At 37.9% G+C, this 55567-nt stretch carries 51 protein-coding genes and 1 riboswitch; of the genes, 14 read left to right on the top strand and 37 right to left on the bottom strand.

Translation table 11 applies throughout. The annotated features are described in order from the left end of the window. Positions 1-493, top strand: a 493-nt coding sequence (locus tag AC4D4B_RS17200) for an MFS transporter (protein ID WP_491000603.1), incomplete at its 5' end; no start/stop codon positions are given. A gap of 429 nt (positions 494-922) precedes the next feature. Here the strand turns inward: AC4D4B_RS17200 and AC4D4B_RS17195 are convergent. From AC4D4B_RS17195 to AC4D4B_RS17135, 13 genes are all read right to left on the bottom strand, one after another. After that, a complete protein-coding gene (locus AC4D4B_RS17195) occupies positions 923-1945 on the bottom strand; it encodes a LacI family DNA-binding transcriptional regulator (RefSeq protein ID WP_490996136.1) in 1023 nt (340 codons plus the stop codon). Between the two features lie 26 nt (positions 1946-1971). Then, positions 1972-2787, bottom strand: a complete 816-nt coding sequence (locus AC4D4B_RS17190; RefSeq protein ID WP_490996135.1) for a carbohydrate ABC transporter permease — start codon at positions 2785-2787, stop codon at positions 1972-1974. Continuing rightward, a complete protein-coding gene (locus AC4D4B_RS17185; protein ID WP_490996134.1) occupies positions 2787-3647 on the bottom strand; it encodes a carbohydrate ABC transporter permease in 861 nt (286 codons plus the stop codon). The genes AC4D4B_RS17190 and AC4D4B_RS17185 overlap by 1 nt, the downstream gene beginning before the upstream one ends. Positions 3648-3765: 118 nt before the next feature. Next, positions 3766-5055 carry an ABC transporter substrate-binding protein gene (locus AC4D4B_RS17180; protein WP_490996133.1) on the bottom strand — a complete coding sequence of 430 codons (1290 nt, stop codon included), beginning with the start codon at positions 5053-5055 and terminating at the stop codon, positions 3766-3768. Positions 5056-5442: 387 nt separating this feature from the next. Next, complete coding sequence (locus tag AC4D4B_RS17175) at positions 5443-5598, bottom strand: hypothetical protein (RefSeq protein ID WP_490996132.1); 156 nt, start codon at positions 5596-5598, stop codon at positions 5443-5445. Between the two features lie 8 nt (positions 5599-5606). Beyond that, positions 5607-6524, bottom strand: a complete 918-nt coding sequence (locus AC4D4B_RS17170) for a hypothetical protein (RefSeq protein WP_490996131.1) — start codon at positions 6522-6524, stop codon at positions 5607-5609. Positions 6525-7010: 486 nt separating this feature from the next. After that, entirely contained in the window at positions 7011-8258 is a 1248-nt protein-coding gene (locus tag AC4D4B_RS17165; RefSeq protein WP_491000602.1) for a S8 family peptidase, read from the bottom strand. 471 nt (positions 8259-8729) lie between these two features. Beyond that, positions 8730-9956: a helix-turn-helix domain-containing protein gene (locus tag AC4D4B_RS17160; RefSeq protein WP_490996129.1), complete on the bottom strand. Its 1227-nt coding sequence runs from the start codon at positions 9954-9956 to the stop codon at positions 8730-8732. Positions 9957-10351: 395 nt separating this feature from the next. Beyond that, positions 10352-11833, bottom strand: coding sequence for a nicotinate phosphoribosyltransferase (locus AC4D4B_RS17155; RefSeq protein WP_491000601.1), 1482 nt, complete (start codon positions 11831-11833; stop codon positions 10352-10354). Positions 11834-11850: 17 nt separating this feature from the next. Then, a complete protein-coding gene (locus AC4D4B_RS17150; RefSeq protein ID WP_491000600.1) occupies positions 11851-12396 on the bottom strand; it encodes a cysteine hydrolase family protein in 546 nt (181 codons plus the stop codon). Positions 12397-12555: 159 nt separating this feature from the next. Beyond that, positions 12556-14187, bottom strand: a complete 1632-nt coding sequence (locus AC4D4B_RS17145) for an ABC-2 family transporter permease (protein WP_491000599.1) — start codon at positions 14185-14187, stop codon at positions 12556-12558. Between the two features lie 3 nt (positions 14188-14190). Continuing rightward, positions 14191-14976, bottom strand: a complete 786-nt coding sequence (locus AC4D4B_RS17140) for an ABC transporter ATP-binding protein (RefSeq protein ID WP_490996125.1) — start codon at positions 14974-14976, stop codon at positions 14191-14193. Between the two features lie 130 nt (positions 14977-15106). After that, complete coding sequence (locus tag AC4D4B_RS17135; protein ID WP_491000598.1) at positions 15107-16207, bottom strand: methionine biosynthesis PLP-dependent protein; 1101 nt, start codon at positions 16205-16207, stop codon at positions 15107-15109. Positions 16208-16392: 185 nt separating this feature from the next. Then, positions 16393-16497: riboswitch (SAM riboswitch) on the bottom strand. A 133-nt stretch (positions 16498-16630) separates the two neighbouring features. Here AC4D4B_RS17135 and AC4D4B_RS17130 point away from each other — a divergent pair. Beyond that, a complete protein-coding gene (locus tag AC4D4B_RS17130; protein ID WP_491000597.1) occupies positions 16631-17674 on the top strand; it encodes a M42 family metallopeptidase in 1044 nt (347 codons plus the stop codon). Positions 17675-17722: 48 nt separating this feature from the next. Here AC4D4B_RS17130 and AC4D4B_RS17125 read toward each other — a convergent pair whose 3' ends face one another. Next, positions 17723-18565, bottom strand: coding sequence for a patatin-like phospholipase family protein (locus AC4D4B_RS17125; RefSeq protein ID WP_490996122.1), 843 nt, complete (start codon positions 18563-18565; stop codon positions 17723-17725). Positions 18566-18769: 204 nt separating this feature from the next. On the opposite strand from AC4D4B_RS17125, the gene AC4D4B_RS17120 reads away from it, so the two are divergent. The 5 genes from AC4D4B_RS17120 to AC4D4B_RS17100 all read left to right on the top strand — a co-directional run bounded on the left by AC4D4B_RS17120 (position 18770) and on the right by AC4D4B_RS17100 (position 22202). Then, positions 18770-19141, top strand: a complete 372-nt coding sequence (locus AC4D4B_RS17120) for a GntR family transcriptional regulator (RefSeq protein ID WP_490996121.1) — start codon at positions 18770-18772, stop codon at positions 19139-19141. Positions 19142-19153: 12 nt separating this feature from the next. Then, complete coding sequence (locus tag AC4D4B_RS17115; RefSeq protein WP_491000596.1) at positions 19154-19843, top strand: ABC transporter ATP-binding protein; 690 nt, start codon at positions 19154-19156, stop codon at positions 19841-19843. Next, a complete protein-coding gene (locus tag AC4D4B_RS17110; protein ID WP_491000595.1) occupies positions 19840-20673 on the top strand; it encodes a hypothetical protein in 834 nt (277 codons plus the stop codon). Before AC4D4B_RS17115 ends, AC4D4B_RS17110 begins: the two co-directional genes overlap by 4 nt. Positions 20674-20687: 14 nt before the next feature. Further along, positions 20688-21914: a hypothetical protein gene (locus tag AC4D4B_RS17105; RefSeq protein WP_491000594.1), complete on the top strand. Its 1227-nt coding sequence runs from the start codon at positions 20688-20690 to the stop codon at positions 21912-21914. 84 nt (positions 21915-21998) lie between these two features. Further along, on the top strand, positions 21999-22202 hold the full coding sequence (locus AC4D4B_RS17100) for a hypothetical protein (protein ID WP_490996117.1): 204 nt from the start codon (positions 21999-22001) through the stop codon (positions 22200-22202). A gap of 66 nt (positions 22203-22268) precedes the next feature. Here the strand turns inward: AC4D4B_RS17100 and lepB are convergent, their stop codons facing one another. Further along, a complete protein-coding gene (lepB, locus tag AC4D4B_RS17095) occupies positions 22269-22817 on the bottom strand; it encodes a signal peptidase I (protein WP_490996116.1) in 549 nt (182 codons plus the stop codon). Positions 22818-23004: 187 nt separating this feature from the next. Here lepB and AC4D4B_RS17090 point away from each other — a divergent pair, with 187 nt between their 5' ends. Both AC4D4B_RS17090 and AC4D4B_RS17085 read left to right on the top strand, forming a co-directional pair. After that, positions 23005-24672: a glycosyl hydrolase family 28-related protein gene (locus AC4D4B_RS17090; RefSeq protein ID WP_490996115.1), complete on the top strand. Its 1668-nt coding sequence runs from the start codon at positions 23005-23007 to the stop codon at positions 24670-24672. 80 nt (positions 24673-24752) lie between these two features. Next, the gene (locus AC4D4B_RS17085; protein WP_491000593.1) at positions 24753-25622 is read left to right on the top strand and encodes a hypothetical protein; all 870 of its coding nucleotides are present in this window, start codon (positions 24753-24755) and stop codon (positions 25620-25622) included. 71 nt (positions 25623-25693) lie between these two features. On the opposite strand, the gene AC4D4B_RS17080 is transcribed toward AC4D4B_RS17085, so the two are convergent. Further along, a complete protein-coding gene (locus tag AC4D4B_RS17080; protein ID WP_490996113.1) occupies positions 25694-25882 on the bottom strand; it encodes a hypothetical protein in 189 nt (62 codons plus the stop codon). A 321-nt stretch (positions 25883-26203) separates the two neighbouring features. On the opposite strand from AC4D4B_RS17080, the gene AC4D4B_RS17075 reads away from it, so the two are divergent. The 3 genes from AC4D4B_RS17075 to AC4D4B_RS17065 are packed head-to-tail and all read left to right on the top strand — an operon-like array spanning position 26204 to position 28922. After that, positions 26204-27517: a TrkH family potassium uptake protein gene (locus AC4D4B_RS17075; RefSeq protein WP_490996112.1), complete on the top strand. Its 1314-nt coding sequence runs from the start codon at positions 26204-26206 to the stop codon at positions 27515-27517. Positions 27518-27533: 16 nt separating this feature from the next. Then, positions 27534-28187, top strand: a complete 654-nt coding sequence (locus tag AC4D4B_RS17070; protein WP_491000592.1) for a potassium channel family protein — start codon at positions 27534-27536, stop codon at positions 28185-28187. A 12-nt stretch (positions 28188-28199) separates the two neighbouring features. Further along, positions 28200-28922 (top strand): MOSC domain-containing protein, encoded by a 723-nt coding sequence (locus AC4D4B_RS17065; RefSeq protein WP_491000591.1) that lies wholly within the window; start codon positions 28200-28202, stop codon positions 28920-28922. 362 nt (positions 28923-29284) lie between these two features. On the opposite strand, the gene AC4D4B_RS17060 is transcribed toward AC4D4B_RS17065, so the two are convergent. Beyond that, positions 29285-30046 carry a glucose 1-dehydrogenase gene (locus AC4D4B_RS17060; protein ID WP_066104838.1) on the bottom strand — a complete coding sequence of 254 codons (762 nt, stop codon included), beginning with the start codon at positions 30044-30046 and terminating at the stop codon, positions 29285-29287. Positions 30047-31013: 967 nt separating this feature from the next. On the opposite strand from AC4D4B_RS17060, the gene AC4D4B_RS17055 reads away from it, so the two are divergent. Continuing rightward, complete coding sequence (locus AC4D4B_RS17055; RefSeq protein WP_491000590.1) at positions 31014-31403, top strand: hypothetical protein; 390 nt, start codon at positions 31014-31016, stop codon at positions 31401-31403. A 295-nt stretch (positions 31404-31698) separates the two neighbouring features. On the opposite strand, the gene abc-f is transcribed toward AC4D4B_RS17055, so the two are convergent. The 6 genes from abc-f to mce all read right to left on the bottom strand — a co-directional run bounded on the left by abc-f (position 31699) and on the right by mce (position 40095). Beyond that, positions 31699-33426, bottom strand: coding sequence for a ribosomal protection-like ABC-F family protein (gene abc-f / locus AC4D4B_RS17050; RefSeq protein ID WP_491000589.1), 1728 nt, complete (start codon positions 33424-33426; stop codon positions 31699-31701). Between the two features lie 424 nt (positions 33427-33850). Beyond that, positions 33851-35266: an NADP-dependent phosphogluconate dehydrogenase gene (gene gnd, locus AC4D4B_RS17045; RefSeq protein ID WP_491000588.1), complete on the bottom strand. Its 1416-nt coding sequence runs from the start codon at positions 35264-35266 to the stop codon at positions 33851-33853. An 87-nt stretch (positions 35267-35353) separates the two neighbouring features. Beyond that, entirely contained in the window at positions 35354-36625 is a 1272-nt protein-coding gene (locus tag AC4D4B_RS17040; RefSeq protein ID WP_490996108.1) for a DNA polymerase IV, read from the bottom strand. A gap of 105 nt (positions 36626-36730) precedes the next feature. Then, positions 36731-37858 (bottom strand): M20/M25/M40 family metallo-hydrolase, encoded by a 1128-nt coding sequence (locus tag AC4D4B_RS17035; protein WP_491000587.1) that lies wholly within the window; start codon positions 37856-37858, stop codon positions 36731-36733. Positions 37859-38129: 271 nt separating this feature from the next. Continuing rightward, entirely contained in the window at positions 38130-39680 is a 1551-nt protein-coding gene (locus AC4D4B_RS17030; RefSeq protein ID WP_491000604.1) for an acyl-CoA carboxylase subunit beta, read from the bottom strand. 1 nt (position 39681) lies between these two features. After that, positions 39682-40095, bottom strand: a complete 414-nt coding sequence (gene mce, locus AC4D4B_RS17025; protein ID WP_490996106.1) for a methylmalonyl-CoA epimerase — start codon at positions 40093-40095, stop codon at positions 39682-39684. A 157-nt stretch (positions 40096-40252) separates the two neighbouring features. Here mce and prli42 point away from each other — a divergent pair, with 157 nt between their 5' ends. Further along, on the top strand, positions 40253-40348 hold the full coding sequence (gene prli42 / locus AC4D4B_RS17020) for a stressosome-associated protein Prli42 (protein WP_139063836.1): 96 nt from the start codon (positions 40253-40255) through the stop codon (positions 40346-40348). Positions 40349-40373: 25 nt separating this feature from the next. Here the strand turns inward: prli42 and AC4D4B_RS17015 are convergent, their stop codons facing one another. The 14 genes from AC4D4B_RS17015 to lpdA all read right to left on the bottom strand — a co-directional run. Then, positions 40374-40907 carry a L,D-transpeptidase gene (locus AC4D4B_RS17015; RefSeq protein ID WP_490996105.1) on the bottom strand — a complete coding sequence of 178 codons (534 nt, stop codon included), beginning with the start codon at positions 40905-40907 and terminating at the stop codon, positions 40374-40376. Positions 40908-40960: 53 nt separating this feature from the next. Beyond that, positions 40961-41932, bottom strand: a complete 972-nt coding sequence (locus AC4D4B_RS17010) for an aromatic acid exporter family protein (protein ID WP_491000586.1) — start codon at positions 41930-41932, stop codon at positions 40961-40963. An 84-nt stretch (positions 41933-42016) separates the two neighbouring features. After that, positions 42017-42739, bottom strand: coding sequence for an amino acid ABC transporter ATP-binding protein (locus tag AC4D4B_RS17005; RefSeq protein ID WP_490996103.1), 723 nt, complete (start codon positions 42737-42739; stop codon positions 42017-42019). Then, positions 42739-43392 carry an amino acid ABC transporter permease gene (locus AC4D4B_RS17000; RefSeq protein WP_148630084.1) on the bottom strand — a complete coding sequence of 218 codons (654 nt, stop codon included), beginning with the start codon at positions 43390-43392 and terminating at the stop codon, positions 42739-42741. Before AC4D4B_RS17000 ends, AC4D4B_RS17005 begins: the two co-directional genes overlap by 1 nt. Before the next feature lie 66 nt (positions 43393-43458). Continuing rightward, positions 43459-44244: a transporter substrate-binding domain-containing protein gene (locus AC4D4B_RS16995; RefSeq protein ID WP_490996102.1), complete on the bottom strand. Its 786-nt coding sequence runs from the start codon at positions 44242-44244 to the stop codon at positions 43459-43461. A gap of 342 nt (positions 44245-44586) precedes the next feature. Continuing rightward, entirely contained in the window at positions 44587-45024 is a 438-nt protein-coding gene (locus AC4D4B_RS16990) for a BrxA/BrxB family bacilliredoxin (protein ID WP_491000585.1), read from the bottom strand. Between the two features lie 191 nt (positions 45025-45215). Then, complete coding sequence (gene meaB, locus AC4D4B_RS16985; protein WP_490996100.1) at positions 45216-46259, bottom strand: methylmalonyl Co-A mutase-associated GTPase MeaB; 1044 nt, start codon at positions 46257-46259, stop codon at positions 45216-45218. Continuing rightward, positions 46246-48426, bottom strand: coding sequence for a methylmalonyl-CoA mutase (gene scpA / locus AC4D4B_RS16980; RefSeq protein WP_491000584.1), 2181 nt, complete (start codon positions 48424-48426; stop codon positions 46246-46248). The genes meaB and scpA overlap by 14 nt, the downstream gene beginning before the upstream one ends. Then, positions 48423-50324, bottom strand: coding sequence for a methylmalonyl-CoA mutase family protein (locus AC4D4B_RS16975; RefSeq protein WP_491000583.1), 1902 nt, complete (start codon positions 50322-50324; stop codon positions 48423-48425). The genes scpA and AC4D4B_RS16975 overlap by 4 nt, the downstream gene beginning before the upstream one ends. 64 nt (positions 50325-50388) lie before the next feature. After that, positions 50389-50847 (bottom strand): tRNA (N6-threonylcarbamoyladenosine(37)-N6)-methyltransferase TrmO, encoded by a 459-nt coding sequence (tsaA, locus tag AC4D4B_RS16970; RefSeq protein WP_490996097.1) that lies wholly within the window; start codon positions 50845-50847, stop codon positions 50389-50391. Between the two features lie 226 nt (positions 50848-51073). After that, a complete protein-coding gene (locus tag AC4D4B_RS16965; protein ID WP_490996096.1) occupies positions 51074-52357 on the bottom strand; it encodes a dihydrolipoamide acetyltransferase family protein in 1284 nt (427 codons plus the stop codon). A 28-nt stretch (positions 52358-52385) separates the two neighbouring features. Continuing rightward, a complete protein-coding gene (locus tag AC4D4B_RS16960) occupies positions 52386-53369 on the bottom strand; it encodes an alpha-ketoacid dehydrogenase subunit beta (protein ID WP_491000582.1) in 984 nt (327 codons plus the stop codon). A 3-nt stretch (positions 53370-53372) separates the two neighbouring features. Then, positions 53373-54377, bottom strand: coding sequence for a thiamine pyrophosphate-dependent dehydrogenase E1 component subunit alpha (locus AC4D4B_RS16955; RefSeq protein WP_490996094.1), 1005 nt, complete (start codon positions 54375-54377; stop codon positions 53373-53375). Between the two features lie 34 nt (positions 54378-54411). Further along, the coding region (gene lpdA, locus AC4D4B_RS16950) for a dihydrolipoyl dehydrogenase (protein WP_491000581.1) at positions 54412-55567 on the bottom strand (1156 nt) is incomplete at its 5' end.

Here is a 55567-nt window from a genome sequence, read left to right as displayed (position 1 = left end):
TTCATATTCTCAGGAGCTTAATTTAGTATCGACAGCAGGCTTCTTCTTTGTCATGTATTCTATTTGTTTAATACTAACACGGCCATTTACGGGAAAATGGTTCGATATATACGGTGAAAATACAGTAATCTATCCCTCTCTAATTTTGTACACAATCGGGTTGATCGTTTTAAGTCAGACAAGCCACAGTATTACATTGCTTTTAGCCGGCGCTATAATCGGTGTAGGGCTTGGCACTTTCCAATCCAGTGCACAAACTGTAGCAATCAAAATGGCGTCTCCCCACCGACTTGGGCTCGCCACCTCCACATTCTTTGTCATGTATGACATTGGGATTGGTATCGGACCATTTGTTCAAGGATTTTATATCCCGGTTTCCGGTTATAGTGGGCTTTATTTAACAATGGCTGTTATCTCATTTATAGCTATAGGCCTTTATTATATAGCTCATGGTAGAAAAGCTACTCAAGCTTCAAGAGTTACTCAATATTAAATGAAAAAAGATCGATTCAGCTTGTTCATAGCTTGCTTGAATCGATTTTTTCTATAAATGATGTTTTAACCATTCATCTGTATTCATTCCTGTCTTTTACATGCTTATTTCAATAAAAAAAAGCTCAAAAAAACCATTTATTAGCCAAACAGATAAGAAATTATCTTAGTCTACAGCTTTCCCTGAATATAATTGAGCATTTTCCATAATAATTGCGCGAAAATGAAGATGAATTGAGCGATTTAGGAATATTTCAGCGAATTTATTTATAATTGAGCGATTTCCTCTTTCCATAATTTTTTAGTTATATAGCACTCTTTCTCCCTAACTATTAAAATAGGACACACGCCTAACGTAATGTATTTTTTTATCCCCATAAAAAAGCTGTCCAATCAGTTACTCGGATGAATGATTGGACAGCTTTATAATTCACTTTATGTTTCTGCAAGATTCCCGTTCAATAAATTGAATTGGAACCGTCACTCTCTTTGGAAATGTATTTGGATCCTTTATTTTTTCAATTAAACTGTTCGTTGCTTCGACACCAAGGCGTGATATATGTATTTCTATTGATGTCAGTGGCGGTCTCGAGTGCTGAGAAAGAATTTGATTATTAAAGCCGATAATGGAAAGGTCTCTTGGAACATGGATATTAAGTTTTTCCAAATAACTTAAAATTTCATATCCAGTCAAATCATCCTGCGCAATGATAGCGGTTGGCATAGACTTAGAATGAATTAGATTTGCTAGTGATTCAAAACCCTTATTATTAAATTGATGTTCGTCAATCAGATAATCCCTGCAAAATGGTAGTCCACTCTCTTCCAACGCCTCCCTGTATCCTTTCAAACGATCAATCGTAACAGCAAAGTTTTCATTTCCTCCAATAAATGCAATATTCTTGTGTCCCATTTCTATCAAATACTTTGTAACATCTTTAGCAACTGTCACATTGTCATTATCCACATAGGTAATACTTTTTTCATGCATCAAAGGTCTTCCAATTACGGTAAATGGGAAATTAACTTGCTTTAAAAACTCAATCACTTTATCATTTTTACGTGAATACAAGAGTATTAACCCGTCTACCCTTTTTCCTTGAACCATAGAAACAACTTCTTCATAGATACCTTCTTCGGTATAACTGGTTGATAAATACAAACCATATTTTTGTTCATTCGCACTTCGGCTAATGCCACGTAGAACGACTGAGAAGAAAGGATTTTTAAATGCTTGATAGGCAGTGTCAGGCATAATTACTCCTATAGCCTGTGTACTTTTACCAGCTAAGCTTTGAGCCTGAAAATTAGGGGTATACCCCATCCGATTCATGATTTCCCGGACTCTCCGTTTTGTTTGAAGACTGATATGCGGGCTATCCTTTAGGACTCTTGACACAGTTGACGGTGCTACATTCGCTTCTCGAGCAACGTCTTTAATTGTTACATCCATCAGAGCCACCCCTCAATTCGTAAATCCTATTTCACTGCACCCTCAGCTACACCTTTAATAATTTGTTTTTGTGCAAAGAAATAGCCAATGATGACAGGAATAATGGCTAAAGTTAACCCGGCTAGAGCAAGATGCCATTGTTTTGTATATTCCCCAAAGAAGAAGAACATTTTCAATGGAAGAGTCTGCATTCCTTCTTGGTTGATGACAAGGGACGGCAATAGATAGTCATTCCAAATCCAGATCGTATTTAAAATACCGACTGTAATAGAAATTGGTTTTAGCATTGGGAAGATAATATGCCAGAAGATTTGCCATTTGTTGGCTCCATCTATGGTAGCCGCTTCATCAAGCGACTGGGATATACTTTTTAATGTTCCATGATACAGGAAGATCGACAAGCTGCAGCCAAAGCCAATATACATAAAGATTAAGCCAGCACGATTCAGCATTTCAAACTTTCCAAATACCGTAATTAGCGGAACCATAACGGATTGGAAAGGAATCAGCATCGCCGCTACGAAAATAAAGAATAAAAATGTACTCATCTTACTTTTATTCCTCGACAGGGCATATGCAGCCATCGAGGAAAAGATAATAATCAACCCTACACTTACAACTGTAATTAACACTGAATTAAATAAAGTTGTAAGGAAATCTAATTGTTCAAATGCTTCCACATAATTATCAAAATTAAGTGCTTCCGGAAGGCTTAAAACATCTGTAAACATTTCCTTCTTTGTTTTAAACGAGTTGACAATCATGATATAAAATGGAGAGAGCCAAATTATGGCCAGGATAAGCCCGACTATTTCCAATGGCCAGTTATGCTTTTTACGCATTACAATTCAACCTCCCTTTTCTTGTTGATGTACACTTGTGTCAAGCTGATTGATGCGACAATTAAGAAGAAAATAACCGCTTTTGCAGAGGCATATGCCATATCACTCTCACTAAAGGCAGTCTGGAATATTTCCATGGCGACCATTTGGGTAGAGTTATAAGGTCCACCAGCTGTTAGGCTTAAGTTTTGATCATATAATTTAAACGTATTGGACAGCGTCAAGAACATACTAACGGTAAATGCCGGTGCTACGAGCGGGAATATGATTGCGCGTAGTTTTTGAAAATAGTTCGCTCCATCAATCTCGGCAGCTTCAGTTAATTCTTCTGGAACGCCTTCAAGATAAGAGATATAGATAATCATGATATACCCGGCCATTTGCCAGCTCATCAGGATGACTAATCCCCAGAATCCAGTATTTGTAGTCGACAACCAGCCTTGTAAACCTTCATAACCAAGGGCCACACCAACTGCGTCAAATGCTTTGGTGAAAATAAACTGCCAAATGAAACCTAAAATCAGTCCACCAATCAAGTTTGGCATAAAGAAGATTGTACGTAAGAAATTATTTGATTTTATCTTTGAAGTCACAATTAAAGCTAACACTAAACCAATCACATTAATTAAAATAATCGATACAATTGAAAACTTAACTGTGAACCACAAAGCATCCATGAATTCTTTTTCTTGGAATATATCAATATAGTTTTGGAAACCTACAAAAGCCGTTATTTGAATTCCATTCCAATCCGTAAATGAATAGAAAATCCCAAGTCCAAGCGGTACAAGAACCACCAGAAATAGCGATACCAGAACCGGCGCAAGAAATAACCAGTAGGAAAAACTGCGAGTACGCATCATTACCCCTCCAAAATTGTGACGATATTTACGACCTTATCCAATATCTATGTATTGAGCAAAACAAAGTAGTCCAACACTAACTACTTTGTTTCGCCGTTTAATCCCTTAAGGAATCTTATCGAGATTCCGTCCAGGATTTTTGTGATTCTTTAATTAATTCATCCCATGTCATTTCATCACTTAAATATTTTTGGATGTTAACACCCAATTTATTTTCCCCCCAACCAGTTGGATAGCCCATGAATACCCAGCCAATTGTTTTTCCTTCAGTCGCATACTCATATACTTCTTTTGAGATTGGATCGGAAATTTTACTAGAATCATATCCTTCATAAGCTGGAATGAAGCTGAAATCCTCCAACACAGTCTTTTTACCTTCTTCAGATGTATATAGCCAATCCAAGAAGTCTTTGGAAGCTTCAATCACTTTTTCATCCATGTTGCTGTTTACTCCCCAGTACATTGGAATGCCAACTGGAAGGGAATCTTCTTTATACCCTTCTACAGGTATTGGAAGTATACCAACTTTATCTTGTGCAAACTTTTCATCAATACCAGCGATAGAGCCATATACCCAGTTACCTTGTTGAATCATAGCTACTTTACCAAGCGAGAAGTTTTCTTCTACTTGTTGTGAGTAATCAAGACTTACAGTTGGTTGAATAGAATATTTATTGGACAAATCAATATATGCTTTATATTGATCGCCATATTTAAAATCAACCTTGTCAGAATTGTAGGCATTCATAATATTTTCATCAAATTCTGGAGAGATAAAGACATTGGAAGCATGCAGCCCTGTAATCCATTTTTCTTTTCCTGGCAATGCAAATACTTCCTTAATACCAAGGTCAGATTTTTTACTGTCAATCGTTTCAACCGCTTCTTCAAGCGCTTTCATTGTTTTAATTTCTTCAGCTTTAATTCCAGCTTTTTCAAAGATCTCTTTGTTATAAAGCAATCCGTATCCTTCTTGGTTATATGGAAGGCCAAGTACTTTACCATCTGCAGAAACACCATCGAGAGTCCCATCTAATGCTACTTTGGATGCCTCAGTATCGGATAAATCAGCTAATTTATCCTTCCAATCCTCAACATCCTGTGGTCCTCCGACATTGTAAATAGCAGGTTCCTTACCAGATGCAAATTTTGATTTCAAAGCTGCACCGTAATCTTCGCCGCCTCCAACTGTAGTAATATTAATTTCTACATCTGGATTTTCTTTTTCATATTTTTCAGCAACATCTTCAAATTGATCTTTAAACTCTACCTTAAACTGAAATACATCGATTGTGACTTTGTCTTTACTTTCAGATGAGGAGCTATCTGATGAACATCCCGTTAAGATAGCTGCTGCCAATAGCGAAGCTGATAAAGCACCTGCATACCATTTTTTACGTTTCATTCTTTTACCCTCTCTTCTCTCTATAAAATTTGGTTGATGTAAACGTTTTCTATACTATGTAAGTGATCAAGAACCTTATTCTTGCAAACTACTAATTATTCCAGATTACGAAAACGTTTGCACAAACCTTTCTTTTCCAATTTACCATAAGAATATATACATCACAAACATTTATTGCAACTTTTTTAATATTTAACCAAATACACTTTATCAAAAAGTCAAAAAAAATTCACTTGTTGTGCAAACGGTTTCTTATATTACTAGTATTTATGAATGTGAACTTTCGTTTTTTTAACCAGATATGGAAGTTTCATCCACACTATTTGGTCTCTTATTTCTCCAAAAAAAATAGACCATCCAGTCAATATGATTATTGATCTGAACCGACTATTTTTTAAATTTCTTTTTCTCGATTGCATAACCATATTCGGCTATCGGCTTTATTTCAATAACTGTACACTCCTTAGTGATACTCAACATTTTTGGCGATTGTCTGTATTTTTCAGCACGATATTTGGCTTTGTCCATAATATAATCAGTCAATCCGATACTCACCTCTCCATAATTTCACAATCAGTTCCATAAAAATGACCACAGGCTGCTTTCTTTTCAATCCAGATGGCATATTCTATATTTTCCAGACGATCAGATAAGGCATGATGAAGTATATACATGCATTGCTGGTCAATAGCATCAAACTCATGAGTATAACTCCAGAGAACCGTTACAAGGACGGTGTCAAAATGCCGATACGTATAAATCAGGGAATTTTTTGATGGTCCATATACAGTCGTTTGTTTATTCTTTATACAAGGCTTATCTTTATCTGCTGATATATAAGCCTGGTGTTTCCATTCTTCCGGTAAAGCCTGCCACTCATATACCCCCCAATTAATTCCTATCCTAACCTGCTCCCAGTATTCCTCCGCCATTATTTCCAGATAGAAAGCCAGTGCCTCTTTATAATCTGCCCAGCCGGCTTGTTCATTATAGAAACGGTAGAGACTCATTTTATTGTTTTCGGCATAGATATTAGAAATGATTTTTAATCGTGCATATTGAAAAATTTCGACAGGGACTTGTTCCTCCGAAGGATCTTCATCCTCCAGCTCTATCTCAAACTGAAATAATCTGAAGCTCTTTAAACTCCTCGTTGCTAAAGGTACAAATAGAAATAGTAGTATCCAAATAATCAGCAACAATAATCCTCTACCCATAATCCGATTTGCATCCGATGTTACAATATTGGTCATCAATGCTACGAACCAACCTTTATCAAGGTTAGACAATTCCGTTACCATGAGCAGCTGTATCGGATTTATCAAAACTTCATGATATGCCATCACTAAACTTGCCAATGTCCAGCCGGCAATACTAACTAACCCCAATTGATAAAAATATAGCATTCCTTTCTTGGCTATCGAGCGAAATAACTCTACGCATCCTTTCATTCGAAACCATTTTTTCATCATCATCAATTCCTTTATAAGGATTTTACTAATGGCAACTACCTAAACGGGGATAGTAATGAATAATTAAATAGTGTAATTGATTCTCTGTATCTGATAGATCAGTCGGCTTTCGGACTCAGTTGGCTGGTTTTCCGTTCAATTCGGCTGGATTCTTCTCGAGTTTGGCTGGATCCTCTCCTACCTCGGCTGAATTCCTCTTTACTTTGGCTGGACTCTGCTATTTATCAGCTCTCATTGACTAATGTCGGCTCCGGATTACTCGATTCTCCCCTGCTTTGACTGAATTTTGCTCTGCTCTTGCCGTATTTCCCCTCCTTTTAGATGGATTCCCCACAAGTTTGGCTGGTTTTCCTCAAATTCACTCCTTCATCTGGAAGCACCTCCTAGGTTTTACAGACTCCTTTCATTACACCATTCTCTAAAGGATTTCCCTTATCAATCAGCCTCCCAAAAATCGGGAGGCTAATTCGTAAGTTACAATTATTATTGTACTCTCGCAAACCCAAAACCGGATGCATAATCATCACCTGTAGCGGCTCCATATCCACCTTTAATATCAACTAACTTCGCACGTCTTTGTAATTCAGCGCGCAGCTGTGTATGAGAGTATCCTGTATTGGAAGCCCATATTTTTGCTGCCAATCCGGATACGTGTGGTGTTGCCATTGAGGTTCCACTGATTGTATTATATCCACCCGTATGCCAGGTAGATTCTACTGCAGAACCTGGAGCAGAAATTTCAACATCCTTTAAGCCAATTACATAATCACCATCTGTGGATGGGTTACCTCTAGAGGAATAGTTAGCGACACGGTATGTTCCATTTTGCTGAACATTTTCAAGAGCTGCTACAGCTACTACATTCGCTAAAGCCCCCGGATATCCGATTGTATTGGCAGAATATCCGCTATTACCAGCCGCCGCGATTATTAGAACACCTTTTCCATAAGCATATGTTACAGCACTGCTAATAAGAGAGTTATTAGAGCTAGAACCAAGTGACATTGAAATAATTACTTTTGAACCTGTAGAGGAAGCTTGGTCTGCCGCATGTCTGATTGCTGCTGCTATATCATCTGAATAACCGGATCCATCGTCACCTAAAACTTTGTAGGCCCATACTTTGGATTGAGGGGCAACACCATATACGCCAGTTCCATTACCAGCCACAGTTCCGGCTACATGGGTACCATGACCATTCCCATCAGCACAGGAGCCATTTACAACCGTGCTGCTTGTTTGAGTGAAATCCTTACATTGTTCGATATTGGATGAAAGACTCGCATGTGTTTTTAACACACCCGTATCCAAAACTGCTACTTTAATTCCACTGCCGCCTGAGGTAGAAGTAAGAGAGCTATTATTATAGATTGCTTTAATTCCCCATGGCACTCGGGTTGTAGGTGCAGAAGTAGCTTTTTCTATAGCAGTTGCGGCAATTTTAAATTCAGGTACTTTTTCTACTTTGAGATTCTTATTTTCCAATAGTTTCTGATATTCTTTTTCAGAAACATCTGTTGTAAATCCTTGATTGCTGAAGTCTCGGTGTGTCCCCATATTTTTCTTTACTTTAGTTTTTTCCGACTGAGACCCTTGAATCAGAACACGATAGGTTTTTTCTGAGCTGACATCCTTTGCAGTCGACCTCTGTTCAGCATTTGTTCCTGAGCCAAAAGATAAAGCCATTGATACACTTAGGACAACTCCAGCAAATATCTTCCTTTTTTTCATCTTTCAGTCTCCTCTCATTTTTTGAAATTTCTGTGAACTTTTCTTGGTGTATCGTTATTATAGTGGCTATTTTTTTCTTTGAACACGGAACAAATTAACTATTAATTCAGAATTATTATTTTTCATTTTGTCAAATAAAAAAACTTTCCCAAGTTTTCAGATTGGTTTTTGTGACAAAATACTATATTTTTTGCGTTTTTTCTTATCTATCGACATTTCCCTATCCTATTTGCGACCTATTTGGCGATTAACCCAAACAGGTGTTTGTACCTAGTGAAATTATATTTTCCCAATAAAATTTATGTAAAATTTAGATAATTTTATAATCCGCTAATTTAATTGTGAAAAAATGAAAACAAAAAAGAACTGATTGAATGGACAATCAGTCCTTTTGACCCTCTCTAAAATGACACCATTTATACGATTGGCGGCAAAATGGGAGCTTTTCTTTTCATCTATTCTCCTCCTTAACTAGTAGTCTGTATAAATATATTGCAAGGCCTTCTGAAACTTTCCTGATTTCTTATAATAATCAGCCAGAATTTTACTAACACTGCGTATATCATTATAATGAGATTCCCCATTATATAGATAAGGAAGGGTGTACTCTTCTAAATAGCTAATCGCTCTTTCTTCTTCTCCCTGAATCATATATAAATAATAATTGGGCAGCATTTGATATATTTTAGACCCGGTTTCATGAGCTTTCTTCTTTAAGTGATGTAAATACTCTTTTGCCTGTTCCCATTCTCCCAAATAATAAGAGATTTCTGCCAAAGCATAAAGGCTCACCATAGAAGATTGGGCATTCTCCGCTTCACAATTTACAGCTTTATAATAATAGTCTCTTGCTTCACTCAGCTCTCCTTTTTTCTGCTTTAAATAACCAATATTATGATAGGCAATCGATAAAGTTGCCGATTCATTTAGAATCTCAGCATTTCTTTTCACATGTTTATAGCACTCTGCTGCCACCTCATAAATACCTGTATCAGTATAACTAATGCCAAGAATCACAAGCGTATGCATAATTCGCTTTATATTATATTGGGTAGTAAAGGCATTTAGTGCCTCGTTAGCATAAAAGATAGCATGCCCGTGCTGTTCCATATGACATTTAGCAAGTGCCAGATGGTAATAGACATCCGCAGAAACACTCATCCCATCCCTGCTTGCAGAAACTAATTCCTCTAAAATTTCATTGGCCTGTCTGTACTTATTTTGGATGAGCAGACAAATAGCGTGATAATAATGAAGCAAATATAGCTCCTGATAATTTAAATTCTTCTTATGTTTATCGAGCCATTTATAATGTTGAATGGCTTTTTTAGTATCCTTAATAAATAATAAGTATCTCATTTTATACAATTCATATAAAAATAGATGTGGTGTATAGGCAATGAAATCTACCAAATCATCTAACTTCCGATCAATCTCTTTTGCCTCTTCAATCTGAAAATAATTGATGCATTCAATCCATTCATCCAGCAATCTTTTCACCGTATTATTTTGTTCATAAACATTCGTTAAATCTGCTCCTAAACGTTGTAATAATAAATGAATCGTTTGATCATTTGCTTCCTTTTCATTATGTTCTATCTTACTTAGATGAGGTACAGAACATATGCCTTCGACCAGCTCACTTTGAGTTAATCCCTGCTTAGTCCGATAATATTTAATCAGCGAACCTACTTTCATGCACCCACCCTCTTCCATATGTTTCCAATATTATATATTTAAAAGTCAAGTTCTAACATACATCCTGAAACCTATTTTTATAATTTTCGTTCCCTATTTTTCATCATTTACCGACACACAGGCTGATATTATAGCGGATTTTAGTCAGTAAAAATAAAAACCTGACTATATGCCAGGTTCATTAAATATTTCTTAGCTTCATTCATTCTTTTTCCAGCATGATTCTCTATTTGCGTAATCTTCCTCCTTTAATTCTTACTTGTTCTAAATCAATCGGAAGGATATAACGATACTAACGAAATAATTGTCTCCATCCCGAAGTATAAGCGCTCCCTTCCTAAAATTTATTTTGAAAGCAAAAATCCACCTTGTCTATTGGCAAGGTGGATTGCTGATTATCTCCAGTTTTTCACTTCAGCTTCTGTTTTTCTCACGTGTTCCATTATTTCCTGAATACGAACCCGTTTATTTTCCCAGCATTTTGGACTTAAATCAACCGGGTATTTTTCCGGATTAAGGAACCGTTTATATTCATCCCAAAGCAAGTCCAGGTTATCCTTGGCAAACTGTTGAATAACCGTCAAGTCTGGGGTTTTATACACTAATTGTCCATCCACAAAAATGTTTTCATGCAGTGGTATTGCATCAAAATTTGTTACTTCCTTGCTAATGAAAGTATGTACAGGATGGAACATAGTCAATATTTTCTCAGAAGCAGGATTTTCATATTCGAGTGTAATATAATCCCCTTCTGATTTATTTGTTTCTTTATTAATAATCCGATACACATTCTTCATTCCAGGAGTAGTCACTTTTTCAGGATTTGCACTGATTTTGATCGTATCAACCATATCACCATTTTCATCTTCAATGCTGACCATTTTATATACAGCTCCTAAGGCTGGCTGGTCATAGGCCGTAATCAGTTTGGTTCCGACACCCCACATATCAATTTTGGCGCCCTGTGCTTTCAGGTTCAGGATTGTTGCTTCATCTAAGTCATTGGAAGCTGTAATTAACGTATCTGTAAAGCCTGCTTCATCAAGCATTTTGCGCGCTTTTTTAGACAAGTAAGCTAAATCCCCGCTATCCAAACGAATGGCTTTGAATTTAATTTTATCGCCCATTTCCTTCGCTACTCGTATGGCAGTTGGCACACCTGATTTTAATGTATCAAAGGTATCAACAAGAAAGGTGCAATCATAATGTGATTCTGCATATTTACGGAAGGCTGTGTATTCATCCCGATAAGCCTGAACAAGCGCGTGCGCATGAGTTCCTACTACCGGAATGCCGAATTTCTTGCCGGCTCTGACATTACTGCTTGCCTGAAATCCTCCGATATAAGCGGCTCTTGTTCCCCAAATGGCCGCTTCAGTTTCCTGTGCTCTCCTTGTACCGAATTCAAACAGGGATTCACCACCAGTTACTACACTCAGACGTGATGCTTTTGTTGCAATAAGAGTTTGGTAATTAATAATATTCAATATTGCTGTTTCAACCAGCTGAGCTTCTGCAAGCGGAGCCTCAATTCGCATTAATGGCTCATTTTCGAAAACGAGCTCGCCTTCTTTCATGCTTCTGATGGTCCCTGTAAAACGCAGTTCTTTTAAATATTCAAGGAATGCTTCGTTATACTTAAGCTCTTCCCTTAAATATTGAATATCACTTTCCGTAAATTTTAAGTCTTTAATATATGTAATCACTCGTTCAAGTCCGGCAAATATTGCGTAACCGTTCTTAAATGGGTTACGCCTGAAATACACATCAAATACCGCTTTTTTATTATGGATTCCATCATTAAAATAGGTTTCCATCATATTAATTTGGTATAGGTCTGTATGTAAAGCAAAGCTGTCGTCCGGATAATGTGTCATCAAACTTCCTCCTTCAATTACAAAACACTGGCTCCCAGTGTTTTTTCGAAGTGGGATAAGGCCCACTCATGTCCTGCTTCATTAAAGCTCGCCACTCCATTTTTATGTACAACTATTTTAAACCCTTTATTATAAGCATCCACTGCTGTATGCAAAATACAGATATCTGTACAAACTCCGACTAAATGTAATTCCGTGATTCCACGTTCACGCAATTTAATTTCCAAATCAGTACCAGCAAAGGCTGAGTATCGTGTTTTATCAATCCATAGCAGGTTCTCTTGTCCAATATTAGTATTATACACATTTTGAAGATTTCCAAATAATAAACGCCCTTCGGTACCACGTATATTATGCGGTGGGAATAATTTGCTTTCAGGGTGGAATGGATCATTCTCATCGTGCACATCAATAGCAAATACAACAAAATCTTTGTCCTCAATGAATCTTTTTGTTAAAGAAACCATGTACTCTTCAATTTCCTGTCCAGGTTTACCGCATGTTAATTTGCCATCATCTGCTACAAAGTCATTTGTATAATCTATATTGATTAAAGCTTTCATCTCTCCACTCCCCTATCCAATTTTCCATCAAATCCGCTTATCATACGTATAGAATATCAAATTGTATTCCAAAATGCCTACTTTGATTTTAAAGAAAGTTAACAACAAATAAAATAAACAGTGCTTTTTGATACGAACACAGTGGTTATTCAAATAGTATCAATCCTTTAAATCTTTAAAGTCGACCCTAAATCCATATCGCCATACAAGAATAGCTGTGATCAGCAAGACTCCCCCATATCCATATAAACCATACTCAACCTTGCTTATAAGAAAGTGAAATCCGGCAAATACGCCAAGAATTAAAAGTAGGAAAATGGTCTTCATAGCCTCATTCTCCTGTGTTGCAGAAGTTGGTTTAGAAAATGGCAATATAATTGTATATGTCCTGAACGACAGGACTGCCATTATAAATAACGTAAAGAGACCAATCATTAGATCCCAAAAGATATCACTTCCATATATAAGAATAAATAGAAAGCTATATGCCAAATAGATGGGAAGAACATACTTGGCCATGACTGCATGCCATGTACCTATAAAGATAGACTTTGCACTCCGTAATGGAGAGGCCCTGTATATCCATGATCCTTTATAGGAATTTGTATATCGCAGTGCCATCGCAATAGTTGGAATCATAAGCGCGCAAAAATAAATTGTATAATATCCACCGCTATTTTGAATACCTTTCCATCCATTTTCCCCGAATTGATTAAGTAGTGTAATAAACGGAAAAATAATAACCATTCCAATAGAAGGATATACCTTCAGTTTAAACGCCTGTTCGTTTTTCATGAGGTTCTTTGCGAAATGATAAAAGACTCGTTCTTCTTTATTTCGTAATAGGAACATTGAAATTTGGCTTCGTTTCTTTTTCGATAAGGCTCCTGTATGATTAGTTAACTTTTGTAAATACTGCTCAAAGTTTTGAACATTTTTAATATAAATAATGACAGAAATAAGTGGTACAATCACAGCCAAGCTGATTAAGAGAATATATTGCCATGCAAAATTCCCATTAAGTATTACCTCAAATGGAGCGGCATACCAAATAGGCGCAAGAGCGTAGCTCCACCAAGTTGGTGTAAATTCTACTTGCCTATCAACAAGGTCGAATATTCTCACCATCAGTTGATAGCCAATAATCATTAAAATAGACAAGGAAATTTGTACATAACTGATAAAATCTTTTAATTTCTCGCCATCAAAATACTTTAAAATAACCAAGTAGATTAAAGCAGTAAGCAAGACTATCCATATATCAATCAATATAATGACCAGCAAAAATAAAAGACTAAAGCCAATTCCTTGAGTAACAATAGCAGCAATCAACGCAGGCGCAATAAATATAATGGTTATTGTGCCAAGGTAAATAATAATATGTATCAGCTTTGCCACCGAGACCGTTCTCCCATCAACCGGTCTAGACAATAAAATAGACTGATCCCGTATATCCAGCATCACATGGGAAAAATCAGATATTAAAGATGTCATGATAAAGAACATAAAAACAGCAAACAATAGACTCATTTGGAAAAAATAATTTTCACCCATAATCATAAAAGGAATCAAGATTAGACCCATAAGCGCATAAACCCATAAGGATTTCAAAAACTGATTTGAATCCTTACCAGTATTTCCAGACTCATCATTCATCAAAGTGGGAACTCTTCTCGCGTCCATTGTAAGCTTAACCTGAAGAATTCTTCTCATAACCGGATAATCAATTCCCATCCACTGAAATAGCTTCTGTCCTCTATCCAACACACGCAAACTCATAAATTTTTTCATCTATTAATCCTCTTTGACGACAGATACAATATCTTCGGCAATTGAACGATGTTGGGTAAAACCGGTTAGCTGGTTAAAAATTTCTTCAAGAGTTCCTTCCTTGCCAACATCCTGTAATTCTGCAAAGCTTCCATCTGCAACTATTCTGCCTTCATGCAGTAAAATAATTCGATTGCTAATTTTCTCGACAACATCCATGATATGTGAGGAATAAAAAATAGTTTTCCCTTCACTTGCCAGCAGACCCAGTAATTCTTTGATGATCATAACGCTATTTGCGTCGAGGCCGCTTAACGGTTCATCTAAAAATAAAATATCTGGATTATGAAGAAGGCTTGAAATTAACAGAACCTTTTGCTTCATCCCTTTTGAATAACTATTTATTCGTGAATCATACATTTCTTCAATGTTTAATAGCCTCATTAATTTAAAAGCCTTCTGGTCAGCCTGCTCATAAGACAAACCATATAGCTCGCCTATAAAAGTCAAATATTCTCGTGCAGTCAATACATCATATAAATCCGCCAATTCAGGCACATAGCCAATTCTATTTTTATAGGTGATCCTATCCTCAGAAAGCTCTTTATCAAAGATCTTCACTGAGCCTGTATAGTCTGTAAGGAGTCCGAGTAATATTTTAACCGTTGTTGTTTTTCCTGCCCCATTGGGACCTATATATCCGATAATTTGTCCCTTGTTTACATTAAGATTAATTCCTCGAAGAACTTCTTTCGACCCATAATGCATTTGAAGATTACTAATAGAAATCACCTGTTCAGCCATTTTCATTCTCCCCAAAGACCCATTTTGGTTTAGTATAACAAAACGGGTCTTTAATTTACATAATTTTCTGATTTATCCTTTTCAGGTATTACTTCTGGAATGCTTCATGATGCACCTAAATGCCTGTAAAGTTAACCTAAATCGATAATGATTCAAAAGCTTGAATAAGATCATCAATCAAATCATCTGCATGCTCAATCCCAACAGAATAGCGCAGCAAACAATTACAGACCCCATTTTGTGTCCGCACTTCCTCAGGGATATCCGCATGTGTTTGTGTAGCAGGGTATGTCATTAAGCTTTCTACTCCACCCAGACTTTCAGCAAAGGATATGATTTGAAGGCTTTTTAAAAATGGATTGACCCATTCCTCTGATTTTAGCCGGAACGATATCATCCCCCCTTTACCAGGATAAAGGACATCTGTCACTTCTTCTCTTTCTCTTAAAAATCTGCTGATTTTCTTAGCATTTTCCTCATGCTGCCTCATCCGTAGGCTCAATGTTTTCATTCCTCTCATCACAAGCCAGGAGTCAAATGGGGGCAGCACGGCTCCTGTGGCATTTTGATATTCCTCTAAAAGTGCACCAACCTCTGCACTCTTTGAGACAATTAAACCTGCCAACACATCATTATGTCCTGCTAAATATTTGGTGGCACTGTGGACAACAATATCTGCTCCCTGCTCAATCGGTCTTTGTAAAATGGGTGTATAAAACGTATTATCTACGATGAGCAGTAGATTGTTAGATTGGGTCAATTGAGCAATTTCTTTAATATCCATTTCCTGCATAAGCGGATTTGTCGGAGTTTCTATAAAGAAGGCCTTCGTATTTTCCGTAATGGATTCAGCAAAATCTTCATATGTATGGCAATAGGTAAACTTGATGCCATATGTCTTCCATATTTGTTCAAATAACCGGTAGGTCCCTCCATAAAGATCAGCAGAGACGGCTATTTCATCGCCTGGAGAAAATAAGCATAGCAATGAGTGAATGGCAGCCATGCCTGAACTATAGGCAAATCCCTGTTCACCACCCTCTAGCTCGGCAATTGCTTCCTCTAATAATTTTCTGGTTGGGTTCCCTGTTCTTATGTAATCAAACCCTGTTGATTCCCCTATTCCGTTATGGCGATAGGCTGTGGAAAAATAAACTGGCGGATTAACAGTACCTGTTTGTGTTTCACTTCGATTGCCTATTTGAGCTAAGAGTGTTTCAATTTTAACTGTTGTCATATGTATGACTCCTCTCTCTTTATTAATCCCCAAAATACAGTTATTCTGATTTACCTTCGTCCGGCTCTTATACACCATCATATGTTGCGAATTTCCTCAATCTGCTCATTTTGCCAGTGAATGAAAAATAGGCTTATAAACGAAAAAAGTCTTCAAGAAGAAGACTTTTCATTAAAATGAGCTCCTTCTTATCGGCCAGGAATGATTCTTCCTGCAGGAATTAGCACCTTTCCATATTGGCGGTTGCTGAGATTTCACAGGGCCTGTCCCTCCATCTCTCTTGATAAGATTTTTCAGAATATTTATTTAACTATAAATTTACAGTCCCACTGCTAAAAAAGCAAGTTATTTCTGCCTTTATTGTCCAACTTTTTAACAAAGGTATATAATAAATCTATCCATAAAAAGGAGTGATTCGAAACCATGAAAGCCAATGGTCAGGAAATTTTCCAGTACATAAAAAACCTTGTATCCATTCCAAGTCCGAGCGGCTATACAACGGAAGTGATTGATCATGTAGCACAGTTTTTACAATCTCAAGGAATACCTGCAATAAAAACAAATAAAGGTGCCCTATTGGCAACAATCAAGGGGCAGGATGATACAAAGCACCGTTTTCTAACAGCCCATGTAGACACATTAGGTGCTATGGTGAAAGAAATCAAACCAAGCGGACGTTTAAAATTATCAATGATCGGCGGATTTCGCTGGAATTCTGTGGAGGGCGAATATTGTAAAATCCATACTTCTGAAGGGAAAACGTATACAGGGACAATACTATTAAACCAAACCTCAGTCCATGTTTATCAGAAAATGGGGGATATTAAACGCGAGGATGCAACGATTGAAGTTCGAATTGATGCTGTGACTAAAAGCAAGACGGATACAGAAGGTTTGGGTATTTCCGTAGGTGATTTTGTTTCCTTCGAGCCACGCGTTGAATTGACAGACAATGGATTTATTAAATCCCGTCATTTAGATGATAAAGCGAGTGTCGGCATTTTAATGTACATCATTAAACAGCTAAAAGAAGAAGGTATCACTCTTCCCTATACAACTCATTTCTTAATTTCAAATAACGAAGAAATTGGCTATGGCGGAAACTCCAATATTCCTGCTGAAACCGTTGAATACCTGGCTGTAGATATGGGAGCCATTGGGGATGGACAATCTACGGATGAATACAGTGTTTCCATTTGTGCGAAAGATTCAAGCGGCCCCTATCATTATGGCCTTCGTCAGCATTTAGTCGCGTTAGCAAAGCAGCACAAGATTGATTACCGTGTAGATATATATCCTTTCTACGGTTCTGATGCTTCTGCTGCCATCCGTGCCGGTTATGATATCAAACACGGATTAATTGGACCTGGCATTGATGCTTCACATGCTTTTGAAAGAACCCATATCAGTTCTATTGAACATACTGCTCATTTAATCTGGAATTACTTACAATCAGAATTAGCCTAATTTCATACTTAATGTTAACCCATCACTATTTAACGTGATGGGTTTTTATTACAATAACCGTTTTATTTTTCCATAAGCAGCCTTGGCCTCAGCATATCCTTGATTGTATAGCTTTTTCAGCTTTTTAGGGTTACGCTCAACACGGCTGACATCTGATTTCACTAATGGACGAATAATAACGACAAGTCCCTTTTCCTCCTGTTCCTCCAAATAGCGGATCGTATCATTGTAAACGATATGCCGTTTGCGAAGGGCCTTTAGCAGCCCTTGATAGTTCTTATATTTTCTTTTTCCAAGCCAATCAAACGACGACGCTTTCATATAGCCTTTGTTCCCGGTGAGCACAACGATATTTTTTGTATTCCCATCTGCTTGGGATTTTTGAATCGGTATTGGATCGGCAACTCCACCATCAAGCAACATCCTGCCATCATAAGAGATTTCCGGAGCAAAAAAAGGAATCGAACTGGAAGCGCGCAAAATCGTTATAATATCTTTTGTAAGGTGCTCTTTTCTGTAGTATACTGGTTCGCCTGTGACACAATCGGTAACACCGACGACAAACTGTTCCTTTGCTTCACAAAAAGCCTTCATATCAAATGGAACCAGCTCATTTGGAAGTTTATCGAAAATAAAGTCCATTCCAAATAATTCACGTTTTTTCAGAAAACGTTTATAGGATAGGTATTCCGGATGTGAGACATAATCAATATTCGCCATATAATTACGGTCTATTTGCCGTGAAATATAAGAAGAGCCATTACATGCACCGGCTGAAACACCAATTGTATATGGCACATATATATCCTGTTCCATCAAATACCGCAGAACTCCAGCTGTATATAATCCTCTCATTCCGCCGCCCTCTAGAACAAGACCTGTATTCTGCATAATAAGTAAACTCCTTTCACAGAGAATCCTTATTATTTTGCCTTCACCTATATAAATCAATTACACGTTTCAAAACTATTTCAGGGAATTTTTTACTATTCTATTGACAGTTTTAGTGTATTAACTGTATAGTACACATATCAGGTGTATGAACCACATAGTACACACACTAATAATTGGTTAAAAGCCATAGGAGATGAATTCATGAACATCATCTTTAATAACCGGGATCCTGTATATTTACAAGTTGTCCGTTACTTCAAAGAACAAATAGCTACCGGTCGGCTTGCAAGCGGAGATGAGATTCCTTCTCGACGTGAGCTTGCCAATCTTCTAAAAATAAACCCCAATACTGCTCAAAAAGCGTATAAGGAAATGGAGGAACAGGGATTGATTCACACAGAAAGGAATTTCCCAAGCCGAGTCACAACTGACAAGGTCATATTGTCAAGCGTTCGTCAGGAACTCATAGTTGAAGCCGTTGACACCTTTGTTCAGGCAATTAAACCGATTCAATTACCCGTAGATGAATTGTTGAGTATTGTCAAAGAAAAATATAATGCGGAACAAGAGTAAGGAGGGGATCTCATGTTAGAAGTAAAAAATGTAACGAAAAAATTTGGAAGAAAAAAAGTATTGGATGAAGTATCATTTACAGCCAACAAAGGGGAAATCACGTGTTTAATCGGTATAAACGGTGTTGGTAAAACAACGATTATGAAATCCATTATGGGCCTTACCCCTATTAATGGTGGAGAAATTCTTATAAACGGAGCTAATAGAACGAAGGATACGTATGAGAAAATCACATTTATTCCAGATACGTTCACGATGCTTTCGAACTTCACCATTATGGAGGCAATGGATTTTATGAATGATTTTTATGAAAGCTGGAACCAGGATCGTGCCGATGAATTATTAAGCTTTTTTAAATTGGATGAAAACGTACGGATTTCAACATTATCTAAAGGAAATACCGCAAAAGTGAATTTGCTATTAGGATTGGCCCTGGAAGTTGATTATGTTCTTATGGATGAACCATTCTCCGGTATCGATATTTTCAGCCGTGAACAAATAGCAGATGTTTTTACAAGCCACCTGATTGAAGATCGCGGCGTTATCATCACAACCCATGAAATCAACGATATTGAGCACCTCATTGATAAAGTTGTTTTGTTAAATGACGGAGTCGTTTATAAAGAATTTAATGCAGAAGAAGTTCGGAATAACGAAGGTAAGTCTGTCGTAGATGTGATGAGAGAGGTGTATAGAGGATGAATCGCTTTTTTAAGCTTGTGAATATGGAGTTAAATCGATTTTTTAAAATTTTATTTGGATTAATCATTGCTGTTTTTATTATACAGGTTGCCGGGTTAATCATCGAAGCTAACATCTACATGAGTGATGCTAATAAGTCATTAACGAATGGTGTCCCTATAGGAGTCTTTATTGATGAATTTGGTTATTACGGAATGGACAATTATGTAACTTCTATTTGGTTTAATGGTCCGATTGCCTTATGTGCAGGTGCCATCTTTTTATATATCTTTCTAATTTGGTACCGTGACTGGTCCGGTAAAGGTTCTTTTATCTATCGTTTATTAATGATTCCTACATCACGAATGAATATTTATTTTTCAAAATTAACGACTCTAATGGTACTTATACTCTCTCTAGTATCTATCCAGTTGATCCTCCTTCTAATTGAGTCAAAAATTCTGGAATGGTTTATATCAGCGGATTATTTAAATGAGGTATCTATCGGTAGCTTAATCAAGGGATCACAATTTATTACGATTATTCTCCCATCTACCTTCACAGAATTCGTTTTATATTATGGTGCAGGATTTATTGCTTTGAGCATCCTGTTCACGGTTATATTGCTTGAGCGCAGTTTCAAATGGAAAGGGATTATTCTTGGCATTCTGTATTGTGTAGCTGTTGTAGCTGTATTAGTAGCACCTATTATTTTAATTGAATTATTAGGATTAGGTAATTACGTTTATACATCTGAGCTAATCATCATTGAAAGCGTTACAGTCAGTATTTTAGGTATTATTTCCATTTTACTCAGCCGCTATTTATTAAATAAGAAAATAACTGTGTAAGGAGAGGAAAAAATATGAAAAAATATCAAAATTCTATTCTGATCCTGCTTGTTACCCTACTATCCATTTCAGTATTTTATATAAATCAGGCCTTTTCTTCCTCCACCCTCCCTGATTTTTACGTCAAACAAATAAATGGAGATACTAAAATCTTAGACACATTAGCATTGGAAGCAGATTATCAAGTAGGTGGATTCACAGAAACGTTTAATGTAACGAAAGAGGGATCCACTTATCGATCTGAATTACCTTTTTTTGAGCAGGTGGACTACGGGGAAAAATATTTAGAAACAGCGGAATTGAAAGATTTAGCAGATCAGTATCCTTCCTTTATGAGAGGAAAAATTTATAGTACCCAGTTGTATAATGATACGACTAAAGTAATTTTTGTCAACTCCAATTTTGACTATTCATCTAGACGAGGAATGCATAATTTTAGTTTAAAAATTGATCAACTTGATAAGAAAACAGAGGAAACGAAATCATTTGAAGTCGATTTGCCAAATCAAGGGGATATCTCGTATATCGAAATCCTTGATACTCAAATTTTTATGAATGAATTACGCGTAATGACGCGCCAAAGTTTAAACGAGAGCGAGAAAGAAACACTTCATGAATATACAATTGACCTTAAAAAGGAGAAAATAGTTGACGATAATTCCATTTTGATAACTGAACAACCAACGGAGCAGCAAAGTATTTATATAACCAGTTTAACAGATACTAACCCGACGCAAGCTCGTACTCATTTTACATTTCAGATAGATAAGACTATCCATACAGATGAAAGCAACCAAACAGTTAGCCGTGACTTATATGTATACAACTATAAAACAAGTAAATTAGATAAGTTGATCCTTCCGAGTGATTTAACGAAACAACTATTACAAGAAGATGATTTTAGTTTTAATATAGCTTATGATCAAACTTCATTATATGCTTCAGCTATTAAAGATGAGAACGGAAAGAAAATAGTTGCTATGGTTAAATATGATTTTGAGAAACAAAAAATCACAAGGGACCATAAAATCCAAGTTAACTCAGAGATGATTGATCACAATATAAATGTATATCACAACAAAATGATTCTCACTTATAGAGGGGAAAAATACAAACCTTATATAAGCATCTTTGATTTCGATGAGGGAAAATCCATATTCGAGGGAACGATTGAGACAAAAAGCAACAATCAAAAGATAGCCTATGAGGATCTCTATTTATACCAGGTCACTGGTCTATAATGTAAACAAAGTCTAAAATTCTTTTGTTTTGTCCACTTCAAAAAGGGAATACAATAACCAAAAGATGATTTGGAGGAATTTCCCATGTACTATGTTTATTTTGAAACGGAGCCAAGGCTTTTGCATGAAGGAACGAAATACAACGTGGAGGTTCCTACCCGAGAGTTACAGGATCAAATAGCCAGTGACCTTGAAAAATATGGAGAGGTATTCAATGTACAAAAATTAGATGCCCCTGTGGATCAATTCCCTGTGCTGACAAAAGAAACCTATAAACGAAATATTTAAAAACGGAAAGGTGAATGGCTAGTGAGCCATTCACCTTTCTTCACACCATTTGGAGATGCAATTTTATCAATCTGTTTTACGTGCGTATTTAAATGGGAGAATGACATATTCACATGTACCGACTATATCATCTTCATTTATGTAGCCCAATCCATTACGGCTATCCCGGCTGTTTAACCGATTGTCTCCCATCACAAAATAATAATTTTTAGGAACCTTTACTGGATCAAAGTCACCTGTTTTATTCATTTTCAGTAAATCAACTTCTCCCTGTTCATCAGGCAGATAGGGTTCATCTTTTTGCTTGCCGTTGATATAAAGTGAATCATTCTTATATTCAACCTTTTCGCCAGGCAACCCTATAATCCGCTTTACATAGTATTTATCATTTTCTTCATCTCGAATGACCACTATATCCTGATGATCAACTGAACCGCTATACGTCGCTAACTTATTGACCAAGACTTTTTCATTATTATAAAGTGTTGGTTCCATTGAGGCTCCTTCTACAATAAAAAAGGAGATGATGAATGTTTTCACAAGGTAAGCTAAGACGATTGCAAATGCGATAGAGATAATCCAACTTCCTACTTCAGTTTTAAATAACTTCCTCAACCGCAGTCTCCTTCTTTCAAGCATGATTCCTCTATTGTCTCTACATTTAATTCTTATATTTTATACCCATATAATATGCTAAGATACCTACAAACGATATTACATTTTCATTACGATTAATTTACGTCTACTAAGGGAATACAATAACATCCATTCTTTTCTTTCACGTGAGGAGTGAAACTCCAGTATGTTGCACTTATCAAAAAATCATGATCCAAATAAAAATGAAATTCTTTTGTCTAAATGGCTCCCTTCAAACCAAACTGCAGCAAGTCTGGCAAAAGAGACGTTTACATTACTTAATGAAAAATTAAATAAGTTTTCCCCTCTTTCCATGCCTAATCGGAAGCCACTAAGGGATTTAAAATATGCTTTTCCCCGTCTTTTATTGACAACAAGCAGACAGCCTGAGATAAAAAATCCAGCTGGCTGCACGATCTTGAACGGTCATCCTTATCCAGAATGGAAAAAGAAATTGGATGAAGAGTATCAGCATTTGAATCAAAAGATCCAGGAACAGATTAATGTAACCGACTATGGTGCTGTTGGTGATGGGATAACAGATAATACAAAAGCGTTTGAGGCTGCTCTTGGTAAAGGAAAGCGAATGGTTTATATTCCAGAAGGTGTTTTTATTGTTAAGGGAATTAAGCTTCCCTCCTACACATGTCTTATAGGAGAAGGAAAAGATAAAACGATTCTTAAATTAGCCAATGAATCACCAAAAAAAGCCATTCTTATTACAAACTCCAGTCCAATTCGTGGTAATCATCATATCCTCGTACAGGGGATGACACTTGACTGGAATGTAGAAAGACTTCCGCAAAGTGAGCGAACCAGTTCTGGTAATAACCGCTCCAGCTGTTTAACATATGCACATGTCTCCTATGGATGGGTGAAGGATGTTGCAGCCCGAAATGCAGGATTGCACTGTTTTGATGTTTCGGCTGCCTACTATACCTATTTGGGCGATGGCACACGTTCGAGATGGCCGAGCCAATATATATGGTTAGATCATCTTTCTGGCTATGGATTTGGAGATGATGGAATAACAACACATCATAGCAGCCATATTCTGATTACAAACAGCCATATGTGTGATCCAAGCGGAAGAGCTCATATGAAGGGATTCTCTAATTCAAATGGGTTTGAGCTGGATGATGGCTCTGACGATGTTTGGCTGATTAATAATTCTTCAACCAGATGCTTTGGAGGAGTTGAAATCAAGGCACATCATACATCATCAGCTGCTTCCAATGTCCATATAATCGGACATATATCAATCCATGATAATCGCTCCTATAACTTTAGACATATTGGCCACCATCTCGAATCAGAACCACAGTCTAAATCTGCCTTTAATATAACGGCGACAAATATCGTGGCAATTGCACCGATATTCACTGATCTATATGAAGGCTCAGCTCCAAGATGTCTAGTCGTATCAGCCTATCAAAATGTGGTTATTAACCATTTCACTCTGCTCGGAGATTCGAATTATGATTATCAAAGGAATCCAATGGTTTCCATTCAATATAAATCTCGTCATATCACACTGACAAATATAACAATAGAAAATTTCCAAACTGCGGGTACGGATATAAAAATAGTTGGCGGCAGGCAGCATACCGATGACATTCGTTTAAGTACTATTTCCATAAAAAACTCAGCTCCAACTGCCATCGATATTGGTAAAGGCGTAGCAAAAGCAACTATATCAAATGTACAGGCTGAATCAAAGATTGGAGATATCGCAATTAAAAATGCCAACCATAATGCCGAGCTGAATGGTATTCATACGGTTGGATATAAGACACCCATTTTGGTTAAGTCTAAAAATTTAATTAAAACTTAAACTTCTAATTCTAATCCTCCACCTCTTCGCATATACATTTACGATCTTTCCTGTAAAATGTGTGAAGAGGTGACTATTTCGTGAATCGGATTGCAGAAGTCCTCAATCAACTCCTTTCATCAATTAAAGACCTAATAAACGATATATTGACTTTTATTTATTATAGCGGGCTGCTCTTCATCATTGGCTGGACACTTTATCAATTGTTATGGGGTGATGTGAAACCGCTTCCCATTTCAACTGCCGTTCCTCCTACATGGTGGACGGAATATGTGATTAAACCACTGATCTCCTCCACCTTTCTGCTAACCATATTGAAGGGAATCTTCTTATTATCAGTCTGGATTATACTATTTTTAATTATTCCAAGTACAACGAGGCAACTCAAACGTTTCAAGCTATTCCAAATGGAGTTTGAAGTGGAGGATAAAGAAACTGCAGCGGTTGCCTTTATAGAATTGCAAAGCTCAAAAGCAACCCTTCTATCAGCAATGTATTCAGATGCAAGCATAGGAAAATTATTCACATTCCTTGATGAAGAAACGATGGAGGTGAATTATTTTTCCGCACTTGATTACTTTTTGGAGGACTTCAAAATCAGTTATAAACAAAGATATAATATTGCCTTTGAATGCGAAACCAAGGATTTACATCAGCTTATCGGAGTCGAACGGGAATATGCCATACTTTCAAAAGAAACCGGCGATCCCGAGGTGTTAAACTGGGAAGCTCCCCTTGTAAAAATAAAGAAAAACAGACTTGTTTTCCATTTCAACTATCGTGGAACTGATAAGGTGACCATATTGTCCAGCTATTCTTCTCAATTTGATGTCATTGATAAACAAAACATTTTATTTTTGCATTATGCCCTGATGTATCAAGCTGAAAATATTGAATATGCCCTTATGGTTGAAAAAGAAGAATGGCCCTTTGCCAAAACCCCTACTTAAAGGGGTTTTGTTTGTTTACAAAAAAATGCCCTTATTCACATGGTAATAAGGTCATAGTTTAATATAGATGCTCATATAAGATGTCTGTTATTTTGGAACTGTTGCGAATACTTCTTTAGCATATCCTGAACCACTTTGTTATTGGATGCCAGTTCTGTTGGATCTTTTGCGCTTAGCTTCCCCACTTGCTTTTGGCTAAAGGGCTTAGCAAACTTCTCTCCTTTTTTATAACGATCATATAAATTTTGGATATTGTCCATAATGGTTCCCCTCCCATCATAGTCCTCACTTATATATATTCAGTTCTTTGGAAAAAATCGCCATCTATTTGTCTAGCTAACTAGTATTTTTTTTGTGCGTTGATTTTCTGTCATAAAAGGTAATCCTATATAAAGTTTATTTTACTGTTTTAAATTCGTATAAATTGTGATAGGATAAAAAACTGTTTAGTGAACACGAAAAAATGTTATTTGGTGTTTTATTATGAGATATAGTACGATGATATTGGCATTTACAGCAAACAGGTTATATTATGAATCAATACACTAACTTTACAAAGAAGAAATGGAGATTAAATAAATATGCAGCAGAGCAAATCTTCAATCCACTCATTCCGGCAAATATTCTTCCTATACATAGGTTTTATCATTTTATTTGCCTTTTTGTTATGGATACCCCAGTCCAATTCCACCGGGTTTTCTATAATGGATTCTCTATTTCTGTCCACAAGTGCCTTAAGCGTTACAGGACTTACTACAATAGATGTAGGAACAGAATTAACCAGGGTGGGGCAATCCATCTTAATGGTGGAAATGCAGCTTGGCGGAATCGGGATTGTTGTATTAATCAGTTACCTGTTTGTCGTGATGGACAAGAAGATTACGGTATCAAGTATGCTACTTTTATCCAAGGACCAAAACCAGTCAAAACTAAGTTCCATTACATCTCTTGGAATTTCGGTTTTAGTCATTGCGTTATTAGTAGAAACGATTTGTTTCTTTATATTATTAGGGGAGGTACGACCCCGATATGATGATTTTTGGGATGCGGCATTCGTTTCAGCCTTTCATGCAGTAGCAAGCTTCACAAATTCCGGATTTGATTTATTCGGTGATAGCCTGATTTCATTTAAACATAATCATCTTTTCCTAATAACAACGGCTATAACAATCTTCTTAGGAAGTCTGGGCTATCCAACATTGGTAGAGTACTTCTTATCTTTTAGAAGGAAGAAAAGTTTGTTTACAAAGATTAATATAAGACTTCATTTTCTCCTACTATTTATCGGTATGGCTATATTTTTCTTATTGGAAACAAATAATTCGTTTAGCGGACTTTCCATTTGGGAAAAACTATCGAATTCATTGTTTTTTTCAGCGACAGCAAGAAATGGCGGGCTGACAACCATAGATGTCTCCCAAGTAACCATTACAACGTTTATGTTTCTAACCTTATTTATGTTTATAGGAGGAGCCTCTTCAAGTACAGGTGGCGGTATAAGGCTGACAACCTTTGCTGTATTACTTTCAAAGGTATTGTCAGTGGCAAAGTCACAAAAAGAGGTTGTCATTTATAAAAAAACCATTGCTCAGGAAGCAGTCGATAAATCCTTTATGGTTTTCTTTACTTTTATGGCATTGTTTTTTGGTTCTACGATTTTATTGACCATGCTACAAACGCATCCTTTAGAACCATTGATGTTTGAAGTGCTATCTGCCCTGACAAATACAGGCTTATCATTTGGGATTACATCTGAATTAACACCTGTTTCAAAATCGATTTTAATCATGTTGATGATTATCGGCCGCATAGGAGTTTTTAGTTTTATATATACCATCTTTAAAGTAGAAAAAGTTAAAACAAGATATTTAAAAGAAGACTTAGCAGTAGGCTAAAAAGGAGATACTTTTCATGAAATCATACTTAGTCATTGGAGCAGGAAGATTTGGTACTGGCATCGTAAAAGAATTATACAAACAACATTGTGAAGTAATAGTTACGGATCGCAGTGAAAAAAATCTTGAGAGTCTAGATGAATATTCGACTCATGCGATTGTCGGTGATTTCCGTGATCCGCTTGTGCTCGATGAACTGAAGATTGACCAATTCAATGCGGTCTTTGTTGCAATCGGCTCTGATGCCTTTTCAGCTATATTAATTACAAAAAAACTAAAAGAACGAAAAGCAAAAAAAATTATTGCCAAGGCTAACAATCGAGAGATCGGTGAAATTTTAAAAAGCCTTGGTGCTGATCGCATCATCCTTCCTGAGGAAGAAGCTGGACGGAAAGTGGCACGTCAGGAATTATTAACAGGAGTCATTGAATATATTGAAATCACGAAGGATATTTCTGCAATTGAAATGCAAGTACCTGAAACAATGCATGGAAAGTCGTTGAACGAATTGAATTTTTCAAGAAAATTCGATATTACGGTGTCCTTAGTCCTTCGTAACGGACAGCCAATATTATCGCATTTTGCAGATCTCAAATTACAAGAAGGCGACGACTTTTTACTGATTGGCTCAAATTCCAGTATTGAAAAGTTCAAAAAGAAATATAAATAAAGGTGGGTTGCTATGTTAATCGGGCATGTGAAGGCAATTATGCGCCATCCTGTTAAATCCTTTACAGGTGAACACGTTCAGGAAGCTAATGTAATGCCCTATGGTCTTTATGGGGATCGCAGTCATGCTTATATAGACAATAGCCGTACAAATAAGTTTCTGACAATCACTCAGGCTCCGATCATGGCAAGTTACCAGGCATCCTTTATGGGTCCTGACAGCTTAGATGCCTATCCACCAATCGAAGTGATTATGCCTTCAGGACAAAGAGTAACGTGGAATCACCCTGAATTGATTAAGGAGCTCGAAGCGGCAGCAAACAGGAGTATTACTCCTGTACAATTCACCCCGAATGATGTGCCACTTGGCGCAATAGAGGAAGAACATTTATTGCTCGTAACAGATGCCTCTCTAAAGGAATTAGAAAGGCAAAAAGGAAGTCTGATAGACTATAAACGGTTTCGCCCTAACTTGGTCCTCGATTTAACTGAAAAGCAACCATATATAGAAGATACCTGGTTTGGAAGACGTCTTTTGATTGGTGAATCGGTTGAAATACAAGTTAACCGACATTGTGAAAGATGCATGATTATTACCATTAACCCTGAAAACAGCGAGAAGGATCCTTCTCTATTAAAAATCATTAATAAAACTCGTCAGAATTGTTTCGGTGTATATGCCTCCGTCCTTAAAACCGGAAAAATTCGTAATGGTGATAAGGTACAATTAGTTTAAGATTCTATTATTCTATACTAGTTGTTAGCTCAAGAATCATAGTAATAAGCATAAACAAGGGAACCCTTTTGGTTCCCTATTTTACTAATTTTAATGATTTCTTATTGGTAGATTCGTGTTTAGAATATCCGCAATTAATCACCAGTATCAGGAATAAAAATTCCTTAACTTTCAGGACAATTGCACTGTTTTGTCTTTGCCATAAACTACTTATTAAATACACTTTTCTCCCTGTATCCCTTTCTCCCCCACTATGATCCATGTTGAATTTTAATAGAAAACCCTATAGAAATACTAGATAGTAATAAAAAAAGAATCCAAATGGATTCCTTTTTTTCAAACCTATTCATTTTTTAATCTGATTAGTAAGCAGACCATCCTGCATCCGCTGCCAATACTACACCATTAATATAGGAAGATTCATTGCTTGCCAAGAAAAGGGCAATGTCTGCAATTTCTTGTGGCTTAGCAGCACGAGGCATTAAACTAACACCACGCGTTGCATATTGTAATCCTTCCATATCCATACCATCCACTGAACTGGTTAACCCAGTCTCAACTTGGGCCGGTGCGATTCCATTGCAACGAATACCTTGCGGGCCATAATGAGATGCAATATTTTTAGTCATGCCTGTAACTGCATGTTTAGCCGCAGTATACGTAAATCCGCCACGTCCACCAGTTAAACCGGTAATGGAGGAAAGGTTCACGATTACGCCGCTGCCCTGAGCCTGGAAGTATGGCAATACTTTACGTGTACCGCGCATTACACCGCCAACATTAATATCCATTACGCGGCTCCAAACTGCATCTTCTACATTATGAGCAGCCTGCATTTTGTCTAATACACCTGCACAGTTAACTAAAATATCTACGCGACCAAATGTGGCCACAGTTTCTTCCACCATTTTTTGAACATCTTCTTCAACTGCCACATTGACTTTTACACCCATTATCTCAACATCTTGCGCTTTAAATTCATTGACAGTAGCTTGCAATGCTTCTTCATTGAAATCGGCGATTACCAGCTTTGCCCCTTCTTCCGCATAGCGTGTCGCAATTGATTTACCAATACCATTCGCTCCACCTGTAATAATGGCTACTTGGTCTTGCAATCTTCCCATTGTTCATCCTCCTAATCATCGTTAAATTAATTGGCAGATTCATGTATGGATCATAAATCAGGGCGATGAATTCTATAACTTACTGTTATGATAGATTAAAGTTCCAGTTTTATTTATAGAAACACAGCATTTGATATTCCAATATATCAAATCTAGGAAGTAACTTTTAAGAGATTCATCGTTCAGATACCAATCTTGACTTGTTAAAAACTCCACATTTCCTCTGCCTTATCAACTTTTGTTTAGCATTATGTATCTTTCTATTACAATTAAACTATACATGATATTTTTTTTAATTTCAAAAGATTCTTGATATATCATAATAATTTGCATTGAATAATAACCTTCGAGCCTCAAAATCAAAATATAGCCATATCTGCAAAGGGAAGTGGCTTTGTTTTATTTTTTATTCTCTATTTTAGATGAAAATATCCAGCTAAAATTATCTAAAAAATAAACCTCTATTCATAGATAACTATTATTTTAATAAACTAAAATACTTTTCCAGAATAATGAAAACGGATTATTTTACGTGTTAATAGGGTATTAGATAGTTGTAGCATTTATGTAGTATAAACATAGGAAAGATGAGGTGTCAGGTGTCATGTATAAAGAGTTAGCGGATGTTTTTTCTCTCATTGAGGACGATATGCTATTAACGCGATGAGTACAGAAATCTCACCGGGCAAACTGGCGGACTGTGTACTTACGATCTCAGAATATGAAGGATATACATTCCCTGCATTAGAAAAAACCTTGAGATGACACTGCATATTTTCTCTTGGGATGAATATAATTTTGAACTAGGTCATCCGGTTTATGTAGCATTCATAGGTGTACATATGTTGTTATAGAGTTTCAGAATATAAGTCTGTGGAAAATTAATTTTATCATGTAAAGGAGACTGCCTTATGGGTTTCTGGTCAACTGTTTTCGCAATCATAGTCGCATTGGTTCTCTTCTCAATATGCGGTTAAATAAGAGACAAAAGAAGGATTTGTTATTTTTCATTGTGCCGCTGATCCTTTTTCAAATGAATGAATTAATTAAAGCGGATGTACAAATTCCTGTCCTCGGATATCTGCTGCGATGTCATTTCAATGACTACCTAGGAGGCATCTCCTTTGCAGCATACCTGAACTTTGTTCTGTCTCTAAGTAACTGGACTTCGTTTCAGCTAACCAAGATCCATCACTTCCTCGTTGCCGGTTTATTTTGTGGAATCTGTTGGGAGGTCATAACTCCTCTATTTATAAAAACGAGTACCGGTGATGCTTGGGATATTATTGCGTATATCTTGGGGATGCTGACATACTGGTATTATGGTAGAAAATTGGCATCTAAAACAAATAAATAAGTACGATGATAAATGTAAAAGAGACGACCAAATGGTAATGACTCCTAAAAATTAGAGTGAAAAACTAAATTTTGGGTCGATACAAAGGATCGTCTCTTTGTAGTTTCTTTTATTTTAACTAATACCAAATTATAGCTTCATGAGTAGGCACGTCTCGCAAATGATACTATAAAAAAATGATTGCCCACAGAAAATGATGGCGGGTTCTTCTTACTTATCGGGCGTGGAATTCACCAATAGTGAACACCATAATAATTTCATTCATATCTGCAGAGCACTTCTTTAAGATAAATGGCTAATTTCCGGTTCTATTCAGAATAGCCTTCTGTTCAATTAATTGTTTAAACTCCTCATCCAACGCACTGTACTTAGAATCACCTGGTGTTAATAAACTCAATTGACTTAAGACCGCAGCTAATTTTGTCTCTACGACCATAAGTTCTTCTTCGATCGTCTTATTTATTGCAGGTATTTGTCCGGTCGGATTTCGATTGTTTCTTTCAACGCGGTTAATGATTTTTTCATCAATAACCAACAGCTTGTTACATAGACGTTCAATTAAATATTGATCATGTGACACAATTACCAAGGTCCCGGCAAAGGTTGAAAGAGTCTCCTCCAATTGTTCTCTGCTCGGTAAATCGAGATGATTAGTCGGTTCATCCAGTATCAACAAGTCATAACCTTCCATCAGCATTTGAACTAGCTTGATTTTCGTACGCTGCCCCATCGATAGGGAGGAAATCGGTTCATCTACTTGTCTTGCTGTAATCCCGAGATTCGCCAAGTACGTTTTTGCCTTAAATATCGAATCCCTTTCATAAAGTCCAAGTGCTTCTATTGGTTTCTTATGAACCGGGAGATCACCAACATCCTGACTTAAGTAACCGATTTTCAGAGTAGGACTTTTCCATAACTCTCCGCCGCTGATGGGCTCTTGATCTAGAATCAGCCGAATTAGCGTTGTTTTCCCCGCGCCATTAGGACCAACGACGCCAATTGACTCCCCGTGTTTTATATAAAAATAACTGCTTTGGAAAACTGTATGCTCTCTATATTGCTTTTTTAAATCCTTTGCCTCCACTATCCGTTTACCGTGCTTGTCCGCCGCCTGAAAATCAAATTCAATCTTTACTTCATCAGCAGGCTTTTCTATTCTTTTTTTTGTAAGTTCCGCTTCCAGCCTTTTTCGCTTGGATTTAACCTGTATATCCTTCTTCTTGGCCTTAACTCGGTAATATTCTTTTTTGCCCATTAATTTTCTTTCAGAGGCAGTGCCATGCTTCGTTGAATCACGGTGTGCCTTTTCTGACCAATTCTTCAATTGATTCATTTGCGCTTCTACCCGTTTGATTTCTTTCTGTTGTTGATCATATTGATGCTGCTGAATTCTTCTGTTTTCTTCTTTTTGTTTCTTATAAGCACTGTAATTGCCAGTGTACTCATGCGCAATACCATCCTCAATTTCATATATACGTTTAACAGCCAGGTCCAGGAAGTATCGATCATGTGAGATGATAATGGCCGCACCTTGATAGGATGCAAGCTCCTCTACCAGCCAAAGAATCCCATCAAAGTCTAAATGATTGGTTGGTTCATCCAGAATTAATAAATCAGGTTTGGTTGACCAAATATGTGCGAGTGCAAGCTTTAAACGTTCTCCCCCGCTTAAATGGTCCAATCGTTCTTGATTCCACAACTGTGACCCTTCTAATCCAAGCTGACTCGTCAGCTCAAACATTCCAGCCTCAGCCCCGGTCTCCAACATGGATTGAAAGATACTGGCTGTATAGTCAATTGACTGCCGCAGATATCCTATACTGACATGATCTTTCCCAAAACTAATATTCCCTTTATCCGCTTGAATTGCTCCTGTCATAATATTGGCTAACGTTGTTTTACCTGCCCCGTTATAGCCAATCAGCCCAATTCTATCCCCAGATTCTATAATCATATTTATATTCTTTAAAATCGTTCTTTCACCATAGCTTTTTTGTATTTCCTTCAGACTTAGCATATTCATTCTCACCTCTTAAAATTAACAACTAAAAACCCCAACAGAAGCCTATTGGGGTGTGAACATCGTTTATCAACAGAGGTATACAAATATGAATACAGCTATGGCAGCTGAATCCTTTATTTATACTCTATTCAATGAAAGAACGTGTTATGGGCACACTAATCCAATTTTCAGGCTTCTGTTTTTATAAAAAAACATCGCAGAAAACAAGATTAGATTCTCATCGTCCCAATATCAGTCCTTTACCATTTATTATTTACAGTATATGCCAGCTACTTGAACGATGTCAAACTGTTCTAAAACTATTATGACTTTTCAGTCACTGAGGATTTGCTAAAATCTATTTCCTAGTATGGATTTCATTCCCATGATTATACATAAAAAAAGCAGCTTAAAGAACAAGGATCTTTAAGCTGCTTTATTGATATTATTTAGATTCCATCCATTCAGTATGGAAAATGCCTTCTTTATCTACACGCTCGTATGTGTGAGCTCCAAAGTAGTCACGTTGTGCCTGTAATAGATTTGCAGGCAATGTTTCTGCACGGTAGCTGTCATAGTAGGACAATGCTGCTGTAAAGCATGGTACCGGAATACCAGCCTGAACAGCTGCTACAATTACTTCACGCAACGCTTCCTGATAGCTTAATGCAATTTCTTTGAAATAATCGTCCAAAAGAAGATTCTTAAGGTTAGGATTGCGATCATAAGCATCTTTAATCTTTTGAAGGAATTGGGCACGAATGATACATCCGCCACGGAAGATCATCGCAATATCACCATACTGAAGATCCCAGTTGTATTCGTCAGATGCAGCTTTCATTTGCGCAAAGCCTTGAGCATATGAACAAATTTTGCTCAAATATAAAGCTTTTCGAATTGCTTCGATAAATGCTGCTTTATCTCCGGCAAATGGTTTAACTTCAGGACCTGATAATACTTTAGAAGCTTCCACACGTTCTTCTTTCAGCGCAGATAAGAAACGCGCAAACACAGATTCAGTAATGATTGGCAGTGGTACACCAAGATCCAATGCACTTTGACTTGTCCACTTTCCAGTTCCTTTTTGGCCCGCTTTATCAAGGATCACATCTACCATCGGCTTACCGGTTTCTTCATCTTTTTTCGTAAAGATGTCAGCTGTGATTTCGATTAGATAGCTATCAAGTTCACCTTTATTCCATTCGGAGAAAACTCCATGAAGTTCATCAGCATTAAGCCCTAGAATATGGCGTAATAAAGCATAGGATTCGGAAATCAATTGCATATCTCCGTATTCAATTCCATTGTGAACCATCTTCACATAATGGCCAGCCCCATCCGGCCCAATATATGTACAACAAGCATCATCGCCAACTTTAGCAGAAATTGCTTTTAGAATTGGAGCTACAAGCTCGTATGCTTCCTTTTGTCCTCCAGGCATAATAGAAGGACCTTTTAATGCTCCCTCTTCACCACCGGATACACCAGTCCCAATAAAATGGAAGCCTTGCTTGCTTAATTCTTCATTACGGCGCTGCGTATCTTTAAAGAACGTGTTACCGCCATCAATCAGGATATCCCCTTTATCAAGATAAGGAGTTAATTGGGCAATTGTTGCATCAGTTGCTGCTCCCGCTTTAACCATGATTAAGATTTTACGCGGCGTTTCCAATGAGTTTACAAATTCTTCGATTGAATAGGTAGGATGAACATTTCTGCCTTCCGCCTCTTTCATCATAGCATCTGTTTTTTCAGGTGAACGATTATATACTGAAACGGAATATCCACGGCTTTCAATATTAAATGCTAAATTCTTACCCATTACGGCAAGACCGATTACACCGATTTGTTGTTTTTCCATCTGTAAACATTCCTTTCATTGATTTATTCGCTATATTAAATCGTATTAACTTTAGCAATTTTACACTATTTTCGCAAGTGCTATGAATTAGTTTCCCTTGTCATTACTAGGTTTGGGACGTTTTAAGAAGTCCTTGCTAAAACTGGTATTAGCATCCACTTTATTGTTATCTATTTCTATCCCTTTTCGGATAATTTTATCCCCAAACTTTTTGGTTAGCTTTTCCACAGTCGTATCCAATTTCACTTCTTTTTCATCCTGATCAAAAGAAAAAATGTCCAATTGCTTAATTGCTTCCTGCTGTTCCACTACTTCATTTGCTGTTACCCCTAATAGCCTAACTGGATTTCCATTCCAATGCTTTGAAAAAAGATCTCGTGCATGGCTATATAGATCTTCAGCCTTATGAATAGGATTTTGAAGGGTTTTACCTCGAGTTACTGTTTTTCGATCCTTATAACGAATCATTATTTGAACTTTTATGGTCAGCAGTTCCTTCTTCTTTAACCGAGCAGAAACTTTTTCACTCAAACGATGCAGGACTTCAAATAATTCCTGCTGATTTGTTACATCTCTTGGTAATGTGGTTGAATTCCCAACACTTTTAAAATCATATATCGACTCAGGATCTACCACACGTCTGTCAATGCCATTAGCTCTTTCTCTTAATCGCACCCCATTAATTCCAAGCAGCTTTTTAAGCGAAACCTCATGTGCATTGGCCAAATCACCAATTGTTTCAATTTTTATTGATGATAGTTTTTCAGCTGTTTTCTGGCCCACTCCATGCATCTCTCCAACCGGTAGATGCCATAGTTTAGCCTGAACTTCACGCTTTCTAAGAATCGTAATTCCCATTGGTTTTTTCATATCTGAAGCTGTTTTCGCCAAAAACTTATTTGGAGCTATACCTATACTGCAAGGCAAATCCATCGTTTCCATAATCCTTTTTTGAATTGTCTGGGCTATTTCAACTGGTGATCTTTCCCCACAATAATCGGTAATATCCAAATACCCTTCATCAATCGAAACTGGTTCTACAAGCGGTGTATACATCCTCAACAAATCAAAAATACCTTGAGAGGCAGCTCGGTACCGGTCGAAATTAGGTTCCATCAGGATAAGGCCGGGACACAGCTTCTGCGCCTGCCAAATAGGCATAGTCGTTTTCACTCCATGTTTACGCGCTGCATAGCTGCATGTCACGATAATCCCTCTTCTTTCTTTTGCATTCCCGGCAATCGCCAACGGCTTGCCTTTCAATTCGGGATTATGTGCCATTTCAACTGAGGCGTAGAAGCTATTCATATCCACATGTAAAATGACTCTTCCGCCTTTTTTTACTTGACGTTGTTCCATCTCTTAAACCCTCTTATTCCCTTATATTCACTGTTTATCCGGCACTAAACAATATTATGTAAAATGGCCACCGGAATAATCCAGTGGCACCTTGAACGAACACTATTATTTAGATGGACTTGCTACTTCTTCAATAATCGCAAGTACCATTTCACCAAGTTTATTAAGCTCAGCAATTGGCATTTTTTCGCTTGTTGTATGGATATCCTCATACCCTACCGCAAGATTAACTGTAGGAATGCCGTGTCCAGCAATGACATTTGCATCACTGCCTCCACCGCTATGCTGAAGTTTTGGTTCACGACCGATTTTAACGGCTGCTTTTTTAGCAACTTCCACCACATGGTCACCATGGTCATATTTGAAACCAGGGTACATGACCGTTACTTCCACTTCAGCAGAACCGCCCATTTCTGCAGCTGTTGATTCGAAGGCATCTTTCATTTTCGCAACTTGAGCTTCCATCTTCTCAGGAATCAAAGAGCGTGCTTCCGCTAGAATTTCTACGTGATCACAAACGATATTTGTTTGAGTACCACCCTCAAAGCGACCGATATTGGCAGTTGTTTCTTCGTCAATTCGTCCAAGTGGCATTTTGGCAATGGCTTTAGCCGCAATTGTAATCGCAGAAACACCTTTTTCCGGTGCAACTCCTGCATGCGCTGTTTTACCTTTAATAACAGCCTGAACTTTAGCTTGTGTCGGTGCTGCAACAATAATGTTACCTACCGCTTCATCACTATCCAATGCAAAACCGTATGTAGCCTTAATAAGAGAACGATCCAATACCTTTGCACCAACTAAGCCAGATTCTTCACCTACTGTAATGATGAACTGGATTGTGCCATGCTCAATATTGTTTTCTTTTAATACACGGATAACTTCCAGCATAACGGAAAGGCCAGTTTTATCATCTGCCCCAAGAATAGTTGTGCCATCAGTTACTACATAACCATCTTTAATAGAAGGTTTTACACCGTTACCAGGAACAACCGTATCCATATGAGAAGTAAAATAAATCGTATCAACACCTTCTTTAGTGCCAGGCAGTGTACATATTAAGTTGCCTGCTCCAAAGCCGGTAAGTTCCTTTGCATTGTCCTCGTAAACGTCTAGTCCGAGAAGACTGAATTTATCTTTTAAGATTTTTGCTATTTGTCCTTCATTTTTTGTTTCAGAATCAATTTGTACTAATTCTAAGAATTCTTGTAATAATCTCTCTTCATTAATCAATTGTCTTCCTCCTATCAGGAATAAGTTACTTTATAAGTATACCGATGTTTTTGTCATAAGAAAAGAGCAGGCGCTTGACATCTGTCAGACAGTTTTTCCCTTTGCAAATGATAATTTTGGGTAATTCTCTTTTTCAGGAATGAAGTGTACGCTTAGTATCATTTAGAATTCACAAGTCTTTTATTCAGCTTTCTAATAATCAGATAAAGTTGGTCTTTATTATAAAATATAGTCTAAAAGAAAAGAGCCCTTAATAGGACTCTTCAATTGATTAAAGCGGAATATTTCCATGTTTTTTTGACGGCCTTGATTCTTTTTTTGTTCGAAGCATCTCTAAGGCCTGTGCCAATTTAATTCGGGTTTCTCTTGGATCGATAACATCATCGACCATCCCTTGACTTGCCGCTATATATGGATTGGCAAATTTTACGCGGTATTCTTCAATTTTTTGTTGGCGTACAGCTTCAGGATCAGAGCTATTGTTAATTTCTTTAGCAAAAATGATATTGGCTGCACCCTGTGGCCCCATTACAGCGATTTCAGCATTCGGCCAAGCATAGACAAGATCAGCCCCAATCGATTTACTGTTTAAGGCTACATATGCTCCCCCATATGCTTTTCTTAAAATCACCGTTAATTTTGGAACGGTTGCTTCCGAATAAGCATACAAAATTTTTGCACCATGCCGAATAATTCCTCCATGCTCCTGTTTAATTCCCGGAAAAAATCCAGTTACATCCTCAAATGTAATAATCGGGATATTAAATGAATCACAGAAACGGATAAATCTTGCCGCCTTATCAGAAGAATTGATATCGAGTCCTCCCGCCATATATTTCGGTTGATTACATACCAAACCGACAGTTTCACCTTTAATTCTTGCTAATCCAATCACTAGGTTACGGGCAAAACTCTCTTGAATTTCAAAGAAGGAATCCTGATCGACTACTGCACTTACAACCTTCCTAACATCATAAGGACGGATACCGTCATAAGGTACCAATTCGGCAATATCAGGGCAATAATCATTTTGCTCAGTCCATTCACTTACCGGGGGTTTTTCTTCATTATTTAAAGGCAGATAAGAAAGCAATTTCCTTACCAAACGTAATGTTTCTTCCTCAGTTTTTCCTTCAAAATGTGCATTTCCACTAATAGAATTATGGACTTTCGCTCCGCCCAAATCCTCTGCACTAATTTTTTCCCCAGTCACGGTTTCTATCACTTTTGGACCGGTGATGAACATCTGGCTTGTTTGATCCACCATAAAAACGAAATCAGTAATTGCCGGAGAATATACGGCACCACCTGCACACGGGCCCATGACAACTGATATTTGCGGTACAACTCCCGAGTAGATAACATTGCGATAAAAAACCTGACCATATCCATCCAGCGAGGTGACGCCCTCCTGAATTCTCGCTCCACCGGAATCATTTAATCCTATTATTGGAGCTCCGTTTTTAGCAGCCAAATCCATAATGGATGATATTTTCTTAGCATGCATCTCACCTAGCGCTCCGCCAAATACAGTAAAATCCTGAGAAAAAATATAAACTGGCCTTCCATCAATTTTGCCATAGCCGGTTACAACCCCATCGCCTGGCCCTTTCATTTGATCCAAACCAAAGTCTCTGTTGCGATGTTCAACAAAAGCATTCAGTTCAACAAAGCTATTATCATCCATCAAAATATCGATTCTCTCTCTAGCTGTCAATTTTCCTTTTTCGTGTTGTTTTTCAATCTTATCCCATCCGCCACCAAGCTCGATATCATTTTTTCTATCATACAGTTCGGTTATTCTTTCATACATATCCACTATTTTATTCCTCCCGTTCCGGTTTCTCTAGAACCTCTACTAAAACTCCCTGTACCGACTTAGGATGTATAAAAGCTACTTGTGTATGATGTGCTCCGGGTCTGGGTTCTTCATCAATCAATTGAATGCCATTATCCTTTATTTCTTTAATTCTTTCTTTAATATCACTCACTTCAAGCGCAATATGGTGTATGCCTTCCCCTCTTTTTGCAATAAATTTTGCAACAGCACTTGATTCATTCAAGGGCTCCAATAACTCTATTCGTGTATTACCAGTGGATAAAAAAGCTACCTTAACTCCCTGGCTCTCGACTATTTCTTCCCCTTCATTTACCATACCAAAAATCCCTTCATATAAAGGAAGCGCTTTCGAAATGGAACGAACAGCAATACCGATATGATCAATTCCCTTTTGCATACAAATCCCCCTTTATTTGCCTATCTTAAATAATAGAACATTCTTATAATTCTATAAAGATATTTTGCTCAAATAGTGAATGAAATTTTTTTAGACTTGAGGAGTTTCGCTAAACATAGTAGTATCAAATAGAAGAATGTAAAAGGAGTGTAGCTCTATGTCTAAAAAGCGTACACAGAAGATAATCGTTTATATTATGATTTTTACGATGGTCGCGGTGACCTTATTATCCGGTTTGTCAGCTTTCCTATAAAAAATAAACCTCATCTTTTTTCTCTTCACGGAGAGTCAGATGAGGTTTTTTCGTTTATGGCATGAAATAGTCTCGCATAAAAAGAAGCAGGCTCTGAATTATCATAGATGTACACCTTTGTACCAAGCGGAACTAATTCAAACAATGCTTGGACTTCTTGATTTTTCATCCGGATACAGCCAGCAGACACCTTTTTTCCAATCGAATCCTCTTGGTTCGTACCATGAATTCCGTAATTTCTCCCATTCGTTTTACGAGCATCAAACCCCATCCATCTGGAGCCGAGTGGGTTTCTTGCATCATTACCAGGAATCGCCTTTTTGGAGTATTCAGGGTCCTCAAATTTTGTAATAATCGTAAATAGGCCCTCTGGTGTATCTTCATTATTCTTTCCAGTAGCAATCGAAAATTGATATTTTTCCTGATTATCAACATAAAACACCAGCTGATTGGTTTGTTTATTAATTACGATAAACGGATCCCCGGGAATTGGGTTGGGCCCTAAAGGCCATATTGGAGACATTACTTGCAGTAATAACCAGAGTGACATCCATTTCATAAAAAACACCCATCCTTTTATAGTTTAGGATGGGCTCTGAACCTTGTTTTCATTCATTTCTTTTCTTTAGAATTTGGCAATGGTTTCACTGTACTTTTGATTATTAGGTAGTCTTTCAATTCTTTAATAAGTTGGAATAGTGCAGCCCGCTTCTCAAAATCATCGAATGATGTTGGAATTTCTTTCTTTTTAACTTCCTTCACTAACTCCTCAAGCATTTCCATGTATTCATTAGCTGTGTTATGATGATGAACATTATCGCTTAAAAATCCAATGTATTCACCAAGTTCATGACTAACCTCGTCCCCAGACAAATCCATTTTAGCAGCTAAAGGCAGTATTCTCTTTAAAATACTTAATTGTTTTTCACGGAGTTTAAAATAGTGATAATACGAGGCATCATCGACTCTTTTATGATTTTCTTCCTCCAGAGCTGCATAGTAAACCGCTTTACGAATTAAATTTTCTGCATCGATAATCTCTTTACCGCTCCAGGCACTGTTCCCTGTCACCAAATAATTACTTAATTCCTTCAAAATAATACTATAGAGCTTTTCAATATCCATTCGGTATTTTTTTAGCTCCCGCTCCATGTTCGGCATATAAAAGTTAACCAGAAAAGCAACTGTAATCCCAATGACAACTAGTAAAAATTCATTAAGTAAGCTTGACAATGTAATCGAATTAGAAGCGTATAAGTGCAAAATAATGACACTGCTTGTCACAATACCGCCTGAAATGTTTAATGCAACAGTTGTCGGGATAAAAAACAATAGCATTAATCCAATTACAGGGGGTGTATATCCGAGAAGTTCAAAAAATGCAAAGGAATAAACCATAGCCAATGAACAGGCAAAGAAACGCTCACCGGCAGCCCTGAACGATCGTTTTTTTGTTCTTTGAATACACAATATAGTAATGATTCCGGCAGAAGCAAAACTCTGAAGACCAATAATTTGTGCTATGTATATAGCAATTGGAGTCCCTATAGCCGTTTTAACGGTGCGATACCCGATTTTAAACATAGTTTATGTAGTCCCTCTCATGCGATTTAATACAAAAAAGATGCTCTGAAATCAGACCATCTTTTTATTAATAGCATAAACTTTTTAGAGTACCTTTTGCAAGAAGTCTTTAGCACGTTCTGATTTAGGGCTCGAGAAGAACTCTGCCGGAGGGGCATCCTCTACAATCACTCCTCCATCTAAAAATAAAACTCGATCGGCTACTTCCTTGGCAAATCCCATTTCATGTGTCACAATCGCCATTGTCATCCCTGAAGTTGCCAATGATTTCATAACTTCTAGCACTTCTTTGACCATCTCAGGATCAAGCGCTGAAGTGGGTTCATCAAACAGCATGATTTCAGGTTTCATGGCTAAGGCTCGCGCTATGGCTACCCTTTGTTTTTGACCGCCGGAAAGACGTTCAGGATACACATTCGCTTTATCTTCCATTCCCACTTTCGCCAATAGTTCCATTGCTTCCTTTTTAGCTTGTTCTTTCTTGACTTTGCGAACCTTCATTGGTGCGTACATAATATTTTCCAAAACCGTCTTATGAGGAAACAGATAAAAGTGCTGGAATACCATACCTACATTCTGACGCATCGCCAACACATCTGTTTTTGGTGCAGTAATCTCCTCACCCTTTATCCAAATCTGTCCGCCAGTTGGTTTTTCCATTAGGTTCATACAACGAAGAAATGTAGATTTACCGGAACCAGATGGTCCAATTACTGCAATCACTTCTCCTTCTTTTATCTCTGTGGAAATCCCCTTTAGAACTTCCAGCTTTCCATAGCTTTTATATAGCTCTTGTACTTTTATCATCAGTGCTGCAACCTCTTTTCAAGCATTTTTCCGATTAGCGTTAAAATCATAACCAATACGTAATAGATTAAACCTGCAAACAGAAGCGGCTCTAAATATTGGAAGGTTTGTCCCCCAACTTGGTATGCGCGTCTCATGATATCCATTACTCCAATAGTTGTGACGATCGCAGATTCCTTTGTAAGCGTGATGAATTCATTCATTAAGGCAGGTAAAATATTTTTATATGCCTGCGGAAGGATGATATTGGCCATCATGCTGCTGTATGGAACACCAAGCGCCATCGCCGCTTCCCTTTGACCCTTATCTACCGCAAGAACTCCCCCACGGATAATTTCGGAAATATATGCAGCCGAGTTTAAAGAAAACGCCAGAACTGCTGCCCAATACCCTTCAATTTGAAAACCAAATAATTGCGGTGAAGCAAAATAAATAATCATTAATTGAAGAACTAATGGAGTACCCCTAAATATAGATGTATAAAAATCTGATAACCAAATGAGCGGCTTAATTGTAGTGATTTTGCATAGAGCTATAATGGTTCCAAGCAAGAAACCAAACAATGCAGCCAATGCTGCTATTTGCAATGTCGTATATACACCTTCCAGTATATAGGGCATGGAAGGGATAATATCTGTAAAATCAAGATTCATGTACTTTCTCCTATCACTGTTAATAAAAAGAAAATTTCAGAAAGGGGTTCTCCCTTTCTGAAATTATTATTCAGCGTCTCCGCCAAACCATTTTAGAACTAACTCTTCAAGTTCACCATTTTCTTTCATCTTTTTCAACTCTTCATTAAATTGATCGCGCAACTCACTGCCTTTTTTGAAAGCAATGGCAGATCCAACTTCTTCTGCATCTCCTTCAAGAAGGAATCCTGTTAAATCTTCATTCTTATCAAGATACCCTTGTGCCACTAAATCTTCAATAATAGCCGCATCAAAACGTTCAGATTTTATTTCCTGTACCAATTCAGGAATTTTGTCACGGTTTTCAACTGTCATTTTTGTTGTTTTAGCTAATTCCTGAGCTTTTTCTTCTTGAATAGAACCCATTTGTACCCCGACAGTTTTATTTTCCAGATCTTTAACTGATTGGATTTTGTTATCTTTTGAAGTGACAATCATATGGTTCGCTGTGTAATAAATATCAGAGAAATCCACATTCTTTTCACGCTCCTCAGTTGGAGTCATCCCTGCCATAACAAAATCAGCTTGTCCATTTTTCACAGCCGTTACTAAACCGCCAAAATCCATATCGACAACTTCTACTTTATAACCAAGTTTCCCAGCAATCGCTTTTGCCAAATCTACATCAAATCCGATAATTTCATCACTTTTCGCTGTATCAATGTATTCGAATGGTTTATAATCAGCCGATGTAGCCATTTTTAAAACTTTTTCATCTTCAGAACCATTTCCTGACTCGTCAGAACTTCCGCAAGCCGTTAATACCGAAACTGCTAATACTGCTGTCAATAAACTAAGCAACCATTTTTTCATTGTCCTTTACCCCCACTATAATGTGTTTTTCATGATGATAGTTTTCATTTCCTTACACAATTAAACTATCAAACTATATTTTAAGATTTAATAAATATTATATATATGCAACAAAATGTATTTTAACACATAAAATCCGTTTTGCAAAATATTTAATTATTATGTATATATAATTAAATTTTCTTGAGTTTTCACGCGTTAAACTAAAAAAGAAGTATCAAAAAATGATACTTCTCCCATAACATTATAATAAAATTATATACAGAATTTTATTATATTTAGACATTTTCATTCTTATCTTTTTTGAGCTTATTTTCCTCTTTTCACCTGAGGTAAGATCGATTAGACTTCTTCACAATATTCATCAAACATTTTTTGCAGATTTTCAATTACTTCTACAGGTTCATGCCCTTCAATCTCATGACGCTCAATCATTTTAATGATTTTTCCATCTTTTAAAAGAGCGAATGATGGAGAGGAAGGCGGATAGCCCGTAAAGTATTCTCTTGCTCTGGCAGTAGCTTCTTTATCCTGACCGGCAAAAACCGTTACCAATTGATCCGGTCTTTTATCATAATTCACTGCATGATAAGCAGCAGGACGAGCAATACCACCTGCACATCCACAAACAGAGTTAACCATAACAAGCGTTGTTCCCTTTTTGCTTAGAGCCTCATCAACTTCTTCTACAGTTGTTAATTCTTTATAACCTGCATTCTGTATTTCCTGACGAGCCTGGCGAACCACGTCATTCATAAATAAATTAAAATTCATGCTCACTTAAACATCTTCCTTTCTAACGTAGCTACCCTTATAGTATCAGAGCTGCAACTTTTTATAAAATATTCCAGATGATAGGTTTAGTTTACATACACAGGGGAATAGTATCTTTAATTAAGATGACCCCCTATACTCCTAAACTTTTGGATAGCCATAAGGCTATCCATCTTTTTTATGTACTACTCTACATTTTACTTATCCTTCGAAAAAAAATACAGATGAAATAATTCAGCAGCTGCTTTTGAAACTATTTTCTCGCCATCTCTGACACTTGCTTCGATAATCGGTAATAGTTTCTTAACAGCTTTATCGGTATAAAAATGATCAATGATTTGCTGTTCTACTTCACTCTCAAACCATTTTGTGACCTGCCGTTTTCGCCTATTCGAAAATTCACCTGACCCCTTTGTAAAAATGGAAAATTCTTTAATGGCCTCCCAAATTTCATTCAGTCCCTTTTTATGCAAGGCCGAACAGGCAAACGTTTTGACCGTCCAATCCTTTGTAGCCGGTATATGATCATGAAGGATGTGACGGTATTCCTCTTTCGCTCGCAATGCTAATTTTTCATTTTCCCCATCAGCTTTATTAACAGCTATTCCATCGACAAGCTCAAGGATGCCCTTTTTCATTCCTTGCAGTTCGTCTCCTGCACCCGTAAGAGTCAGCAGCAGAAAAAAATCTACCATATCCCTGACATCAGCTTCACTTTGTCCCACTCCAACCGTTTCTACTAAGATCACTGAATATCCGGCAGCCTCACAAATCATCATGCTTTCTCTTGTTTTACGGTGCACACCGCCTAATTTGCCTCCCGATGGGGTCGGTCGGATAAAGGCATTTGGGTGTTTCGAAAGTTCTTCCATCCTAGTTTTATCCCCAAGAATACTACCTCCGCTGATGGAAGAGCTGGGGTCAATGGCAAGTACGGCCACTTTATACCCAAGCTCACATAAAAATAGTCCCATATTCTCAATAAATGTACTTTTTCCTGCCCCTGGAACCCCGCTAATGCCAATACGAATTGAATTCCCTGTAAAGGGGAGGATAGATTGCAAAATCTCTTCAGCCTGCGGTCGATAAACGTCCCCTTTGCTTTCAACGAACGTAATCGCTTTTGATAATGCTTGTAATTGTCCGGCTTTTAAGTTCCGGACAATCTCATCTGTATCAACGGGCTTCGTATGGACTCTCTTATACTTCTTTCTTGCGTATTGCTGATTATGGTCTGTCATGACTGGACACTTCCTCATACCCTAGCCTTTTATAAATTTCATTTACTATTTTGATAGCCGCTTCCGGTATGACGGTTCCAGGACCAAATATAGCTGAAGCTCCATGCTCGTATAAATAGTCATAGTCCTGCTCCGGTATGACACCTCCTGCAATAATGACGATATCCTCCCGGCCAAGTTTTTTTAGTTCACTGGCCAACTGAGGCAACAATGTTTTATGCCCTCCGGCTAAAGAACTCATCCCTATGACGTGCACATCATTTTCAACTGCCTGTTTAGCAGATTCCTCCGGTGTTTGAAATAAAGGACCCATATCGACATCAAAGCCAAGATCGGCATAAGCTGAGGCAACTATTTTGGCCCCTCGGTCATGGCCGTCCTGACCCATTTTGGCAATTAATATTCGGGGACGGCGACCCTCATTTAGCAAAAATTCCTCTGTTAATTCTCTAACTTCATTGATTTTATCCAACTCCCGATAATGGGAACCATAGACTCCGCTGATTGTTCGGATAACAGCACGGTGGCGACCCGATACCGCTTCTACCGCATCCGAGATTTCACCAAGAGTTGCTCTCGCAATGGCTGCCTCAACAGCCAATTCCAACAAATTACCTTCCCCTGACTGTGCAGCTTCAGTCAAAGCATTCAGTGTTTTTGTAACTTGTTCCTGATTACGCGTATCCTTAATCGTTTCGAGTCGTTTAATCTGCTGTTCGCGGACCTTTGAATTATCAATTTCAAGGATATCAAATTCTTCTTTTTCTTCTGTCCTGTATTGATTGATTCCTATCATGATTTCTTCACCTGAGTCAATTTTTGCTTGACGGCGGGCAGCAGCTTCCTCAATCCTCATCTTTGGAATACCGGATTCAATTGCTTTCGCCATGCCACCAAGCTGTTCGATCTCCTCCAAATGTGCCCATGCTTTCTCAATTAAACGATTCGTTAAGGACTCGACATAATAGGAACCACCCCATGGATCAATAACATTTGTAATTCCGGTTTCCTCCTGCAAGAATAACTGCGTATTCCTGGCAATACTGGCTGAAAACTCTGTCGGCAGCGCAATCGCTTCATCAAAGGCATTTGTATGTAAGGATTGAGTATGCCCGAGTGCTGCTGCATGTGCCTCTATTAACGTTCTGGCGATATTATTGAAGGGATCTTGTTCAGCAAGGCTCCAACCGGATGTTTGCGAATGTGTTCTAAGTGCAAGCGATTTTTCATTTTTCGGATTAAATTGTTTCATAAGTTTTGACCATAAAAAGCGAGCCGCTCTTAGCTTAGCAACTTCCATAAAATAGTTCATACCGATACCCCAAAAAAACGATAAACGTGGGGCAAACGTATCAATAGGTATGCCTGCTTTCAATCCTGTTCTCACATACTCAATTCCATCAGCCAGTGTATAGGCAAGCTCCAAATCTGCAGGTGCTCCTGCCTCCTGCATATGATAACCAGAGATTGATATACTATTAAATTTCGGCATATGAGCGGAGGTATACTCAAAGATATCGGCAATAATTTTCATAGACATAGCTGGTGGATAAATATACGTATTACGTACCATATATTCTTTTAAAATATCATTCTGTATCGTTCCGGTAAGCCGTGATGAATCTACGCCCTGTTCTTTTGCTGTAGCAATATAAAATGCCATTATCGGCAATACGGCACCATTCATTGTCATCGAAACAGACATTTTCTCTAGTGGTATACCGGAAAATAGTATTTTCATGTCTTCTATCGAATCAATCGCAACTCCCGCTTTCCCAACATCCCCAACCACACGCGGGTGATCAGAATCATAGCCTCGATGAGTCGCTAAATCAAATGCAACCGATAGCCCTTTTTGTCCCATCTCCAAATTCCGTCTGTAAAAAGCATTTGATTCTTCAGCAGTAGAAAAGCCTGCATATTGGCGAACTGTCCATGGGCGGTTTACATACATCGCTGCATATGGTCCCCGTGTAAAGGGAGCAATCCCCGGGAAGGACGGTACATGCTCCACCAGTTCTATATCATCCCGATTATATAGAGGCTTTAACGGTATTTGCTCATTTGTTTCAAAGTCAGGAATATCCGAACGTATATCTGGTGAATCTGAAACGAAATCCTCATGGACAGACTGCCAATCTATTTGTGAAAAATCCGGTTTTTTCATGCCTGTACCCCCTGCCTTGATGACAATATGGTTAATAGTTCAATCATATTTGTATGTCGGTCAATTTTCTTCCAATTAAATTCCTTGATAGCCAAATCAAAATTCCCCACTGCATAAATATGCATATTGCTGTCTACTTTTAAATTGGATAATGGCGTATTCAGGTGATTTTCATCACCGCATATCAGGATATAGCTCCCCTGGCAACCTCTTATTATCTCTTCCAGCATTTCTTGATGTACTATTCCGGTTCGCTCTGTATAACTCAGACCCCCAGCCGCCAATACTTCTTTTGAAAGATCAATATATGGCTTAGATTGAGAGGCGCTGCCCAGTCCAATCACTATGATTCTTTGCTGTTGCTCCATCTCACTGCCCCAGGTCAAATTCATCGATCGAATAGCTTCAAATTCTGATGCTAAACGGATTGGTTTAAGCGGGAATATTTCTTTTTCTCCCTTTTGAAGGCTTTGCGTTTCTATTAAATTCTGCGTGAGATCCGGTCGTTCTTCTTTTGGATTTGCATACACATTTATACCAACCATTTTTTCCTTCCTAATGGCTGCCGCTGATAATCTGTTTTTAGCTAGCTCTGCTAACTCCCCTTGTATTTGCCCATTCTTTAACTCTGAAAGAATGCCGCCTTTTTTCTCCAGTTTATTAAACTGATCCCATGCCTGCTGACACAGTTCATCTGTTAAGGCCTCCAAATAGTAGGAACCTCCGCCTGGATCAGCTGTTTTCATTAACATACTCTCTTCCCTAAGAATATGAGGAATATTTCTTGCCAGGCGTTTTCCAAGAGAACTCTTTTCTTTTTGCAATTGATCGAATGGGATGACAGTTAGATACTGACAGTTCCCAATTACAGCTGCCAATGCTTCATTTGTTGTACGGAGAAGATTTACATAATGATCAAACCCCGTTTTGTTTCTTAATGAGGTCTGTGCATGGATGTCCATTTTAAAGGTATTTTCCTGACCATATGCCTTACCAACCGTAAACCAAAGCTTTCGCGCGGCACGAAGTTTGGCAATTTGCATAAAAAAGGAGGAATCAATCGAGAATGAAAAAATCATTTTTTCTGATGTTTCTTGTGCTGATAAGCCTGCCTGCATGCCTTTAAATATATAATGTGCACCAAGTGATAGCGAATACGCAATCTCTTTGACGGCATCAGCACCTGATTCATGATAAGGCTTACTATTGACAAAAATAGTTTTAATGGCTGGGGATGATAGATTCCAGTTCTTTATATCGTGAAACCAATTAGATAAGGCATTGGTTTCTTTAGTAGGGATAGATCCACTTTCAGCCCATTCAGTGATTAGGTCTCGTACCACTGCTCCTTGTTGATCAGAAACGCCGTTAACCTCAGCTAATTTTTCCATAATGATTTCCTGCCGGTTACCAGAACCAGCCTGTAGAAATAAAGGATGATCCTCAATCGGCAAATTATTCAATAGATTGATGAGTTCTTCCATGTCCATTTTGTTTACATCAAAGGAAATCGTATTTTGCCCATTCTCCAATGCCTCGAGTATAGTTCCCTTGATATCGCTTCCTGACGCCACTTGGCACATTTTTAGCGGGTGATGATGATAGCCATTTTCATAGATTCCTCTTGTATAAGGAGGTTTGCCGGGTACTTCGTCTTTTTCTGAATCCAAATTGTAAAGCGGTTTCAAAATAATTTTTTCAAACGTTTGAGTGTGTAATGTGTCCAGTTCTTTTCCCTTTAAAGATTTTAGAACTGCTTTTTCCCACTCTTCCACTGTCGCTTGTTGAAACCTATCATTCTTTGCATCCTTTATATTCATAGCTTGCTTTCTACTAAAAGAAAGCTCCCTCCCCTCGCCAATTAACGAAATAGTATGTAAATTAATCTTACCATGCAAATGGCCCTTATCTCCAATAAAAGGAAATACAATCTGAATCGTCTCAAGTCCTTACTTGATCATTTCACCAATACTTCTCCATTAAAGTATTTGACCAGTTGGGTTGAAGAACTCTTCCTTTTGGCAAAAACTCTTTCATTACAGGCTTAATATCTATGATAGGGGTACCATCCAGAGCATCCAGCCCCTTAACAGTAAGTACTCTCTGTTTAACTCCCATCAATTCAACGATGGTGATTCCAAGCTTATTCGGTCGATTCTTCCCCCTTTGTGCAAAGATGCCTACCTCGGGAAATTCTTCGTTATTTCGGGGATGTCTGACCTCATACTGAATGTTCTTATCATCCACTTTGTCAAAATAAAAAATAATTTCTAAATGAGAAAACTCGTGTATACCTTTTAAAGCCGATTGATTTATATTCTCGGCTAGTTCAATTGACGATACAATAGCACCCCAATCATCATCCACCATTTCTTTCCTGCCATTCTTTACAAATGCTATTGGTTCTATCAGATAGTCCATATCTACATCCCCTTTATCAGACGTTTATCAATATCTATCATTTCTTCAACTCCCAGAAAAATTCCTTTAAGATAAAAGAAAAAGATCGATGAATTCACAAGTATAAAGTTTGTCCATTCTTCAAAGGAACTTCATAGTTTCCATCTAATCTAGTAATTTATTTCTTGGGAAATGATTCAAGCAAATATAAAGAAGACACACATACTGTGTGCCCTTATGTTTTCTATTAATATAGCGGTGTATTTTCGCTCGTGATATTTTCCAGGATATCTTTCACTCGAGCCAAGAATTTCCCGCATACCAATCCATCTAATACACGGTGATCTAGCGATAGGCATAAATTAACCCGATCGCGGATAGCAATCATATTGCCGTGCATGACAACTGGTTTCTTAACAATGGACTCCACCTGCAAGATTGCTGCCTGTGGATGATTTATAATTCCCATCGATTGGATGGATCCAAATGAACCAGTATTATTCACCGTAAAGGTACCGCCCTGCATATCCTCAGACTTTAATTTACCGGAACGGACCTTTTCAGCCAATTCATTAATTTCACGTGCAATACCTTTAATTGTTTTTTCATCTGCATATTTAATGACAGGAACATACAACGCTTCATCTGTCGACACAGCAATCGAGATATTAATATCTTTTTTCCTGACGATTTTATCTCCAGCCCACATTGAATTCATTTCTGGAAACTCTTTTAATGCTTGAGCAACCGCTTTAACAAAAAAGGCAAAATAAGTTAGATTATAGCCTTCCTTTTGCCTGAATTCCTTCTTAAGTGAATCACGGTATTGAACGAGATTGGTTACATCCGCTTCCACCATTGTCCATGCATGCGGAATCTCATGTTTAGAACGCACCATATTTTGCGCAATAGCTTTCCTTATACCAGTTACAGGTATTTCTCGATCTCCACTTTCTATCTTCCTATCACTGTCTGATGATTTTTGCTTTAGACCCAAATCAGGCTCAGATATCTGAGTATCCGCTTCCGGTTCAGCCTTCCCAGTGATAACTTGCTCCTTAGCAGCAGTGCCGCCCTCCACAGCTTTCAAAATGTCTTTACGGGTAATTCGGCCGCCAGCTCCGCTTCCAACCACATTTTCGAGGTTAATCCCATGTTCCTGTGATAATTTTAATACGGCCGGAGAATAACGCCCTTTATTGGATTGGTCGGTCTGAATTAGCGATTCACTTTTTTCCTCAGAACGATTCTTTTCTTCCTTTGGTGCCTCTTCAGAACTACCAGACTCTCCTGCTAGTTGGATACTGCACATGACTTCTCCAACAGGAAGTGTCTCTCCCTCTGCTGCAATCAGATCTTTAATTACTCCAGTGAAGGAAGATGGAACTTCGGCATTTACTTTATCCGTCATTACTTCAGCTATTGGGTCATATTTATTCACTCGGTCACCGGGCTTTACAAGCCAGCTCGAGATCGTCCCTTCCGTTACACTCTCTCCAAGCTGTGGCATTTTCATCTGTTCTATTGGCATTCGCTATTTATCTCCTTCCGCAATCAGTTTAAAATTCTGCTAATTCTCTCATGGCTTTTTCCACTTTTTCCGGGTTAACCATAAAATATTTTTCCATAGTTGGAGCATATGGCATCGCTGGAAGATCCGGACCTGCTAAACGTTTAATTGGTGCATCCAGCTCAAACAAGCAGTTCTCGGCAATGATCGCCGCCACCTCGCTTATAATGCTGCCTTCCTTCGTATCTTCCGTTATCAACAGCACTTTACCAGTTTTGGAGGAAGCCTCGATAATCGCTTCCTTATCGAGTGGATAGACGGTCCTTAAATCTAAAACATGCACTGAGATTCCATCCTGAGCTAATTTTTCAGCAGCCTGAAGCGCAAAGTGAACACAAAGTCCGTACGTGATAACCGTAATGTCATCACCTTCTCTTTTTACATCCGCTTTGCCTATCGGCAATACATAATCATCATTGGAGACTTCCCCTTTGATCAGACGGTAAGCACGTTTATGCTCAAAGAAAAGTACAGGGTCTTCGTCACGTATTGCTGCTTTTAAAAGCCCTTTTGCGTCGTATGGTGTGGATGGCATGACAATTTTTAATCCAGGCTGGTTGGCAAAAATGGCCTCTACTGATTGTGAATGATATAAGGCACCGTGTACCCCACCACCGTAAGGAGCACGGATGACCATTGGACAATGCCAATCATTATTGGACCGATAGCGGATTTTGGCAGCCTCAGAAATGATTTGGTTTACTGCCGGCATAATAAAATCCGCAAATTGCATTTCTGCAATCGGTCGCATTCCATACATTGCAGCTCCGATTCCTACTCCCGTAATAGCTGATTCAGCCAGAGGTGTGTCAATTACTCGTTCTTCACCAAATTGCTCGTACAGTCCGTTTGTAGCCTTAAACACTCCTCCTTTTCTGCCAACATCTTCACCAAGGATAAAAACTTTTTCATCTCGTTCCATTTCTTCTTTCATCGCCATGGTTATGGCATCGATATATGAAATGACAGGCATGGTTTACTCTCCTTCCGTCTCAGCATATACAAACTTCAAAGCATCTTCTGCTTTTGCATACGGAGCATTTTCAGCGTAATCTGTTGCTTCATTTACGATTTTCATGATTCTTTTATTGATTTCTGTTTCTTTCTCTTCATCCAAAAGGTCAATTACCTTCAAATACGTCCCAAATGTGAGAATCGGATCCTCTGTTTTTGCCTTTTCCACTTCATCTCGGGCACGGTAGCTTCGATCATCATCATCACTTGAGTGCGGAGTAAGCCGGTAGGATACAGTTTCAATTAAAGAAGGGCCTTCCCCGCGCCGGGCACGGTCAGCAGCCTCTTTAACAGCTTTATACACTTCGAGCGGATCATTGCCATCTACTGTGACACCAGGCATCCCATATCCGATAGCTCGGTCTGACACTTTTTCACAGGCTAATTGTTTTTCAATTGGTACCGAAATCGCGTATTTATTATTTTCAACCATAAAAATAACAGGGAGTTTATGTACACCGGCAAAATTGGCTCCTTCATGAAAATCTCCCTGATTTGATGAACCTTCACCAAAAGTTACAAATGTAACCAAATCTTTCTTTTCCATTTTTCCAGCCAATGCGATTCCGACCGCATGGGGAACTTGAGTGGTAACTGGCGATGATCCGGTTACAATTCGATTTTTCTTCTGACCAAAATGACCTGGCATCTGCCTGCCGCCGGAGTTGGGATCTTCCTGCTTGGCAAATCCTGAGAGCATTAGCTCAGTTGGTGTCATACCAAATGTTAGTACTACCCCCATATCACGATAGTACGGCAGTACATAATCCTTTTCCCTATCAAGGGCAAAAGCTGCTCCAACCTGAGCTGCCTCCTGACCCTGACACGAGATTACAAATGGAATTTTCCCAGAGCGATTTAACAACCACATTCTTTCATCTATACGCCTTGCCATCAGCATGGTTTCATACATTTCCAATACCATTTCGTCCGTTAACCCTAAGTCTTCATGCCTGTTTTTTGTCATTTAGTAAACCTCCTCAAAGCCTTGCTCAAAATTTTTACGAATGAATTGCTTTTCCATCAACAGCCAAAGCAGCTTCTCCAATCACTTCAGACAATGAAGGATGCGGATGAATCGTATGAGCAACCTCCCAGGCTGAAGCATTTAACACAAGAGCCAATCCTGCCTCAGATATCATATCTGTTACATGCGGGCCAATCATATGTACACCTAATAAATCATCCGTTTCTTCATCAGAGATCATTTTCACAAAACCGTCCGACTCTCCGAAGACCAATGCCTTACCAATTGCTTTGAACGGGAATTTTCCAATCTTAACTTTATGACCGCGCTGAATAGCTTCATCTTCTGTTATTCCTACACTTGCTGCCTCAGGACTACTGTATATGCATCTGGAAATAAAATCGTATTGGATAGGATGAGGGCTTTGGTTCGCCATATGCTCCACTGCAGTGATTCCTTCATGACTTGCTACATGAGCCAGTTGCATGCCTCCAATCACATCACCAATGGCATAGATATGTGATTCCTTTGTTTGATAAAACTCATTAACAGCTATTACACCATTTTCAATTTGTATGTCTGTGTTTTGGAGACCTATCCCTTCAACATTTGCCTGGCGACCAACCGATACAAGAATTTTTTCAGCCTTATAGTCCTTTTTTTCACCGTTTAGTTCTGCTGATATGGATACGCCCTGTCCTGTTTGCAGCGTTTCTGGCATTACTTTTGCTTTAGTAACAATCTTAATACCCTTTTTCTTTAAGATTCTTTGCATCTCTTTCGAAATATCTCGGTCTTCTGTTGGTATTAGACGATCTGCGTATTCCAGTATAGTTACCTCCACTCCAAAATCAGCCATCATGGATGCCCATTCTACTCCAATAACTCCTCCTCCGATAACAAGCAAGGAAGATGGTAGTTCGGATAGCTGTAAAGCTTCATCTGATGTCATTACAGATTCACCGTCAATTTTTAAACCTGGCAAGGATTTTGGTCTTGAACCTGTTGCAATAATGACATTTTTCGGTATTAACATTTCATTTTCCGTTCCATTATTCATCTCAACAGAAATGGTCCCTGGCATAGGCGAAAATATGGATGGTCCGAGAATGCGGCCATATCCTTCATATAAATCGATTTTTCCTTGTTTGATTAGATGGTGCACACCTTTGTGGAGCTGTTCAACGATT

Source organism: Pradoshia sp. Z6_59 (genome assembly GCF_058267515.1).
This window is presented reverse-complemented; position numbering and strand designations above follow the sequence as displayed.

Excerpts from the sequence above, each read along its gene's own strand:
- AC4D4B_RS17195 (WP_490996136.1), bottom strand. The coding sequence starts at position 1,945 with ATGGATGTAACAATTAAAGACGTTGCTCGAGAAGCGAATGTAGCACCG.
- AC4D4B_RS17190 (WP_490996135.1), bottom strand. The coding sequence starts at position 2,787 with ATGCGTAAAAAGCATAACTGGCCATTGGAAATAGTCGGGCTTATCCTG.
- AC4D4B_RS17185 (WP_490996134.1), bottom strand. The coding sequence starts at position 3,647 with ATGCGTACTCGCAGTTTTTCCTACTGGTTATTTCTTGCGCCGGTTCTG.
- AC4D4B_RS17180 (WP_490996133.1), bottom strand. The coding sequence starts at position 5,055 with ATGAAACGTAAAAAATGGTATGCAGGTGCTTTATCAGCTTCGCTATTG.
- AC4D4B_RS17170 (WP_490996131.1), bottom strand. The coding sequence starts at position 6,524 with ATGAAAAAATGGTTTCGAATGAAAGGATGCGTAGAGTTATTTCGCTCG.
- AC4D4B_RS17165 (WP_491000602.1), bottom strand. The coding sequence starts at position 8,258 with ATGAAAAAAAGGAAGATATTTGCTGGAGTTGTCCTAAGTGTATCAATG.
- AC4D4B_RS17160 (WP_490996129.1), bottom strand. The coding sequence starts at position 9,956 with ATGAAAGTAGGTTCGCTGATTAAATATTATCGGACTAAGCAGGGATTA.
- AC4D4B_RS17155 (WP_491000601.1), bottom strand. The coding sequence starts at position 11,833 with ATGACACATTATCCGGACGACAGCTTTGCTTTACATACAGACCTATAC.
- AC4D4B_RS17150 (WP_491000600.1), bottom strand. The coding sequence starts at position 12,396 with ATGAAAGCTTTAATCAATATAGATTATACAAATGACTTTGTAGCAGAT.
- AC4D4B_RS17145 (WP_491000599.1), bottom strand. The coding sequence starts at position 14,187 with ATGAAAAAATTTATGAGTTTGCGTGTGTTGGATAGAGGACAGAAGCTA.
- AC4D4B_RS17140 (WP_490996125.1), bottom strand. The coding sequence starts at position 14,976 with ATGAAAATGGCTGAACAGGTGATTTCTATTAGTAATCTTCAAATGCAT.
- AC4D4B_RS17135 (WP_491000598.1), bottom strand. The coding sequence starts at position 16,207 with ATGACAACAGTTAAAATTGAAACACTCTTAGCTCAAATAGGCAATCGA.
- AC4D4B_RS17130 (WP_491000597.1), top strand. The coding sequence starts at position 16,631 with ATGAAAGCCAATGGTCAGGAAATTTTCCAGTACATAAAAAACCTTGTA.
- AC4D4B_RS17125 (WP_490996122.1), bottom strand. The coding sequence starts at position 18,565 with ATGCAGAATACAGGTCTTGTTCTAGAGGGCGGCGGAATGAGAGGATTA.
- AC4D4B_RS17120 (WP_490996121.1), top strand. The coding sequence starts at position 18,770 with ATGAACATCATCTTTAATAACCGGGATCCTGTATATTTACAAGTTGTC.
- AC4D4B_RS17115 (WP_491000596.1), top strand. The coding sequence starts at position 19,154 with ATGTTAGAAGTAAAAAATGTAACGAAAAAATTTGGAAGAAAAAAAGTA.
- AC4D4B_RS17110 (WP_491000595.1), top strand. The coding sequence starts at position 19,840 with ATGAATCGCTTTTTTAAGCTTGTGAATATGGAGTTAAATCGATTTTTT.
- AC4D4B_RS17105 (WP_491000594.1), top strand. The coding sequence starts at position 20,688 with ATGAAAAAATATCAAAATTCTATTCTGATCCTGCTTGTTACCCTACTA.
- AC4D4B_RS17100 (WP_490996117.1), top strand. The coding sequence starts at position 21,999 with ATGTACTATGTTTATTTTGAAACGGAGCCAAGGCTTTTGCATGAAGGA.
- AC4D4B_RS17090 (WP_490996115.1), top strand. The coding sequence starts at position 23,005 with ATGTTGCACTTATCAAAAAATCATGATCCAAATAAAAATGAAATTCTT.
- AC4D4B_RS17080 (WP_490996113.1), bottom strand. The coding sequence starts at position 25,882 with ATGGACAATATCCAAAATTTATATGATCGTTATAAAAAAGGAGAGAAG.
- AC4D4B_RS17075 (WP_490996112.1), top strand. The coding sequence starts at position 26,204 with ATGCAGCAGAGCAAATCTTCAATCCACTCATTCCGGCAAATATTCTTC.
- AC4D4B_RS17070 (WP_491000592.1), top strand. The coding sequence starts at position 27,534 with ATGAAATCATACTTAGTCATTGGAGCAGGAAGATTTGGTACTGGCATC.
- AC4D4B_RS17065 (WP_491000591.1), top strand. The coding sequence starts at position 28,200 with ATGTTAATCGGGCATGTGAAGGCAATTATGCGCCATCCTGTTAAATCC.
- AC4D4B_RS17060 (WP_066104838.1), bottom strand. The coding sequence starts at position 30,046 with ATGGGAAGATTGCAAGACCAAGTAGCCATTATTACAGGTGGAGCGAAT.
- AC4D4B_RS17055 (WP_491000590.1), top strand. The coding sequence starts at position 31,014 with ATGCGGTTAAATAAGAGACAAAAGAAGGATTTGTTATTTTTCATTGTG.
- abc-f (WP_491000589.1), bottom strand. The coding sequence starts at position 33,426 with ATGAATATGCTAAGTCTGAAGGAAATACAAAAAAGCTATGGTGAAAGA.
- gnd (WP_491000588.1), bottom strand. The coding sequence starts at position 35,266 with ATGGAAAAACAACAAATCGGTGTAATCGGTCTTGCCGTAATGGGTAAG.
- AC4D4B_RS17040 (WP_490996108.1), bottom strand. The coding sequence starts at position 36,625 with ATGGAACAACGTCAAGTAAAAAAAGGCGGAAGAGTCATTTTACATGTG.
- mce (WP_490996106.1), bottom strand. The coding sequence starts at position 40,095 with ATGCAAAAGGGAATTGATCATATCGGTATTGCTGTTCGTTCCATTTCG.
- prli42 (WP_139063836.1), top strand. The coding sequence starts at position 40,253 with ATGTCTAAAAAGCGTACACAGAAGATAATCGTTTATATTATGATTTTT.
- AC4D4B_RS17015 (WP_490996105.1), bottom strand. The coding sequence starts at position 40,907 with ATGAAATGGATGTCACTCTGGTTATTACTGCAAGTAATGTCTCCAATA.
- AC4D4B_RS17010 (WP_491000586.1), bottom strand. The coding sequence starts at position 41,932 with ATGTTTAAAATCGGGTATCGCACCGTTAAAACGGCTATAGGGACTCCA.
- AC4D4B_RS17005 (WP_490996103.1), bottom strand. The coding sequence starts at position 42,739 with ATGATAAAAGTACAAGAGCTATATAAAAGCTATGGAAAGCTGGAAGTT.
- AC4D4B_RS17000 (WP_148630084.1), bottom strand. The coding sequence starts at position 43,392 with ATGAATCTTGATTTTACAGATATTATCCCTTCCATGCCCTATATACTG.
- AC4D4B_RS16995 (WP_490996102.1), bottom strand. The coding sequence starts at position 44,244 with ATGAAAAAATGGTTGCTTAGTTTATTGACAGCAGTATTAGCAGTTTCG.
- meaB (WP_490996100.1), bottom strand. The coding sequence starts at position 46,259 with ATGACAGACCATAATCAGCAATACGCAAGAAAGAAGTATAAGAGAGTC.
- scpA (WP_491000584.1), bottom strand. The coding sequence starts at position 48,426 with ATGAAAAAACCGGATTTTTCACAAATAGATTGGCAGTCTGTCCATGAG.
- tsaA (WP_490996097.1), bottom strand. The coding sequence starts at position 50,847 with ATGGACTATCTGATAGAACCAATAGCATTTGTAAAGAATGGCAGGAAA.
- AC4D4B_RS16965 (WP_490996096.1), bottom strand. The coding sequence starts at position 52,357 with ATGCCAATAGAACAGATGAAAATGCCACAGCTTGGAGAGAGTGTAACG.
- AC4D4B_RS16960 (WP_491000582.1), bottom strand. The coding sequence starts at position 53,369 with ATGCCTGTCATTTCATATATCGATGCCATAACCATGGCGATGAAAGAA.
- AC4D4B_RS16955 (WP_490996094.1), bottom strand. The coding sequence starts at position 54,377 with ATGACAAAAAACAGGCATGAAGACTTAGGGTTAACGGACGAAATGGTA.